Origin of the sequence: Stutzerimonas xanthomarina DSM 18231, from assembly GCF_900129835.1 — a bacterium.
Classification (GTDB): domain Bacteria; phylum Pseudomonadota; class Gammaproteobacteria; order Pseudomonadales; family Pseudomonadaceae; genus Stutzerimonas; species Stutzerimonas xanthomarina.
In genome coordinates this window covers 1-55,842 of the sequence record NZ_FQXA01000007.1, presented here as the reverse complement: position 1 = coordinate 55,842, position 55,842 = coordinate 1, and the positions used below count along the sequence as shown (strand labels likewise).

Here is a 55,842-nt window from a genome sequence, read left to right as displayed (position 1 = left end):
TGCTACGTTTAGTTCAACGAACAATAACAAGACAAATCACATGCCAGGTCAGGTGACTACGCAGCTTTCGGGGCCATCGACGACCCGTGCCCGCCCGGCACGAAAGCAGTCTTCCGCATTCGCTATGCACAGCCCGATTCAGCCAGGCGCATGGCCGCCTCGCCAACGATATAGCTGCCCTCGCACCGCTCCGGCAACGCGCTCAGTGCCAACACTTTCGTCCGCAGTCCGAACAAGCAACACCCAGTACCCACCGAACCGTCCAGCTCGTGGCAAGACCACGTGCCGTGCTGTAAGCGGTCGACCCCAGCAAGGAGATAAGCGATGAAGCTTCTGGCAATTGCAACGGCAGCACTGAGCGCCGCAGCCCTTCCGGCCGTAGCCGCAGAAATATCCGATGGAAAGGTGAAGATCGGCATCCTGAACGATCAATCGGGGGTCTACGCCGACTTTGGCGGCAAATGGTCCTACGAGGCGGCAAAGATGGCAGCCGAGGACTTCGGCGGGACCGTGCAAGGCGCACCGATCGAAATCGTGACCGCTGACCACCAGAACAAGCCGGACATCGCCTCGAACATCGCCCGGCAGTGGTACGACCGCGAAGAGGTCGACTCGATTATGGAACTGACCACTTCATCCGTCGCACTGGCTGTCCAGGGGATCTCCAAGGACAAGAAGAAGATCGATCTGGTAACCGGTGCCGCCACAACCGAACTCACCGGCAAACAATGCTCACCCTACGGCTTCCATTGGGCCTATGACACCCATGCGCTGGCGGTTGGCACCGGTGGCGCACTGGTCTCTCAGGGCGGCGACAGCTGGTACTTCCTCACCGCCGACTACGCGTTCGGCTATTCGCTCGAAGAGCAAACCAGTGAGTTTGTGAAAGACAAGGGCGGTGAAATCAAGGGCTCGGTGCGCCATCCATTGGCGACCAACGACTATTCCTCCTTCCTGCTCCAAGCGCAGGCATCCGGCGCTGAGGTGATCGGGCTGGCCAATGCGGGACTGGATACCGCCAACGCAATCAAGCAGGCCGCCGAGTTTGGCATCGTCGCCAGTGGACAGCGACTGGCGGCGTTGCTCTTCACCCTATCCGAGGTGCACGGGCTGGGCCTGAAAGCCGCACAGGGCCTGACGCTGACGGAAAGTTACTACTGGGACCGCGACGACCAGTCCCGCGAGTTCGCGCAGCGCTTCTTCAAGCGCACCGGACGGATGCCGAACATGGTCCACGCCGGCACCTACTCGGGCGTCATGCAGTACCTCAAGGCCATCGACAAGGTTGGTACCGACGAGACCGAAGCCGTCGCCAAGGCCATGCACGAGATGCCGGTGAATGACATGTTCGCGCGCAACGCCAAGGTCGGCTCCAACGGGCGGCTGATCAGTGACGTCTATCTGATGGAAGTGAAGAAGCCGGAAGAAAGCAAGCAACCCTGGGATTACTACAAGGTGCTCGCCACCGTTCCGGGCGAGGAGGCTTACATTGATCCAGCCGAAAGCGGCTGCGACTTGGCCAAGCAATAAGCATGGCGACCAGCAGTAGCAGCATCGCAGAGGACGCCGCGGCGTTCCCGAGCACTGACGAACAGCCGCGCGTCGTCCTCTCGGCGCGCGGGCTTCGCCGCGATTTTGGCGGCTTCGTGGCGGTGAACAACGTCGATCTGGACGTACATCACGCCCGGGTCCATGCGCTGATCGGACCCAACGGCGCCGGCAAGACCACGGTGTTCAATCTTCTCACCAAGTTTCTGCAACCTTCGAGCGGCACCATCCGCCTGCTCGATCACGACATCACCCGCGCCGACCCGGCCAAGGTAGCGCGCATGGGGCTGGTGCGGTCATTCCAGATCTCCGCGGTATTTCCACACCTGAGCGTTCTGGAAAACGTGCGGGTGGCGCTGCAGCGACCCGGTGGGCTGGCGACGCAATTCTGGTTGCCGCTGCGCTCGCTGAACCGGCTCAACGAGCGCGCCATGGCGCTGATCGAGTCGGTGGGCCTGCAGGACGCCTGGCAGAGCCCCGCCGCAGACCTGTCCTACGGCCGCAAACGCGTCCTGGAGATCGCGACCACGTTGGCGCTGGACCCGAAGGTATTGCTGCTGGACGAGCCGATGGCCGGGATGGGTCATGAAGACGTACACATCGTCTCCGACCTAATCCGTGAGGTTGCACGTGACAGGGCCATCCTGATGGTGGAACACAACCTCAAGGTGGTTGCCGATCTGTGCGATGAAGTCACGGTGCTGCAGCGTGGAGAAATCCTCACCTCGGGTGATTACCAGACCGTGAGCCAGGACGCCCGCGTGCGTGAAGCCTACATGGGGACGGAACATGACTGAGGCTACCGCATTGCTGAGCGTGCGCGAGCTGAACGCCTGGTATGGCGAAAGCCATGCCCTGCATGGCATTGATCTGGATGTGCACCAAGGCGAAACCGTAACCCTGCTCGGCCGCAACGGCGTGGGCAAGACCACGGCGCTGCGTTCGATCATGGGCATCATCCGCAAGCGCAGCGGTTCGATTCACTTCGATGGACGCGACATGATGCGCGTCCCGCTGCACCGCACCGCTCAAACAGGTATGGGCTTCGTACCCGAGGAACGTGGAATTTTTGCTTCGCTGACCGTGGACGAGAACCTCACCCTGCCGCCGATCATCGCCAAAGGTGGCATGAGCACCGAAGAAATCTACCAGCTGTTTCCCAACCTCAAGGAGCGGCGCAACAGCCCAGGCACCAAGCTTTCCGGTGGCGAGCAACAGATGCTGGCGATTGCCCGGATCCTGCGCACCGGCGCGAAGCTACTGCTGCTCGACGAACCCACTGAAGGCCTGGCTCCGGTGATCGTCCAGCGCATCGGCGATGTGCTGCTGACCCTCAAGGAACGCGGCATGACCATCCTGCTGGTGGAGCAGAATTTCCGCTTCGCCAGCAAGGTCGCGGATCGCTTCTATCTGGTCGACCACGGACGGATCGTCGACAGCTTCCATGTTGATGAGCTGGCCGACCGCATGACCATTCTCAACGAAACCCTGGGGGTCTGATGACGGCGATTTTCGGCGTACCTATCCAGGCCTTCCTCGGCCAACTGCTGATCGGCCTGATCAACGGCTCCTTCTACGCCATGCTCAGCCTCGGTCTGGCGATCATCTTTGGCCTGCTCAAAGTGATCAATTTCGCTCACGGCGCGCAGTACATGATGGGCGCCTTCGCCGGCTACCTGCTGCTGGCGGTGCTCGGCATCGGTTACTGGCCGGCATTGATTCTCGCGCCGCTTATTGTCGGGCTCGTCGGCGCCGGAATAGAACGCTTCGCGCTGTCGCGGCTGTACAACCTCGATCATCTCTACAGCCTGCTATTCACCTTTGGCCTGGCACTCGCGCTGGAAGGCACTTTCCGCTACTACTACGGCTCCTCGGGCCAGCCATACGCCGTGCCCGATCTGCTGTCGGGCGGCTATAACCTGGGCTTCATGTTCCTGCCCAAATACCGCGCCTGGGTGGTGGTGGCGTCGCTGATCATCTGCCTGAGCACCTGGCTGCTGATCGAGAAAACCAAGCTCGGCGCCTACCTGCGCGCCGCCACGGAAAACCCGACGCTGGTGCGTACCTTCGGTATCAACGTGCCGCTGTTGCTGACCTTCACCTATGGCCTGGGCGCTGGCCTGGCGGGGCTGGCGGGCATTCTGGCGGCGCCGATCTATCAGGTCAGTCCGCTGATGGGATCGAACCTGATCATCGTCGTCTTCGCCGTCGTGGTGGTCGGCGGGATGGGTTCGATTCTTGGCGCGATCATCACTGGCTACATGCTCGGTATTCTTGAGGGGCTGACCAAGGTGTTCTACCCAGAAGCCTCGAACATCGTGATCTTCGTGGTCATGGCCATCGTGCTGCTCGTGCGTCCCGCCGGCCTTATGGGAAAGGATGCCTGACATGACCCATCCAACCTCGAACCTGCTCGCAAAGCGCAGCCGCTGGAACGCCGAAACGATCCTGATCCTGCTCGGCATCGTCGCGCTGGCGCTGGCACCGCTGCATTTCTACCCCGTGTTCCTGATGAAGGTGATGTGCTTCGCGTTGTTTGCCTGTGCCTTTAATCTTCTGTTGGGCTATGCCGGCATTCTCTCGTTCGGCCATGCGGCGTTCTTTGGCGGCGCCGCCTACTTCACCGCCCATGCGGTCAAGGAATGGGGGCTGACCCCAGAGCTGGGTATCCTGGTCGGCGTGTTCGGCGCCGCGGTGCTCGGGCTGGTGATCGGCTTTCTGGCGATCCGACGCCAGGGCATCTACTCGACGATGATCACCCTGGCACTGTCGCAAATGTTTTTCTTTTTCTGCCTGCAGGCTCCGTTCACCCATGGCGAAGACGGCATACAGGGCATTCCCCGTGGTCACCTGTTCGGCCTGATCGACCTGAAAGAACCGCTGCACATGTATTTCTTCGTACTCAGCGTGTTCCTGCTGGGAATGCTGGCGATCTGGCGGATCGTCAATTCGCCTTTCGGCATGATCCTCAAGTCGATCCGCGAGAACGAAAGCCGCGCCATCTCGCTCGGCTATTCGGTGACGCGCTACAAGCTCGGCGCGTTCGTCATGTCGGCGGCGCTGGCCGGGCTGGCCGGCGGATTGAAAGCGATGGTATTTCAATTCGCAACGCTTACCGACGTCAGCTGGCAGATGTCCGGCGAGGTGGTGCTGATGACGCTACTCGGCGGCATCGGCACGCTGGTGGGACCGGTGTTCGGCGCCGCACTGGTGACCGGTCTCGGCAACTACTTCGCGACGTCCGAGCTGCCGGTCACGCTGCTCACCGGCATCATCTTCATGGTCTGCGTGCTGATCTTCCGTCGCGGCATCGTCGGCGAACTCTATGCCACGCGTCTCGGTCGGCGGGTCGAGCAGTCCCGGAAAGACTGATTCAGTTGCCTTCCAGATGCCCGTGCAGTTCGATGAACTGCTGGGTCAGCTTGTGGCGCGGGTCAAAATGGATGAGTGGCGTGCAGACCTGATGCGACTCGCGCATCCGCACCGAACTCATCAGGTGCACGGGCAGCACCGGTAGGCCCTCGGCGAGCAGCTCGTCAATCATCTGTTGCGGCAATGCAGCACGAGGCTGGAACTGGTTGACCACGATGCCTTCGACTTCAAGGCCTTCGTTATGGTCCTCCTGCAGCTCCTCGATTTCATCGAGCAGGCTGTACAGCGCCTGGCGCGAGAAGCTGTCGCAGTCAAAGGGAATCAGGCAGCGGTCTGCGGCGATCAGCGCCGAAACGGTAAAGAAGTTGAGCGCCGGCGGCGTATCCAGATAAATGCGTTCGTATTCTTCCGAGAGGGTGTCCAACAGCTTTCGCAGCTTGTTGATCTTGTGCTTCGCCTCGAGCTTCGGCTGCAGATCAGCAAGCTCGGCGGTCGCCGTGATCAGATGCAGATTCTCGAAACGGGTTTCGGTGATCGGTGGGCGTGCCTTTTTTCCCGCCGGCCCACCGGCCAGGATCTGCTTAAAGTAATCGGCGATGCCGGTCGGCAGTTCGTCGCCGGTCAAGCCTGTGAGGTAGTGGCTGGAGTTGGCCTGCGCATCGAGGTCGATCAACAGCGTGCGATAACCCTGCGCCGCGCTCACTGCCGCCAGATTACAGGCAATGCTGGACTTTCCGACGCCGCCCTTCTGATTGAACACGACCCTGCGCATGCCACAGCCTCAAAAATCCCTGGGTGGTCGAGTCTATACGGCAAATATGACAGCCGGGTTACCGCACGAGACAAACCCGACTAAAGTCCATTCACACGGCGACGGGCGCCTTGATGTGCGGATGGGCTTCGTAACCGATCAGTTCGAAGTCCTCGAAGCGGAAGGCGAACAGATCCTTCACGTTGGGATTGAGCTTCATCGTTGGCAGTGGCAGCGGTTCGCGGGTCAGCTGCAGGTCGGCCTGCTCCAGGTGATTGGCATAGAGGTGGCAATCACCGCCGCTCCAGATGAATTCACCGGGTTGCAGGTCGCACACCTGCGCCACCATCAGCGTCAGCAATGCGTAGCTGGCGATGTTGAAGGGCACACCGAGGAAGATGTCAGCCGAGCGCTGGTAGAGCTGGCAGCTGAGCTTGCCGTCCGCGACATAGAACTGGAACAGCGCGTGGCACGGCGGCAGCGCCATCTGATCGACCAGTGCCGGATTCCAGGCGGACACGATCAGCCGCCGCGAATCCGGGGTTTTTCTGATCATCTCCACCAGTTTGCTGATCTGGTCGACCGATTCGCCGTTAGGCGCCGGCCAATTGCGCCACTGGTAGCCGTAGACCGGGCCGAGCTCGCCGTTCTCGTCTGCCCACTCGTCCCAGATGCGCACCCCGTTTTCCTGCAGGTATTTGATATTCGTATCACCCTGAAGGAACCACAGCAATTCATGAATAATGGATTTCAGGTGGCACTTCTTGGTGGTCACCAACGGGAAACCGTCGGCCAGGTCGAAGCGCATCTGGTGGCCAAACACGCTATAGGTGCCAGTGCCGGTGCGATCGCTCTTGAAGGTGCCGTGCTCGCGCACATGGCGCATCAGGTCGAGATACTGTTTCATCAATGGGCTCGAAGCGGGCGCCGGAGCGCGGTAAAAGGAATCCTGCAAATAGTAAGAGCCGATGCCCGGCTTGTCGCCCTCCTGGCGACGAAGCCCGACGGTGTGCGATCAGGCGGCTGCCTTTACCGGCTCGTGACGGTAGCCCCATGCAATCATGCCGAGACCGATCAGGATCATCGGGACGCACAGGACTTGGCCCATGGTCAGCCAGCCAAACGCCAGGTAGCCGAGCTGGGCGTCCGGCACACGCACGAACTCGACAATGAAGCGGAAGATGCCGTAGCACACGGCGAACAGACCGGAGACGGCCATGGTCGGCCGCGGCTTGCTCGAATAGAGCCAGAGAATGACGAACAGGGCCACGCCTTCGAGGGCGAACTGGTAAAGCTGCGATGGGTGCCGCGCCAGCTGCTGCGGATCGGTCGGGAACACCATGGCCCAGGGCACATCGGTCGCTTTGCCCCAGAGCTCGGCGTTGATGAAGTTGCCGATGCGCCCGGCACCCAGTCCGATGGGCACGAAGGGCGCGATGAAATCCATCAGCTCGAAGAACTTCTTGCCGTTGCGCCGGGCGAATATCCAGGTACACAGCAGCACGCCAAGCAGGCCGCCATGAAACGACATGCCACCCTTCCACACCTGGAAGATCAGCGTCGGATCGTTGAGGTAGGAAGCTAGGTCATAGAACAACACGTAGCCCAGCCTTCCACCAACGATCACGCCCATGGCCACCCAGAACACCAGATCGGAAAGCTTGTCCTTGTCCCAGGTGGGATCGAAGCGGTGCAACCGACGGGAGGCCAGCAACCAGGCTCCGCCAATCCCGATCAGGTACATCAGGCCGTACCAGTGGATTTGCAGCGGGCCCAGCGACACGGCAACAGGGTCTATCTGCGGATAAGGCAGCATCCGGGGTTTCCTCAGATCAAGAAGTTGATACCCACGCTCAGCAGCAGCAGCGCGAACAAGCGCCGCAGCATCGAAGCGGATAATCGGTGCGCCAGACTGGCACCGATACGGGCAAAGAACATGCTGGTAATGGCGACACCCACCAGCGCAGGCAGGTAAACGTAACCGAGGCTCCACTCAGGCAGCTGCGCATCCTGCCAGCCAACAACGGTGAAGCTCAAGGCACCGGCGATGGCAATCGGCAAGCCGCACGCTGCGGAGGTGCCCACCGCCTGCTGTATGGGTACGCTGCGCCAGCTGAGAAAAGGGACGGTCAACGAGCCACCGCCGATTCCAAAAATGGCTGACGCCCAACCGATCACTGCCCCTGCAACTGTCAGGATAGGTCTGCCCGGTACGCCGGCACTGGCCTTGGGCTGCAGGGAAAAGTTCATCTGCACGGCCATGGCGATGGCGAACACACCGATGATCTTTTGCAGCATAGGTCCCTGGATCTGCGCTGCGGTCAGGCTTCCCAGCGCTGCGCCGAGCAGAATTCCGAGCGTCATCCAGAGCACTATGGGCCACTGCACAGCCCTTCTGCGATGGTGCGCCAGGATCGAATTCAGCGAGGTAAAGACAATGGTCGCCAGGGAGGTGCCGACGGCCAGATGGGTAAGAATCTGTGGGTCGAATCCCTGCGCTGTAAAGCTGAACACCAGCACCGGAACGATGATCATGCCACCGCCAACGCCGAACAGCCCCGCCAGAACACCAGCGAATCCGCCGAGAAGCAGATAAAGCGCGAATTCCATCGGAGCACCCTGAAAAACAAAGCGGCATGTTAGCTCAAAAAACCGGCCTGAGGCTGACGGCTGGAGGCTCCACAAACGCGCCATCCCGAGCCGCCGCCGCGCCGGGCTGGCATATCGGCGGCTTTTTCGTCTAGCCTCCAGCCTTCAGCGTTTTTTCTGGTTTCCTATGTGTTTGATCGTATTCGCCTGGCGCCCCGGCCATGCATTGCCGTTGATTGTCGCGGCCAACCGTGACGAGTTTCATGCACGCCCCAGCCTGCCGCTGGCGCACTGGGATGACGCGCCACAGGTCGTAGCCGGTCGCGACCTGCAGGCCGGCGGCACCTGGTTGGGTGTGACAACGGATGGGCGCTTCGCTGCGCTGACCAATATTCGCGCGCCCGGCTCCCCTGTCGGCGAACGCTCGCGGGGTGAACTGCCCGAACGCTTCCTCCGTGGCGCGCACGCCCCCGCATCCTATCTGGATGAACTGTCCCATAGTCTCGATCAGTTTTCCGGCTTCAATCTGCTGGTCGGGAATCTCACTGAGCTCTGGTTTCTCAACTCCGAGGAAGGGACGCCTCGCCCTCTTTCGCCGGGCGTTTACGGCCTTTCCAACGCAGCCCTGGACACGCCATGGCCAAAGCTGCTGAGTACCCGCGCCGCCCTGCAGGCCTGTATCGGTGCGCCGGAGCGCGACCAGTTGCTGGAGATCATGAGCGATTCACAGCCCGCTGCGGATGACGAACTGCCCGCTACAGGAATCTCGTATGAGATGGAGAAGCTGCTGTCGAGCGCGTTCATTGCCAGTACCAGCTATGGCACTCGCGCCATCACGCTACTGATGCGCCGCGCGGACGGGTCCACGACCATGACCGAGCGCCGCTTCGGCCCGAATGGTGCGATCGGTGAAACGGAGATAAACCTGCCGTCTACGGCAACCAACCCGAAAGGGCCGAGCTAGATTGCAGCAGACGGATTAATCATGCGGTCCAGCCCCAGATTGCGTAGCGTCAGCTGCACTGTGGCGTGGATGACCTGCGGGCTGTCCATCTTCATTACCTTGGCCAACAGCTCACGCGCGGTGACCGAACTGATCTGACGCAGCATCCACTTCACCTTTGGCAGGTTCGTAGCGTTCATCGACAGACTGTCGAAGCCCATCGCCAGCAACAGGATGGCTGCGCCCGGATCGCCGGCCATCTCACCGCAAATGCTCACCGGCTTGCCTTCGTCGTGCGCCTCTCGAACGACCCGCTGCAGCGCTTCGAGCACAGCGGGATGCAGGTAATCATAGAGATCGGCAACGCGCGGGTTGTTGCGATCCACGGCCAGCAGATACTGCGTCAGATCATTGGAGCCCACCGAGATGAAATCCACCTGACGCGCCAGTTCGCGGGTCAGGTAGACAGCCGCAGGCACCTCGATCATCACCCCCACTGGCGGCATCTCGACATCGGTACCCTCATCACGCACCTCGCCCCAGGCGCGGTGGATCAGGTGCAGCGCCTCTTCCAGCTCGCGTGTGCCGGAAATCATCGGCAGCAGGATGCGCAGGTTGTTCAGCCCGGCGCTGGCCTTGAGCATGGCGCGGGTCTGCAGCAGGAATATCTCGGGATGATCGAGGGTGACGCGGATGCCGCGCCAGCCAAGAAAGGGGTTCTCTTCCTTGATCGGAAAATACGGCAGGCTCTTGTCACCACCGATGTCGAGGCTGCGCATGGTCACCGGTAGCGGATGAAACGCCTGCAGCTGCTCGCGGTAGATCGCCATCTGCTCCTTCTCGCTGGGGAAGCGCTCCTTGATCATGAAGGGCACTTCGGTACGGTACAGGCCGACGCCTTCGGCACCGCGCTCTTGTGCACGCACCACATCGGCAAGCAGGCCAGTGTTGACCCACAACGGGATGCGAATGCCGTCCGTCGTTTCGCACGGCAGCTCGCGCAGCACGTCGAGGCCTTCGGACAGCTGCCGCTCCTGCTCGGCCAGAACCAGGTATTGCTCGCGCAGCACCTTGGCGGGGTTGGTGATGATCTCGCCACGGGTACCGTCGATGATCAGCTCGATGCCATCGACCTTCGAGTAAGGCAGATCGACCGCGCCCATGACCGTCGGAATGCCCATGGCACGGGCAAGAATCGCCACGTGCGAGTTGCTTGAACCGAGCACGGACACCATGCCCATCAGCTTGCCTTCGGGCACTTCACCGAGCATCGCCGGGGACAGCTCTTCGCTGACCAGGATGGTTTTGTCCGGATAGGTCAGGGTCTGCTGGCGGGCCTGCTGCAGGTAGCTGAGCAGACGCCGGCCAATGTCCTTGACGTCCGAGGCACGCTCGCGCAGGTAGGCATCGTCCATCATCTCGAAGCGGCCAACGTGGTCGCTGACGACCTGGCGCAATGCGCCCTGGGCCCACTGGCCGGTGCGAATGACCTTGGACACCTCGCCGCCGAGCGCTGAGTCATCGAGCATCATCAGGTAGACGTCGAACAGCGCGCGCTCTTCCTTGCGCATCTGCGTGGCAAGCTTATCGGATAAAGCGCGCATGTCGGCGCGTACAGCCGCGAGGGCTGCTTCGAACAGCTCGAGTTCGGCTGGTATGTTATCGATCGCCTTGTCGGGTACCACGTCCAGATCAGCAGGTGGCAGGACGACGACCGCGGTGCCCACGGCAGCGCCGGGCGCACCGGGAATACCGATGAAACGGGTTTCCTGAATGCCTTTACCCTGCCGACCAAGGCCGCGGATCGAACCGGTTGCCTCAGCGTGGGCGATGACCCCGGCGAGCTGCGCGCTCATGGTGACGAGGAAGGCTTCCTCGCCCTCGTCGAACAGGCGCTGCTCTTTTTGCTGAATGACCAGTACGCCCATCACCCGTCGGTGGTGAATAATCGGTGCGCCGAGAAAAGAGGCGTAGCGTTCTTCACCGGTCTCGGCAAAGTAGCGATAGCGAGGGTGCTCGGAGGCGTGTTCGAGATTGAGCGGCTCCTCACGGGTGCCGACCAAGCCGACCAGCCCCTCGTTTGGAGCCATGCTGACTTTGCCGATGGCCTTCTTGTTCAAGCCTTCGGTGGCCATGAGCACGAAGCGCCCGGAATCGGGATCAAGCAGGTAGACCGAGCAGACCTGGCTGGCCATGGCCTCCCGAACCCTCAGCACGATGATCCCCAACGCCGCCGTGAGGTCCTTGGCGGCATTGACTTCCTGGACAATCTTGCGCAGCGTGCCGAGCATGCTCAGGGGCTTTCTCCCGTCAGTCCCGCGCCAAGAGGCGCGGGGCGAGTTCTTTTAAGGCGCGACGGTAAACCTCGCGCTTGAAGGTGACCACCTGGCCCAGCGGATACCAGTAACTGACCCAGCGCCAGCCGTCGAACTCGGGCTTGCCGGTCAGATCCATACGGACGCGGTCTTCGGCACCGGTAAGGCGCAGCAGGAACCATTTCTGCTTTTGACCGATACACAGCGGCTGACTATGAGTGCGCACCAGGCGCTGCGGCAAGCGATAGCGCAGCCAGCCACGGGTGCAGGCGAGAATCTGGACGTCCTGCTCTTCCAGGCCGACCTCTTCGTTCAGCTCGCGAAAGAGCGCCTCCTCCGGCGTCTCACGCGGATTGATTCCGCCTTGCGGAAATTGCCAGGCATCCTGATTAATCCGCCGCGCCCACAGCACCTGTCCGACATCATTGGTCAGGATGATGCCGACATTGGGGCGAAAACCATCGGAGTCGATCACGGCATACAACCTCGCAAACGCATGTCGCGGCATTGTTCCACAAAAACGTGAAAAGCAGAAAGTGCGCATGGGGGCCATTGATCAACCGGCTCCGATCCTCGATCCGAGCGCTCACCGACTGCCATCTATCGAGCGATCCCGCTATGCTTCACCCCCTTTAACCCCCGAGGAACGCAGCGTGCGCCTGGCTCTTTTCGATCTTGATAACACCCTTCTGGCCGGTGACAGCGACCACGCCTGGGGCGAATTTCTCTGCCAACGCGAGCTGGTCGACGCCGAGGCCTATCGCGCTCGTAACGACGCCTTCTATCAGGACTACCTGGCCGGTTCGCTGGATGTTCTGGAGTATCAGAACTTCTGCCAGGAACTGCTGGGCCGCAGCGAGATGCCGCAGCTGCAGCAGTGGCACGCCGAGTTCATGCGCGACCACATTGAACCCATCGTGCTGGCCAAAGGTGAGGCATTGGTCCGCCAGCATCACGAAGCCGGCGATCGCGTGGTGATCATCACCGCGACCAACCGCTTCATCACCGGGCCAATCGCCAAGCGCCTGGGGGTCGATACGCTGCTGGCTACCGAGTGCGAGATGCAAGAGGGACGCTACACCGGTCGCCTGACCGATGTGCCCTGTTTCCAGGAGGGCAAGGTGACGCGCATCGAGCGCTGGCTCATGGAGAACGATCAGAGCCTGGACGACAGTTATTTCTACAGCGATTCGCGCAACGATCTGCCGTTACTGGAGCGGGTCAGCCATCCAGTTGCGGTCGATCCGGACCCCACTTTGAGAGGCATTGCCGAGCAACGCGGCTGGCGCATCATCAGCCTGCGCTGACCTCAGCGCTAGACCGGCTTGGCGCCCATCAAACCCATGATGGCGACCAGAATCAGCAGGATCAGACCGGCATACACCAGTGCGAAACGTGGCAATGCTGCTGGCGCCGGGGTATCGCCCAGCGCTTGCCAGGCACGCAGGCGGCCGCCGAGCAGCAACCCCAGTGGCACCAGAACCAGGAACAGCACCGAGCTGGCCAGCAACCACAACTGGCCGAGCGGCAAGCCGGCCAGATGCGCCAGCCACCAGCCGGTGACCGGAAGCAACAACGCAAACACCGCCAGCAATGGCAGCGACATCAACCGGGTGCGGCGCAGCTTGTTCTGTAGCACCACAGGATCGGCCCGCCGCCAGGCTTTCCACAACATGATGATGTGGGCAATCAGCCCCAGCGTGAGGAGAATCGCCAGCGCGGCGTGGGTCATGTTCAGCAGTTGATAATGTTCCATCGATCCCCGCGGTACGGCTGGTCAGCCAAGAAAAAGTTGGTAAGCCGGATTGTCTGTTTCGTCCCAGTAGCGATAGCCGATCTTGTCCAGCGCGGCCGGCAACAGGTAACGGTCTTCGGCAGGTACCTGCAGGCCGGCAACCACCCGCCCGTCAGCCGCGCCGTGATTGCGGTAGTGGAACATCGAAATATTCCAGCGCCCGCCGAGATTGTTGAGGAAGTTGAACAGCGCACCCGGACGCTCCGGGAATTCGAACCGATAGACCACTTCGTCACTGACGCCGGACGCGTGCCCACCGACCATGTGCCGGGTGTGCAGCTTGGCCAGCTCGTTGTCAGTCAGATCAAGCACGGGGAAACCCTTCGCCCGCAGCCCGTCCACCAGTGCCGTCCGCGGATCGTTTTCCGGATGGGTCTGCACACCCACAAAGATGTGCGCCTCACGGTCTTCGTGGTAGCGATAATTGAATTCGGTGATCTGGCGCTTGCCGATGGCCTCGCAGAAGGCCTTGAAGCTGCCAGGCTCCTCGGGAATGGTCACCGCGATGATCGCCTCGCGCTTCTCCCCAAGCTCAGCACGCTCAGCCACATGACGCAGGCGATCGAAGTTCACGTTGGCGCCGGAATCGATGCCGACCAGCACTTGGTTTTCGATGCCTTCACGCTCCACATAGCGCTTGATTCCAGCCACGGCCAGGGCGCCTGCAGGCTCGGTGATCGAACGGGTGTCGTCGTAGATGTCCTTGATCGCCGCACAGATCTCATCGGTGCTGACCGTGATCACCTCATCGACATAGTGCTGACAGATATCGAAGGTGTGCTGACCGATCTGCGCCACCGCCACCCCATCGGCAAACAGCCCCACCTGTGGCAGCACCACGCGCTCGCCCGCAGCCATCGCCTGCTGCAGGCAGTTGGAATCGTCGGGCTCGACGCCGATGACCTTGATATCTGGCTTGAGGTATTTGATGTACGCGGCGACACCTGCAATCAAACCTCCCCCACCCACCGGCACGAAAACCGCATCAAGCTGGCCCTGATGCTGGCGCAGGATTTCCATCGCCACGGTGCCTTGTCCGGCAATCACGTGCGGGTCGTCGTAGGGGTGGATATAGACGTAGCCCTTTTCCTCGACCAGCTTCAGCGAGTAGGCCAGCGCCTCGGGAAAGGCATCCCCGTGTAGCACCACTTTGCCGCCGCGTGCACGTACGCCCTGCACCTTCAGTTCCGGCGTGGTGCGCGGCATCACGATGGTTGCCTTGATACCCAGCTCACGGGCCGCCAGGGCCAGGCCCTGGGCATGGTTGCCGGCAGACGCAGTCACCACGCCGCGCGCAAGCTCCTCAGGTGACAGCTGTGCCAGCTTGTTATAGGCGCCGCGAATCTTGAAGGAGAACACCGGCTGCAGATCTTCGCGCTTCAGCAAAATCTGGTTACCCAGCCGCTCGGAAAGCTGGCGGGCAGGCTGCAACGGGGTTTCCACCGCAACGTCATAAACGCGCGAGGTGAGGATCTTCTTGACGTACTGTTCGAGCATCGTGAGCTATCTTGGCGGGCATTGCGGGGCAGACGAGTCTACTCCGCGAAAAACGCCGCGGCCACCGGCAATCGGCACACAAAACAGCAGTACAGCCGCAGCAGGCAAGACCCACTGATGAGCCGCCGCTATACTCTCGCCCCACGACTCACTCACCGCCCGGACCTTCACGCCATGAACCAGGATCAACTCAAGCAGGCCGTCGCCCAGGCCGCTGTCGACCTCATCGTGCCGCAGCTTACCGACCGCAGCATCGTCGGCGTTGGCACCGGCTCCACCGCTAATTTCTTCATCGATCTGTTGGCCAAACACAAGGGCTTCTTCGACGGCGCCGTGGCTAGTTCCGATGCCACCGCGGAGCGTCTGAAAGGCCACGGCATTCCGGTTTACGACCTCAACTCGGTATCGGACCTGGAGTTCTACGTCGACGGTGCCGACGAAACCAACAGCCATCTAGAGCTGATCAAGGGCGGCGGCGCAGCCCTGACCCGCGAAAAGATCGTCGCTGCAGTGGCTCGCACCTTCATCTGCATCGCCGATGGCAGCAAACTGGTCGAGCGCCTCGGTGAGTTTCCCCTGCCGGTCGAAGTCATCCCGATGGCTCGCAGTCACGTCGCACGCGAGCTGGTCAAGCTGGGCGGCGACCCCGTCTACCGTGACGGCGTGGTGACCGATAATGGCAACGTCATTCTTGACGTGCACAACCTCATGATCGGCTTCGCCCCGGATGTCGAAGCGCAGATCAACAACATCGTCGGTGTGGTCACCAACGGCCTGTTCGCCGCGCGCCCGGCCGATGTCCTGCTGCTGGGCACCAAGGATGGCGTAGAGACGCTGAAACGCTGAAACGCTGAAACGAAACGGTGAAACTCTTCGGTTGCAGCTACGCTTGTTTGTGCAGAAACCAGCTAGCAGACCACCAACAGGAGGGTGTCGTCATGTCCGGCAAGTTCCAGCTGAAAAAAACCAGCAACGGTCAATTTCATTTCAATCTGGCAGCCAGCAATGGTCAGGTCGTATTGTCCAGTGAGCAGTACAAAGCCCATGCCTCGGCATTGACCGGCATCGATTCGGTACGCAAGAACGCTGTGCGCGAAGGCGCATTCGAAATCAAGGACTCCAGCAACGGCAAGCACTACTTCGTACTCAAGGCAAGCAATGGTCAGGTCATCGGCCAAAGCCAGATGTATGCCAGCCTGCACAGCGCAGAGCAGGGCTGTGAGTCGGTCCGCCGGCATGCACCTGAAGCCGTCCTGCACGACGAAAGCGCCGCCCCGGCCGCCTGAGCAATCGGTCAGCCGGCTGGCCGACACGGCAGCCGGTCACCCGGCTCACTTGCGAAAACACGCAGAACAGCTTCGCGCTCGGGCCTTGACTGACTTAAAGACGAGGCGCAGCGCGGCGCACAAGCATCAGCGTCGCCGACTGAACACATAGAAACGGTTCGGTTCGGCCACGACGTAGATATTCCCCTGCCCGTCCATGGCGACCCCCTCAGCCTGGTCGATACCCTCTACCAGGCCATTGACTCCGCCGAGCAGCCTGATGAAGCTTCGCGGCCGGCCTTGCAAGTCAAGCTCCACCAGCAGACGCGATTCATCAGAGAGCATCAGGGTATGCCCCGTACGCGGGTCGATGGCTACCGACGAGATATCGCGCACCAGCAACGGCTGTTTGGGAAGCGACTGAAGAGCCCCGGCGGCGCCGTCTTCACCAGGGAAGGGTAGTTCGAACAGGCCCTGCGGATCGCGCTCCTTGGCCAACAGCATACGTTTGGTGCGCGGATTCCAGGCCAGTCCTTCGAAGCCTTTGTTGCCTGCGCCGTCGAAACCCAGGTCATAGGTGGCGAGATCATCAAGGTCAAGACTCTCCATCCCTGGCGCCAGCCGAAACACCGCAACCAACCGGCGCCGCTCATCAACGATACCGAGCCGCCCGTTGTCCAGGGCTTCGACCGCTTCGGGATCAGAGAATCCGGTCAGGCTGATGCGTCGCAGCACCACACCGCCAGGGGAAAACTCTATGAGCTGCGGGTTTTGCCCGGTGACGGTAAACAGCGTCCCGGTCTCTGCATTCCAAGTCAGCCCGGAGGTTTCGTCCTCCCCGAGGCCGGACAGAGTGGTCTGCAGGACCAGTTCATAGTCTGGCAACCAGATGCTCGCGGCGCGCCCGCTGGCATCGACAGATCGCTCCTGCCAATAGAGTTTCAGCTGGTCGTCCCAATGCAGCATCCAGCCGGCCAGCAAGGCCATTGCAATGGTTAGAACGAGCGAAATGTAGAGAAACAGGCGTAGGCGGGTTGGTCGGGCGATGGCGTCAGGCATGTAGGCAAACCCTGGGAGAGCACGCGATTACAGCATGACCATCACAGGGAGGATATAGCGCTGCAGGCCGGATACCTCAGGCGCACCCGGCCCAGACTCAACTTAAAGCACTCGGCTCTCGAAGCGCGACAACCCGACCAGCTCCAGCACCAGCTCATCGCCCTGACTTAGCGGGCCAACACCCACCGGCGTGCCGGTCAGTACCACGTCGCCCGGTTGCAGGTTGAAATGCCCGGCGATGTGTTGCATCAGCGGCAGGATGGCATTGAGCATCTGGTTGCTGTTGCCGTCCTGACGCACTTCACCGTTGATGCTCAGGCGGATGCTGATGTCGGTCAGGTCGTCCACCGCATCGCCCGGCACGAACGGCGCCAGCACACAGGCGCCGTCGAAGCTCTTGGCAATTTCCCAGGGATGACCCTTTTCCTTCAGCTTGGCCTGCACGTCGCGCAAGGTCAGATCGAGAGCCGGAGCGAAACCGGAGATCGCATCGCGGACCTCCTCTTCGTTCGGCTTGCGCGACAACGGCTTGCCGATCAGCACGGCAATTTCGGCTTCGTAGTGAACGGCACCACGGTCGCTGGGAATGCTGAAGCCACCTTCCAGCGGCACGGTGCAACTACCTGCCTTGATGAACAGCAGCGGCTCGGTCGGCACTGGGTTGTTCAGTTCCTTGGCGTGCTCGGCATAGTTACGGCCTATGCAGACAACCTTGCCCAGCGGGTAGTGGATGGTGGTGCCGTCGGTGTACTGGTGTTTGTAGGTCATTGCGAATCCTCACGGGAGCGGCAAGCTGGTAGCAAAGGCTAAGCCGGGCTTCAGGCTTCAGGCTTCAGGCTTCAGGCTTCAGGCTTCAGGCTGAAAATCTTGCCCGGGTTCATGATGCCGTTGGGGTCGAACGCCGCCTTGATCGCTTTCATGTAGGCAATCTCGGCTTCCGAACGACTGTACTCGAGGTAGTCGCGCTTGGTCATGCCCACGCCGTGCTCGGCGGAGATCGAACCGTTGTACTTCTGCACAGTTTCGAACACCCACTTGTTGACGGTGGCGCACTTACCGAAGAACTCGTCCTTCTCCATGCCATCCGGCTTGAGGATGTTCAGGTGCAAGTTGCCGTCACCGATGTGGCCGAACCAGACGATTTCGAAGTCCGGGTAGTGCTCACCGACGATGGCGTCGATTTCCTTGAGGAAGGCCGGCACCTTGGCGATGGTGACGGAGATGTCGTTCTTGTATGGCGTCCAGTGGCTGATGGTTTCGGAGATGTACTCGCGAAGCTTCCACAGATTTTGCAACTGCTGCTCGCTCTGGCTCATAACCCCGTCGAGCACCCAACCCTGCTCGACGCAATGCTCGAACGTCGCCAGCGCCTGCTCAGCGCGCTCTTCGGTGGTGGCTTCAAACTCCAGCAGCGCGTAGAACGGGCAGTCGGTTTCGAACGGTGCCGGCACGTCGCCGCGGCCGAGCACCTTGACCAACGCCTTGTCCGAAAAGAACTCGAAGGCGGTCAGGTCCAGCTTGTCCTGGAAGGCGTGCAGGACCGGCATGATCGAGTCGAAGTCCGGCGTGCCCAGCACCAGCGCGGTCAGGTTGGTCGGCTGGCGCTCCAGGCGCATTGTTGCCTCGACGACGAAACCCAGCGTGCCCTCAGCGCCGATAAACAGCTGGCGCAGGTCATAGCCGGTGGCGTTCTTGATCAGGTCCTTGTTCAGCTCGAGCAGATCGCCCTTGCCGGTGACAACCTTCAGCCCTGCCACCCAATTACGGGTCATGCCGTAGCGAATCACCTTGATCCCGCCAGCATTGGTGCCAATGTTGCCGCCGATCTGGCTGGAGCCGGCCGACGCAAAATCCACCGGATAGTAGAGCCCCTTGTCTTCGGCGAACTGCTGCAGCTGAGCGGTGACCACGCCCGGCTGACAGACAGCAGTGCGATCCATCCCGTTGAACTCGAGAATCTGATTCATGTAATCGAACGAGACCACGACTTCACCGTTGGCCGCCACGGCAGCAGCAGAGAGGCCGGTGCGCCCACCAGACGGCACCAGCGCGATCGCGCGCTCATTGGCCCAGCGCACGATGGACTGCACCTGCTCGATGCTTTTCGGGAACACGATGGCCGAGGGTGCCGGAGCGAATTGCTTGGTCCAATCCTTGCCATAGGTATTCAGCGAATCGGCATCGGTCAGCACCTTGCCAGGCTCGACCAGGGTCTTCAGCTCATCGATCAGGGCGGGGTCGGTCATCATGGGAACTCTCATTCGATTCATGGTCACCCTGAGTACGCTTCAGCTCACGACAGGGTGTTTCGCGGGGTGCATATGCTAGCATAGGGCCCCCTTTGAAACGTGCCTCGGCAGACTTCCGACCCTCTGATTGCGGGTCGGCCAGCCTTCGCTGGACACTTCAGTCCTATCCCTCGGCCTTAAGGTTTTAATGCAGATGAGCCAGACCTCTCTCGACAAGAGCAAGATCAAGTTCCTTCTCCTCGAAGGCGTGCACCAGAACGCTGTCGACACCCTCAAGGCCGCCGGCTACTCAAACATCGAGTACCTCAAGACCGCGCTGACCGATGCGGAGCTGAAGGAGAAGATCGCCGACGCCCATTTCATTGGCATTCGCTCGCGCACGCAGCTCACCGAAGAGGTTTTCGAGTGTGCCAAGAAGCTGATCGCCGTCGGCTGCTTCTGCATTGGTACCAACCAGGTCAACCTAAACGCCGCTCGTGAACGCGGTATCGCAGTGTTCAACGCCCCTTATTCCAATACCCGCTCGGTCGCCGAACTGGTGCTGGCCCAGGCCATCCTGCTGCTGCGCGGCATCCCAGAGAAAAACGCGTCCTGCCACCGCGGTGGCTGGATCAAGTCAGCGGCCAACTCCTTCGAAATCCGCGGCAAGAAGCTCGGCATCATTGGCTACGGCTCGATTGGCACTCAGCTGTCGGTGCTTGCCGAAGCGCTCGGCATGCAGGTGTTCTTCTACGACGTGGTGACCAAGCTGCCACTGGGTAACGCCACGCAGGTCGGCTCGCTGTATGAGCTGCTGGGCATGTGCGACATCGTCTCCCTGCACGTTCCTGAGCTGCCATCGACCCAGTGGATGATTGGCGAGAAGGAAATCCGCGCCATGAAGAAGGGCGGCATCCTGATCAACGCCGCCCGTGGCACCGTGGTCGAACTGGAACACCTGGCCGCTGCGATCAAGGACGAGCATCTGATCGGCGCTGCCATCGACGTATTCCCGGTCGAGCCCAAATCCAACGACGAAGAGTTCGAAAGCCCGCTGCGCGGCCTGGATCGCGTGATACTCACTCCGCACATCGGCGGTTCGACCGCCGAAGCGCAGGCCAACATCGGTCTGGAAGTAGCCGAGAAGCTGGTCAAGTACAGCGACAACGGTACCTCGGTGTCCTCGGTCAACTTCCCGGAAGTCGCTCTGCCGTCGCATCCGGGCAAGCACCGCCTGCTGCACATCCACCGGAACATTCCGGGCGTGATGAGCGAGATCAACAAGGTGTTCGCCGACAACGGCATCAACATCTGCGGCCAGTTCCTGCAGACCAACAACGATGTTGGCTATGTAGTAATCGACGTAGACAAGGAATACTCCGACCTGGCGCTTGAAAAACTTCAGCACGTTAATGGCACGATCCGCAGCCGCGTGCTGTTCTAAGCACTGCACTGGCGGTACCGAACGGGAGGCTCAGGCCTCCCGTTTTCGTTTCGCTTGAGTTGATTGGGTATGCAGCGTTTGATTAGCTGGCTGAGGCTGGGTCGCCGCTTTCGTTCGAAGGCGAGTCCGGCCGAGCCGGTGTCGACGGTCTCTCGACAGGCGTTACTGGCGGCACCTCAGGCGGCGCCTCCAGCGTTGGAGGTCGCGGCTGGGCTTGGCTGTCATCGCCATTCTCGATCACATCCTGGCGCGGCTCGCGTGAGTCCAGCGGGTGCTCGCGGGCCTTTTCCGGGTGCGTTGGTCCGGTTCCGCCAGCAATTGCCAGCGGCGTCGTTATCAGTATCGAAACGAATAACCAGATGCGTATGGCCATGGCCTTCTCCGATTACCGGCTAATGGCAGCCCCTGCGGTCAGCCGCGACGGCGGAGCGCCTGTGACTGCGCAAGAAAAAGCCCCGACCGACGCCGGGGCTCTTTCAATAGTTGCAACGGCATGTCAGTTGCCAGTGGCACTGTTTCCCGTGCCAGTCGTATTGCCGACGCCGGTGCCTGTTTCAGTACCTGGCCCTGCTGGCTCACCGTCAACAGAGGTGCCAGTACCGGTTGTCAGACCAGTGCGGTCGGTGTCGTCGGTGGTTTTTCCATCCATCATGGTGTCGTCATGAGTGCTGCCCATTTTGCCGTCATGGGTGCCGCCTTCCATCGCGCTATTCGAGCCGTAACCGTCCTTGTCGTGGATGGCGCCGTTATCGGACGTGCCAGCAAAAGCAGAGGCAGACATCAGACCGGCCAGAGTCAGCGCGGCGAGCTTGGTCGTTTGCATGATCGCTCTCCTGTATCAAAGGGTTCATATATTCCGGCAATGGCCCTGGAAATAAATTTCACCCTAGCGCATGACAGGTTCTTTCAGAAGCGCTGAAACCCTTGCAGCGCGAGCCTTGCAGCCCTTCAGCCATTGGTCGCCATGCTGGGGCATCGACCGTTCATCGCCGTTTGCGCGCCCTACGCGGGCAGCAACAAGACAGGCAAAGCGCACGCTCAGCGCAGCAACTGTCACAACGTAATGCGTATAGCGGCCATGCTTGCCACGGAGCCATGCAGACTCCATCGAATGGGCGATTGACTCGCCATCGTTCATTAAGCCCACCGAGCGGCTTCTCCAACCGTCCGTCGGGTTGTCATCCTAAGCGTGCAGATGCCGGCCTAATCCCGACGTGAACGCTGAACTTCGTCATTTCTGGCCGGTCGTTTAGTAACTTTTCTATGCAGCATAACGGCACCCCAGACCAAGGATTGAACATGGACGAAGCGGACTTCACCCACCTGGAACGTAACCGGCCTACCGTCACCCTGCTGACCGGTAATGAACTACTGGGATTGTTCTTCAAGCACTTTCTTGGAGAGCAGGCTCAGCTGGAAGTGGCGCTGGAGCGGCTCGAGAAAATCGTTCCGGGCAGCACCGATCTCTATCTACTCGACGCGGGAAACAGCCAGGCCGAGCAGCTGTCCACACTGCTTGATCAGCTTGATCAGCAGACGCCCGTGGCGCTGGTCAATATCGCGCCGGAACAGGCCGAGCAGTTGGTCGAGAAACATCCCGCCATCCGCGGCGTGTTCTACAGCCACGCCACGCGCGAGCATCTACTCGACGGCATTCAGGTGCTACTGGATGGCGGCGACTGGCTTCCTCGGGTCCTGACCGAGCGCCTCCTCAGCCAATGGCGGCGCATGCGCCAACTCGCCGGCAGCAAGCCGTCACTGACGCTGCGCGAGCGGGAAATTCTCAGCCTGGCTGGCAAAGGTCTGTCGAACGCCGAGATCGCGGAACAGCTGTGCCTGAGCCCGCACACCATCAAGAGCCATATTCACAACCTGTTGCGTAAGATCGGTGCCTCCAACCGGGCCGAGGCGGCCTTTCTTCTGCGCGGCCGACTGGATTGGTCCGAGCCGTGCCACGCTTGACGCTGTGCCTGTTGCTGCTGAGCCTGCTCGGGCCCGTGCAGGCTGAAGAGCCGCTCAGCCAGGCGCAGGGCGAAGCCGAGCTGAATGGACTGATCATCGACAACACCATTACCCGCTTCGGCCATGACTTCCACCGCTACCTGAGCTTCCAACTGCAGGACGCCAGCGCCCTCGACGCCGATCTGGTAGTGCGCGAGCGCCCTTCGGCGCGCTGGGGCAGTCTGATCTGGGTGGAGTACGGACAACTCACCGTGTATCGGCGATTCCTGCAGCCCAACGTAGCGGAGATCGAAGATATCGCGACCCAAGCTGCGCAGTTGATCTTGGAAGAGGTCAACCGCAGCAAGCTGCAGAACCTGCTCCAGGACACTTTCGACATGGACCGGGACGAGCTGTGAGCTACCGGAGGCTTAATCCGCCCCGCTCATCACGTAGCGCTTGTTTTGCACCGTTCGATGGATGTTCAGCATCCCGTCGGCAGATAAGAATCCGAGCACAACTTCGAGGTGCCTGCATGGATCGTCTAGCCCTATTCCGCCGCGGTTTTCTTGCCGCTGCTCTGCTCGCCGGCCAGGCCGCGTATGCGGCCGATCTAATGGACAACGGGGATCTTGCGGGAGGCTCATCGAGCCTCGCCAATCCGGCGGTCGCCGCCTTGCAACTGCCTGATATGCAAGTCGCGTGGGTGCTGCAAACTGGCAATGACAACCTGGCCGATGTAAGTCAGACCGGCACGGCTCAGTTGGCGAACATCGTGCAACAGGGCAGCGACCAACAGGCCTTCGTCCTCCAGCAAGGCGAAAACCAGATAGCAACCATTCTGCAGATTGGCCAAGGCAACCTGGCCGACATCAGCCAGATCGGCAGCGACAACCAGGCCGCGATAGCTCAGATAGGCTCAGAAAACACTGCCAGCATCGAACAGCTCGGCAATGGCTTGAGCAGCAGTGTTACCCAGTACGGCAGCGGCCAGCAGGTCCAGATCGTCCAGCATCGCTAACAAAAGGTAACGCTATGCGCAGTTTGCATCTCCTTGCGTCAGCCGCTCTGCTGTCTGTCGCTATTGGCGCACATGCCGACAACAACGCCAAACTCGTACAGACCGGCAATGATAACGACGCCACGATCGACCAAACCGGGCTGCTCAACCAGGCCACGATCCGGCAGAACGGTACGGCCAACAACGGCGCGATCTACCAAGGCGTTATCGCTGAGCTGAATGTGGCCAGTATCGTGCAGATCGGCAGCAATAACGCCTCTATCTACCAAGGCGATGAAACTCGCTTCTCAACTGCCAACGTTTATCAGCAGGGCACCGGCAACCGCGCCGAGGTCGAGCAGCACTGGTATACTAATGAGCTGCAAATCAGCAGCATCGGCGATAATAATTCCATTTCGGCCATTCAAAATGGTATCGCTCGGGCTGAGGCACGTCAGATTGGCAACGGCAATTCGCTGGTAATGACCCAAGACGGCTTTTACAACGGAAATTGGACAGCTGTGTATCAGGTCGGCGACGAGAACAGGGCCAGCATCGAGCAGGGCGATGGCAGCGATATTCAACTGGCCCAGAACGGCAATATGAACACCGCGACGATTTCGCAGTACAACCGGTTTGGTGAAGTCGAGTTCAATCAGGCAGGCGACAATAACCTGCTGACGGTCGAGCAGAGCGGTCGAGACAACAGTTTTCGCGGCTCGTCGACAGGCAACTCCAATAGCGTCGAGTTGGTGCAATGGTTCGATGGCAACCAGGCCAGCGTTGTGCAATCCGGCGATGACAACATCGCCGCCATCAACCAGCTAGCCGGCTACAACGAGGCCCGCATCAATCAGGTCGGCATGGCAAACCAGGGCTCTATCACTCAGAACGCTGAGCTTATGAAAGCGGTCATTTCGCAGACGGGAACCGGCAACACGGCCACCGTCACTCAACAGTGATCCAGACCTTGGCCCTCCGATTATGCTCACAGCGACCCTTGCCGCCATGCTGCTAGCCTCCGCCGCTGGGCCGGTTGACGCTCGCCTGGAGCTACTGCCTGAAGCGGACCGCTTGAATCTGCGGTTGTGTTTCAGCAGCGCCGAAGCTCACCGACTTAACTATCAGCTAGAGGTGCGATCTCAAGGCGGAGCTGGCACCAGTCGCAGTCGCCAATCGGGCTCGCTGACCAGCGGGCCTGAAATCCAGTGCCCGCTGAACAACCGGCTGGGTATCGCGCCCGACAGCCATATCGAGGCGACCGTTACCTGGACCATCGACGGCCACGAGCAAACGCCCCTGCGCCAGAGTTATCCGTCTAGCGAACCGGCAGATTCCCCGACACCTGCTCCTCGCCAGTCGCCGGCAGCGGATGCGATGGTCGTCAAAACGGATTCAAATCTGCGATAGCTATCGCGGCTCGTTGCGTCTGAGTCGGCGAATCCCAGCATCACCCTGCATACCACAGACTGACGTTATCAGCATGCTGAAAGCCGGACACATCTCCCGAACTACAATGTCAGCCGTTCGCCGACATCCATGCATATTTTCTGGCGCCGCAGGTGATCGGAGAGGCCAGCTCTGCTGACTGACCCGACGAAGGGCCCTGACGATGGATGCCAGCAGCAAGACTGGCTGCTACAGTTCCTGGCCAAATCACTTACCGGATGCGACAGATGTCACTGGACGACAACAAACGGCTGGTCCGCCAGCACATCGAGCTGAGCTGGAACCGCGGGCACCTGGCCCTTGCCGAGAAGCTGCACAGCAAGGATTTCCTCTACAAGAGTTCCTTCGTCGGCCATCCGATGGCCAGCCCCGAGTTCGCCGCGATGGTGACCCAGATCCGTACCGCCATGCCCGAGCTCGAAGTGGTCGTCGAGGAGTGTGTAGCTGAGGGCGATAAGGTAGTCACTTGGAGCACCTTGATCGGCACCATCGAAACTCCCGCGCTCGGCTACCCACCCAGTGACAAGGTCATGAGCATTTCGGCGATGGCGTTCTGGACCCTGACGCCAGGCCTGCAAGTCCGCGAGATCTGCACCATGTTCGACATGGAAAGCTTCCGCGCCCAGCTCGGACTGGCGACCCGCACCTACGCCGAAAAAGCCCTGCCCTGACGGCTGCGCGCGGCCAGCAAGGAAGCGTTTCGCGCTTTCGCAGCAGTCATCGCCCCGGTTTCGCGGTCCATTGCACAGGCACCCGATTCCGAAAAGGCAGGTTGAATGCACCGCCCGCTGTTGCTCAAAACCCTGGTTTGCCTCGTTGTACTTGCGCTGATGGTATCCGCGATCAATCCGCACGACCGCACCACCTGGCTGCTGGAAGTCTTACCGGTGGCCTTCTTGCTACCGGCGCTGGTGTACAACCACCAGCGGTTTCCGCTTTCGTCCCTGCTGTATCTGTTACTGGCCGTCCAGGCGCTGGGACTGATTGCGGGCGGCCATTACACCTTCGCCCGCGTGCCGGTGGGCTTCTGGCTTCAGGACTGGCTGGACCTCAGTCGCAACCACTACGATCGCGTTGGGCATTTCTTCCAGGGCGTTGTGCCTGCGCTGATCGCGCGGGAGCTGCTGGTGCGCAAGGACCGGGTTCATGGCAAGCACCTATTGCCGTTTGTTTGCGTGAGCATGGCCATGATGCTCAGCGCCGTTTACGAACTGGTCGAATGGGGGACGGCCCTTGCGCTTGGTCAGGGGGCCAAAGCCTTTCTCGGCATGCAGGGTGATCAGTGGGACACCCAGGCCGACATGTTCTGCGCACTGCTCGGCAGCCTCACCGCTATGACGCTGCTGGTGCGTTTACACGACCGCAGCATGGCCGCCATCGGTAAGCCCCAACCGGTACGCTCAGCCATCCAAGGCGAAACCGTGAGATAAATGACGACACTAACTATCGGTTTAATTAAATTAAATGATTGGCTGAGTTAATCAATAAAGACGTTGTCTTCGGGATATCACATTCGTCGATTTGTACTATTGATACGCTCATGTTTGTCCCGTTTGCCCTCGCTCGTAGCATAGGTCCCGTACCCCACTACTACCGAAGGACATTCTCATGAAAAAACTACTTACAAGTGCGATTCTGGCCAGCATCGCGTCCAGTGCCTTTGCAATCCCACCAAGCCATCCTCAGCCTATCTTGGGCGAAGCGCAGGGCGCCGAAACCGTACAGAAGCACGTCATCACCGACCGCAGCGTTTCGGAAAACGGCTTTGATCGTACCCCGCTTGGCGAACAGTTTGCAGAAGATGGTTTCGATCTCACGCCGATCAGTGACCAGATTGCAGAAGACGGCTTCGACCACACACCGATCAGTGATCAGGTTGCAGATGATGGTTTCGACCGTACTCCGCTTGGGCAGCTGGTGGCCGAAGACGGCAGCGACCGCACCGGACTCGGCGCGGTCTGAAGTTAACGCTTCAATTCAAGGCGCCGTTGGCGCCTTTTTAATTTATCGAATAATTATTACTAGGACATAGGCGCTGCATGTCCGACCTACTGCAGTTCGCATCGGCACATAAATTAACCGAAACGTTATTCCTGAATCACCACAACCAACCCAACCACAGCAAAGCGGCCAGCAGCCAGGCGCTCATGGTCAGCGCGCCGATGCTCCAGAAGCGGTTCCAGCGGCGTTCCCGTTGTCGCCAGCGCGAGGCATTCGGGTGAGCGGTTGGCACAGCGATCGGCGGGTGTAGAACCAGATGTCGTAGTTGTAGCGAGAGCGTCAGCGCCGGGTTGGGCAGATTCGTCAGGCGTGTCGGAACCTTCCAGCCGCGGTGCCATGCCAAGCCAGCCAAACCCAGCGCCAGCAACAGCGGCCATAACGCCGCCCAGATGCCGCTTGGATTGAGGCCATGCAGCATCGGCTCGCGCAGGGCGGGCCACAGCCAGGGCAAGAGTAACGAGCAACTGCTGAGCAATGCCCAGGGCAACAGCTGAGGTAACGGTGGGCGGTTCACTGGCGCATCGCGGGCATCCCGGCATAGCAGCCACAGCGCGCGGATCAACAGCAGCGACGTGGTCAGGCTGCTGAGGCTCAGCCAGACCAGCCAGCCTTCGAACTCACCGGCATGCCAGACCTCTTTCAGCGCCGTTTTTACTGCTCCGCCGCTGGTCAGCGGCAAACCGACGATTGCCAGTGCCGGCAGCGCCAGCAGCGCCCAGCCGATACGCGGTAGGTGACCGGCGTGGATCAAACCCGCCGCGAGAAACAGAGCCCCCTTGGCCAGGCCGTGATGCACGCCGTAGAGCATCAGCACGACGGTCATCGCCTGCCGTTGCTCGGGATGCCGCCAGGCGAGGGCCAGCAGCATTACCAGATAGCCCATCTGACTGACCGATGAATAGGCCAGCACCGCTTTGGCCTTGCCCGCAACGAGGCCGAGCAGTGCCGGATAGACGGCACCGAAGATGCCCATGGCGAGCAGCACGTCCGCCCAGCTGGACAGCAACGGATCGCTTTCGGGCAGGCATCGCCAGATGCCCAGCAGACCGGCCTTAAGCATCGCCCCGGACAGCACCGCGCTGGCCGGTGCAGGTGCTGCTGGATGGGCCAGAGGCAACCAGACGTGCAGTGGCCAGAAACCGGCCTTGAGCCCCAGTCCCGCCAGCAACAGGATCAGCGTCAGGCCATCCATGGGCAGCGTTTGCCAGGCGGCGAACGAGAAGTCGCCGCCAGCCGCATGGCTGCGCAGCATCAGAGCGGCCAGTAAGGCCATCTCACCGGAGATCGCCAGCTGCAGGTACAGCCGCCCGGCGCGGCGAGGGCCGGGGCCGCCCTGATGAGTGATCAACCCGTAGGCAGCGAGGCTCATGGCGCTGAAACCGAGGTAGAAGCTCAGCGCATCAGTGGCGATGATCAGCAACAGATTGCCGGCCAGTGCCACCAGCCAGAACGTCCAGAAGCGCAGCCGCTTTGAATCATCCCTCTGACTGCTGCTGGCGAAGACGCTTGCACAGCCCCACAGCAACGCCGTGAACGCCAGCCAGGCGCGGGAAAGTGCATCATCGGCGCCCCAGCGCACGCCCTCCCAGAGCATCGGCAGATCCAGCGTAGGCATCGGCTGAACGACCAACATCAGCGCCGGAACACAGGCCAGCCACAGCCAGCCGATGGCGCGCTCGCGCCAGATCGCCAGGCTGGTCGCCGCCAAAAGCGGCGCAAGCGACACCAGCATCCAGAGCCAGGCGCCACTCATAGCGCGAACTCGCGGTTGACGATCAATTGCGCCCAGCCCAGCGGGCTCAGCGCCGTGCCGGCCAGCACGCCCACCAGCACTGACAAAAAGGCGGTGAAGACCGCGGGGAGCAACAACATCCAGTGGGTTTCCCAGCGCTCCTCGCGCCAGTTGTCTTCGTGCCAGTCAGCCGGTTCGGCGAACCAGCCACGCCACAGGAGCGGCAGGAAATAGCCGGCGTTGAGCAGCGCCGAGCCCATCAACACCAGCAGCACCCAATCCTGCCCGACCTCCAGCGCGCCCATGCCCAGCGACCACTTGCTGACGAAGCCAGCAATCGGCGGAATGCCGATCATGCCCAGCGCACCGATACTGAACGCCGTCATGGTCAGCGGCATGCGCCGGCCGACACCGTCCATTTCGCGAACACGATGGATGCCAAGGGTTTCGGCGAAATTGCCCGCGCAATAGAACAGCGTGACCTTCATCAGCCCCTGATGGACCAGATGGGCCAGCCCGCCCACTGCCGCGATGGGCCCGAGCAAGGCGACGCCAAGGGTCACGTAAGACACCTGGCTGATGGTCGAGTAGGCCAGGCGCTTTTTCAGCTCCTGCTGCTGGAGGGCGCGCATCGAGCCATAGAGGATGGTCGCCGTGGCCAGCCAGAGCAGCGGCCCGGCCATGTCCAGCTGCTCCATGGCCTCAGCGCCATAAACGTCATAGACCACCCGGATAATTCCGAACGCACCAGCCTTGACCACCGCCACCGCATGCAGCAGCGCGCTGACGGGTGCTGGCGCCACCATCGCCTTCGGCAGCCAGCCATGCAAGGGAATCAGCGCGGCCTTGACCCCAAGCCCGGCAACCAGCAGGACGAAGGCGACGCGCAACGCCAGGTCGTGCTCGCCCACCGCCGCCAGCAAGTAGCCGCCCGGCTGGAAGTCCTGCCCGCCGGCCAGGCCATGCAGCAGCGCCACGCCCATCAATACCAACGCACCACCGCCCACGGTGTAGGCCAGATAGACGCGCCCGGCGCGCAGCGCTTCGGGCGTGCCGCGATGCACCACCAGCGGGAACGTCGCCAAGGTCAGCATCTCGTAGAACAACAGAAAGCTGACCAGATTGCCCGCCAGCGCCAGGCCTACGGTGGCGCTCACGCAAAGGCTGAAGTAACCGAAGAAGCGCGACTGCAACGGAGAATTTTCAAGGTAGCCAATGGCGTAAATGGTAGTGGCCAGCCACAGCACCGACGACAGTGCGACGAACAACAGCGACAGCGCATCGCCCTGCAGCACCAGCGGCGCGCCGGGAAGGAATGGCAGACTGAAGCGAAACTCCAGGCCTTTGCTCACGCCATAGATCATCGCCGCCACCAGCAGCAGCTTGATCACCACGCCACTGAGGTTGAGCGTGACCCGCAACCGATGCTGGTCTTCGTGCAGGGTGAAGATCAGAAGGCCCGGCACCAGCGAGCTGAGCACGATGGCCAACGGTAACCAATGGGTCCAGTTCATCGCGCCACCCCTCCGAGCCAGAGCAGCAAGGGCTCGCTGATCAGCGCCAGACTGAGCACCAACAGCGCCGGCAGCATCGCCAGCCATTGCGCAACGGGATCAGGCTTGACGCTGGGTGGGTTGGGCCGCGCACGATCGAAGCCCAGCGCCACCACACGGAACACATAGGCCGCCGACATCAGCGTGCCGAGCAGCACACCAAAAGCCCATGGCCAGTGCTGCGGTTGCTCGAACAGCGGCTGCAGCAACAGCCACTTGGCAAGAAAGCCTCCACTGGGCGGCAGACCAATCAGGCTGCCGCCGGCGACAGCGAAGGTCGCCATGGCCACCGGCATGTTCTGGCTAGCACCTTTCAGCGCGCGTACCCGACGCGTACCCAGCACCCGCTGCAGCTCGCCGGCAGCCAGGAACATCGACACCTTGGCCAGCCCATGCGCCAGGATGAACAGCCACAGCGCCGCCTCCATTCGCGGCTCCTGCCAATGCAGCAGCAGGCCGAGCGCCAACAGCGCATAGCCCAGCTGCGCAACCGTCGAATAGGCCACCAGCATCTTCAGACGCGGCGCGCGCAGCGCCGACCAGCCTCCAGATATCAACGCCAGGATGCCGGCCCCGGCGAACAGAAACCCGGCCTGACGCCCCAGCTCCGGTGGCGCGATCTGGCTCCAGATCAGCCACAGGATATAGATCGGTCCCTTGACCACCAGCGCGGAGAGCAAGGCGCTGACCGCCGTCGGTGCGCCGGAATGCGCCGGTGGCAACCACAGGTGCAGCGGCCACAATGCCGCCTTGAGCATCAGCCCGACACTCATCAGCAATAGCGCCAGGCGGGTCGTGTTGTCAGCCTCGGTCAACTCGGCCAGCACCAGCACATCGAGCACACCGTAGCGGCCATAGAACAACGCCACGCCAAACAGGTAAGCGAGCGACCCGGCCAGCGACAGCATCAGGTAGTTGAAGGCCGGCCGATAGGCCTTGCGCCCGGCCAGTGCCACCAGCGCCACGGCACAGAGGCTCAGCAATTCAAGCGTGACGTACAGGTTGAACAGGTCCGCCGATAGCCACAATGCGACCAGCGACGCATGCAACAGGCAGGACAACGGCCAGTAATCCTCGTTGCCAGTGGCGTGCGGGCTGCGCGCTGCATAGAGCGCGACCAATAGATGCAAGCCGGCGGTAAAGACCATCAGCAGCGCGGTGAGCGGGGTCAGCTGAAACCGGATCGCCAGCGGTGTCTCCCAACCGCCGATCTGCAACAGCTGCGGCCCGAGGCTGATCGCCTGCTGCAAGGCAAACGCCGCAGCGGTCAGGCTGGCAGCGCTCATCAGGATCACGCAGAGGCCGCTGCGCGCCGGCCGCAGCAACACCAGCAGCAGAGCAGCAAGCAGCGGTAGGGACAGGCTCAGCAACGCCGCATTCATTGTCGCGGCTCCTGCTGACGCTTTGAATGCTCCGGAACTTGCGCCACGCCGGCCAACCGCAACGCCAGGGCGGTGGCGCTGACCGCCACCACCAGCCCGGTCACCACCAGCGCTATCAGCAGCGGATCGCTCGGCTGGCTGCGCGCCGCCAGGGCAATCATCACCAGAAACACGCCACTGCCCATCAGGTTGAAAGCGATGATCCGGCGCAGTGCATGACGCAATGTCAGCAGGCCGTGCAGCCCCAGTAGCCAGAGCGTTGCACCGATGATCATCCAGAACAGGCTGCTGCTCATGAGGAGACGTCCTCCCCTTCGCCCACCACCAGCAGGCTGAGGCTCGCAGCGATCGACAGGGTCGCTACGCTCTCGATCAGGACGATGAGCAGCTTGGTCGCCCCGCTTGGGTAAGTCAGCCAGCCCTCGCCCAGCCAGGCGGTCATCAACGCAACACCGATAAACACCAGCAGGCCGCCCAGCACCAGCAAGCGCAACGGCGTGAATGACCAGCGCAACCGTGGCACCAAGCCCGACAAGCGCAGCAGCACCACACCCGAGGCCAGTAGCGCCCCAGCCTGAAAGGCGCCACCTGGCGCACTGGCTCCGCGCCAAAGAATGTAGCCGGCAGCCAGCACCAGCAGCGGGGCGAGCACGCGCGCCCAGGCTCGTAGAAGCGGCCAGGGCTCGGCCAGATCCAGCGGTCGCGGCCCCAGTTGCCGAGCGCCAAGCAGCGCCAGCAGCAGGACGGCCAGTTCGAGCAACGTGTCCCAGGCGCGGTAGTTCAGCAGCACGGCGGTTACCGGGTGGCTGACACCGGTCTCATCCAGATGCTGTGTGATCAGCGCCGGCATACGCGGCTCTACCTCACTCAGTGGTGCCAGCCCTTGCACCAGCAGGATCAGCATTGGCAGCACCACAGCCGCGGCGCCCAGGCGCAGTCGCGTACCGGTGGCATCTGGCAGATCCGCCGGCCCGGGCTGGCGCGCCAGTGCGGTGAACAGCAGAACGCCCGTCAGTCCGGCGCCAATCGCCGCTTCGGCCAGCGCCAGGTCCGCTGCGCCCAGGCGCGCCCAGATCAACGCCAGCGCGAGGCCGAAGGCGATGAACAGCAGCACGCTGGTGTAGAGGTTACGACCATGCAGCGCGCCAAAGGCGAGCCCCAACAGCAGCAGCCCAAGCACCCCGTCGAACAGCCATTCAGTCATCGCGTGGCTCCTCACCGGCCTGTCGCGCCAGCAACTGGCAGGCGGTGGCGCTGGAGGCCAGCAGCAACAGCCAGACCAGCACCATCTGCCCGACCTCCCATAGGCTGTCGGCACGCAGCGAGAGGCCGGCAATCACCAGCCCGAGGCCCAGGGTGTCCGCCTTGGTTAAGGCATGCAGACGGCTGACGGTGTCGGGAAAGCGCAGCAGACCGATACTGCCCGCCACGAAAAACAGCAGACCGCCAATCAGCAGCAGCCAGCTGAGGCCATCCAGCAGCAGCTCAGTCATGTCGGCCCCTGCGCAGCAATTGCACCAGCGCGGCGCTTGCGACCGCTGCGAGTAACCCCAGCAACAGCGCCACGTCACGTAACGCCGGCTGGTGTTGCCATTGAGCAAGCACCAACAGCAAGGCCGTGCCGGTGGTGCCGAACAGCTGGATCGCCAGCAGCCGATCCACCCGACCCGGCCCCAACACCACGCGGCCGAGCCCGATGATGATGGTTAGCAGCAGCAGGGACGCGTACACCGCCATCAATGCGAGCGCCCCCGCACCAGCAGCTGCTCAAGTCGCTGTTCGAGTTCGCTCACGGTGGGTTTCCACGGCTGGCGCTCATCAAGCACATGCACGCGCATCTGGTCGCCCTCCACTCGCGAGGCCAAGGTGCCGGGCAGCAGGCCGACCAGCGCAGAGAGCACCAGCCGCACCTGAGGCGAAGAGCTAGCAATTGGGTAGTCGAGCCACGCGGGCTGCAGCGGTCGGCGTGGATGAACCGCACGCACGGCCACATCCCAGGCGCCAGCGGCCATCCTGCCGAGAAAGAAACCGACAAACCCAGGCAGCGCCCGCAGCGACGGGTGCCAGGGCCGCAACCCTAACCAGACTGAAAGCCCTGCGGCCAACAGGATGGTCGGTACGCCCAGCGACCATCCGCCACCTTCGCTGAAAAGTGCCCAGACCAACGTATAGATCACCACCCAGCCCAACCCATCCAGCCATCGGCGAGCGCTCCCGACCTCCATCATCACTGCGTCTCCTTGTCTGGCACGTTCTGTTATGGAACGGGCTCTGGACCGGACGTTCCGCTGGATCGACGTACTGGCGTGTTTCAATGCGTTGCCGAGCGACCCTGCGCCGGCGGGATGACGATCTCGAGCGACTCGCCCGGCCCCAGCTGGCACCTGCCTTGAGCATAGTGCAGCGGCACCGAACCCGAGTTTTCATGGGCGGCGCGAACCCACAGCGAGCCGTCAGTCAGCTGCAGATGCAGGCGCGCCTGCCGGAACACCAGCGACAGCGCTATCTGCCGCAACTGCGGCGGTGGCGACGGGAAAATGTGTAACCCATCAAGCTCCAGACGCACCCCAAGGTAATGGCGCTGCATCACGTCGAGCGAGCCGCACAAGGCGCCGAGATGGATGCCTTCCTGAGTGCCGCTGTTGCCTGGCGAACCCAGATCGGTGGCCAGGGCCTGCTGGTAGTAGGACCAGGACGCCTCGCTGTCGATACCCGCCAGCGCACCGGCGCAGACAACCTTCGACAAACTCGACTCATGGGTGATGCGGGCGAGATGATAGGCGACGGTGTGGCGTGTGCAGGCCATGTCATGGCGGTAACCCAGACGCTCAAGGATCTGCTGCAGGGTCTGCCGGGGTAGCAGATGATAGGCCATCAGCACATCGGCCTGTTTGGTCAGCTGGTAGCGATCGCAGCTGTCATGCCGCGCTTCGAGCATCCAGTCCAACCGTGGCCGGTCACCGTGCAGCCACTCCTGCGATGGCGCTTCCAGCTTGTCGAAACCTTCGAACTGGCTGAGCGATTGATCGTCGACGAAGGGCAGGTAAAGACCTTCTGCGATCGCTTGCCAGTGTTCCGGCTCGTCCGGTTCCAACGCCAGCCGTCGCTGTAGCGCGGTTGCATCGGCCTCGCTGAGCAACGCCAGCACCTGCCGCGCGCGGCCGAGCGTCCAGGCCGCCATCAGATTGGTGTAAGTGTTGTTGTTCAACCCCGGCTCTACCGCGTCCGGGTAGCTGTTGTGATATTCGTCAGGGCCGATTACACCGCAGATCAGGTAGCGCTGCCGCGACGCATCGAACTGCGCCAGGCTGGCCCAGAAACGCGCCACTTCAATGATCAACTCACCGACCGGTCCGGCCAGCAATGCCTCGTCAGCGGTGGCCAGATACAGCTGCCAGGCGTCGTACGCCACAGCTGAACCGATATGCCGCTGCAGGTGGGTGTGGTCAGCCATCCAGCGACCGGACATCGGGTTGCACTGCCATGGCGGCGTCTCTTCCTCGCCCGTGCGTGCGCTGCGCCAGGGAAACATGGCCCCCCGCAGCCCTGCGCGACGGGCCCGTTCGCGCGCCTTGTCGAGGCGCGCATAACGGTAGTTGAGCAGGCTTCTGGCGAGTTCGGGCCAATGAGTGGCGAGTACCGGGTAGGCGAACAGCTCGTCCCAGAATACCTGGCCGTAATAGCCTTCCATCCAACCCCGAGGCGGAAAGCCAAGGTCACGCCCAACGCTGAGTGGCGACACGGTTTGCAGCAGGTGAAAGGCATGAAAGTGCAGCGCATGCTGCAGCTGCGGATCGTCCGCTGTGAGCGCGAGCCCCTGCCACAGCCTTTGCCAGGCTTCGGTGCTCGCCTGTTCCAATTGCAAATAGCCGTCACATGGCAACTGTCGCTGTGCCTCGACACGCGCGCCGTCGTCGGTTGCGGGTCGTTCCTCGTAGACCAGCACTACCGCGCACTTCTCGATGATCAGCCGACCGCTGTCCGGCACGCTGCAGTCCGTCTGCTGGATCAGCCGATGATCATCGAGGGTGGCGCGCCATTGCAGGGGTTGCTCGGGCGTCCTGATCTCTGTCGCCATCGCCAGTCGACGGCGATGGTCGTGCAGCCGGGCGCTAAGTGCGGCCGCGCCCTTCTCGTCATGGTCGAAGGCAAGGTGCTGCAATCGCTGTCCTTCATAGGCACGGTTGCGGCGAACCCCGGCGTTGCGTACGCCACCGTCCAGCACTGTACGCAGGCGCAGCTTGAGGCCGGGCGGCAACTGCAGCTCCCAGCGCAGCACGGCAAGATTGGGCGTCGCCATGCTGACCAGACGACGTTCCAGCAACCTCACCCGGTAATCAGCCAGATCGAATTCGAGGTGCCGTTCGAGCACGCCGGTGTCCAGGCTCAGCGTTTGCCGATAGCGCCGCAGGTCGATCCTATCGAGGCTGAACCAATCGCCATTATCTAACGCGAAGCTGAGACCGAAGGGGTCCGGCAAGTTGACCAGTGCCGCCATCTGCACCGAGTCACCATTGACCTCGCGCGGCGCCTCGTCATACCAGCCGGCGCGGTAGAAACCCGCGTAGTGTGCGCTGTCATCCGCACGGGGCGTTGCGGAAGCTTCCGGCGCACTGGCCCGCCACGACAAGACTCCGTTGCCCAGCGCGAGCAAGGCTTCGCGCCTTCGCTCATCGCCGCGGTCGTAATGCTCGAAGACGATCTGGCATCGCGTGTTCGGCTCAGCCATCCAGCCTCCTCGCGTTCTCGAGCAGCTTTTGCGCCAGCTCGATCACCCGTTGTCGATCGGCATACGCGGGCTGCGAGCCATAACCCGTGACGGCAAGTTTCGCCGCAGCCACGCCCCAGGCGGCGGCCTCCCGTGGCTCAAGGCCTTCGAGCAAAGCCACGGCGAACACGCCGGTAAAGGCATCGCCAGCGCCGGTGGTATCGACCGGTTCTACGTCGCCCGGCGGGATGTGCAGGGTCTGGTCAGCCGTCGTCAGCACGCAGCCGCCATCGCCGAGCTTGATGCACACCACGGCAGGCCCGTCGCGCTGCAGTTGACGCGCGGCATTCGCGAGCTGGTCCAGGGTGTCGAGCGAATGGCCAACCAGCCCTTCGGCTTCCGAGACGTTCGGTGTGATCGCGTACAGCCTGGGCAACAGCGCCTGCTCCACACGGTCGGGGAAGGACGGGTCGAGCACCGCCTGAATGCCCTTTCGAGTTGCCGCTTCCAGCGCCTGGCGTACCACCGGCGCTGGTACTTCGTAATCGAGTACCAGGCAGGCGGGCGTTGCGCAACCGTCGATGGCGGCGGCCATGGCTTCGATGGCCGCGTCGTCCCAGCAGTCGTTGGCATTAGTCGCCAGGACGATGTTTTTCTTCCCATCCGGCGGCACCATGATCATCGACACGCCAGTGGACTGACCGCCGGCGCGCCCGACGTTATCCACCTCAACGCCAGCCTGACGCAGCGGGTCGAGTGCCTGTTCGGCCAGCTCGTCGTCACCGACGCGGCCGAGTAACAGGCTGCGGTGCCCGAAACGAGCGCCGAGATACGCCGTATTGCTGGCCTTGCCGCCGGACAGGCGACACAGGTCATGGGCCAGCTGGGTTTCGCGACTGCCTGCAGGCTCGTCGACCCGCACTTGGAAGTCAGCGTTGATGCTGCCCAGCGACAGCAAGGTGAAACGTTGCATGGACATGCTCCGACGGCTCAGGCTCGTCCTTCAACGGACCTGAACTGCCGGCGAGGGTTCGCGTTTCGCTGAGCGCACGAGCCAGCCGAGGCGGAACCGCGCGATGCTGTGGCACGCCCAGACGCTGTGCACCACATACAGGCGAATGCCCCATCCTTGCGCAAGCCATTGGCACCGCGCCGCGTTGCGGCTGTTTGGATGGCGCCTTTTTTCAGGCGCGTACTCGTTGCCCGCTCAACGGTTCACCTGCAGCGGGAAGTAATGCTGGAGCTTCTCTGCAAACGGAATAGAATTCGCATCCCCCGAAGGCGCAGCCCACCATCCCGGCGCTGCGTTTGCCGAATGCCCTATCCGGGTGGCCGGTCTGATGCTGGAGATACACGATGTCTACCGAACCCGTCACCCTGATGGTGGCCCGCCGCGTGCGCGATGGCCGCTACCACGACCTCCTCGCCTGGTTGCATGAAGGCGAAGAACTGGCCGCGGACTTTCCCGGCTACCTCGGCTCCGGCGTACTGGCGCCTCCGCCTGGCGACGATGAATTTCAGATCGTCTTCCGCTTCGTCGACGAGCAAACCCTAGACCACTGGGGGCATTCGGCGTCGCGTCGGGCCTGGCTGCAGCGCGGCAGCGAGCTCTTCGGCCAGCCCCTCGAGCACCGCGCACGCGGCATTGACGCCTGGTTTGGCGGCACCGATAGCCCGTCGCCGCCGCGCTGGAAGCAAAGCGTTGCGATTTGGCTAGCGTTCTTTCCGGTCTCGCTGCTGTTTAATACGCTGTTCGGCGGCATGCTCGGCGAGGTGAGTCTGGTGCTGCGGATACTGATCAGCACCCTGGCCCTGACCCCGCTGATGACTTACCTGTTCATTCCGCTGTCCACCAGGCTTCTGGCTTCCTGGCTGCAGCGCTCGCCGCGTCCACGGGTGCAACCCGCTAAACAGCCGATTACTGCCCGCTGATCGGAACGGCTGCGGCAACGAAAACAAATTTGTTGCCGCCATTCGCCTGACGCCATTAAAGTGCCATTACTGCCTGTCGATATATGACTGGGCGGTCGCGCCTGTGTGCGCCTCTCGGCGCGTTCGCGTTCCACAGCCAGAGACCAGTCGAGGCGACCTGCGATATTGGGGTTACTGCGACGGCCCAACAAGCACCTGCCGCAGCGGATGGACAGCTGATGAATAACCAGAAACCGTTTTTCCGAGCTCCGGCCGCCCTGCTGGCGCTGGCCTGCTTGCTGCTTCCATCCACTGCGCTGCATGCAGCACAGACCCTTCACCTGCTCAATTGGGAGGAATATCTCAGCGAAGCAGTAATCGAACGCTGGGAAGCCGAAACGGGCGTGAAGATCGAGCAGGTGTACTTCGACAGCGGTGACAAACGCGACGAAGTACTGGCCAAACCCGACCACCTGATCGACATTGCCCTGACCGAGCTAATCAGCTCCTCTCGCTTCGGCCAACGCGGGCTGCTCGATCCGATTGACGAGCAAGCGCTGCCCAATCTCAAGCATGTTCCAAAGCGTTGGCGTGACAGCTGTGGTGCGCACAGCATCCCTTACCTATGGGGCACACTCGGCATCGCCTACCGGGCTGACCGCCTGCCCAACGTGCCTCAGTCTTGGGCGGACCTTCTCCAGCCAGCCAATCGCGACGAGCCGCACATCATCATGATGGAGGACCATGAAGACATCCTCGCCGGCCCGCTATTGCATCAGGGGCATTCGATCAACACCTCGAATAATGACGAGCTGAAGGCGGCCTTCGAGCTGCTGCAGGCGCAAGCCCCCGCCGTGTTGACCTACGAGTACGTGATCACGTCATTACGCAGCCAGCGTTATCTCGACAAGGCCGACATGGCCCTTGCCTACAGCGGTGATCAGCAGGTCCTCAATGAAGTCGAAGGTGTCGACGGCGAACCCTGGCGCTACATGGTGCCCAAGGAAGGCACGCTGCTTTGGGTGGATTGTCTATCCGTCCCGACTAATGGCGCGCAGAAGGCGTTGGCCTATCGTTTCCTGAACTTCCTCAACAACCCGCAGATTGCGGCGCTGAACAGCGCTGAGCTGGGGGTGGCCACCACCAACGCCGCAGCCAAGGCGTTGTTGCCTGAGGAGATACGCCAGGACCCGACCATCTATCCAGCCGAAGTGGTATTGCGGAACAGCCAAGTTTACGAGGCGCGACCCTTGGAAGCGACGCAGACACGGCGACGCATCATCAGCGCCCTGATAAATGCCCATGACGCTCGGTAAGCGCGCACTGCTGGTGATCTTTCCGGTCATCCTGGCCGTCCAGCTGCTCGCCGCCACGACGGCCTACATGACCCAGCGCGCATCGCTGTTGGGTCTCGAGCAGGCACGCCTGGCGCAACGGCTGTCGGCGTTGAAATCGGCCTATCTGGATTACCAGGCGTTCAATCGCAGTGCGCTCTATTCGATCACCGATAGCGAAGCGTTGCGGTCGTTCCTCCGCGAATCGGACACCACCTACCGCAACGACACCCTTGGCCTGCGCATCCAGCAGAGCATCCGCTCGCTCTCCAGTGCTCGGCTGTCGTTCGTCTCCTTTGCCATCGTCGAGCCTGACGACGAAGTCGCCTATTACTTCGAAAGCAGCCTGTCACCGTTCGCCCGGATGAATGCCACCCAGCAGCGGATCGTGAGAGAGGCCAAGCGGGCCGCCGATACCGATGAAATGGTCTACGTAGAGAACGCCGAAGGCGGACCGCTGCTGCTGGACACTGATTTCATTCTGCCGACCACCGCCACCCGTCCCTTGCCCAGTCAGCGCGAGGAGGCGTTTACCCTGCAACTGGCCGTGCGGCCGGAGCAGTTCATCGAGCTGAAGGCCCAGCTCGAATCAGACTATGATGCCGCGGTAGATATCGCCCCGACGCTGGGCACAACCACGTCGCGCCTGTCGGCGGATGTCGACTTGTCGACATCGTTGAAGGCTCGGCTGACGCCTGCTCCGCACTACCTTGCCGATCGCTTGCGCACACTCAGCCTCGCCTTCCTCATCGGCGGCTCGCTGATCTGCCTGATCACCAGCGGATTGTTGCTGCTGCTGATCCGCCGCTACGTTACCGACCCCATCAGCGACCTGGGCCAGCAGCTCACCGACCTGCTGCTGTGCAAGCGAACGGCGCTGGACGAGCCCACCGACGGCGGCGAGATCGGCCGCCTGACGTTGAACATGAAGACGCTCCACGAGCGCAACACGGAAGCCTTGCAGCGCATTCAGGAAATTTCCTGGACCGACAGCCTGACCCACATCAGCAACCGCGCCCATTTCGGCATATTGGCTGCGGCGATGCATAAAAAGTGCGAGCAAGGCGGGCAACGGCTGGCTCTGCTGTTTCTCGATCTGGACAATTTCAAGCAAGTCAACGATCAGCACGGCCATGATGCCGGTGATGCATTGCTGCGGATCTTTGCCCTGCGCGCGCAAGGCGAGCTCAATCGCCATTGCGAATGGCGACCGGATACCGAAACAGCCTTCGCGCGGCTGTCCGGTGACGAGTTCGCCGTCCTGCTCATGTCACCGGCTGCAAGCGATAGCCTGGCCGAACTCACTGACGCCTTGCTTGGCCTGTGCCGCGGTGGCTTCCGCGTGGATGATCGTCTTTACCAGATCAGCGTCAGCATCGGCACCGCCCGTTATCCCGACGATGCCGCGTCGATCACCCAGTTGCTGACGCGGGCCGACAGCGCGATGTATCAGGCCAAAGCCATGGGCAAGAACTTCGCGGTGGCGTTTTCGGCGGAGCTCGAGCAACGCGACCAACGCATCCGCCTGATCGAAGAACAGTTGCGTACCCTCAACGGCGACGACCAATTTCGTTTGGTGTACATGCCAGCGGTGGACCGTGAAGGTGCGGTGGTCAGCTGCGAGGTATTGCTGCGCTGGCACTCGCCACTGCTGGGCACGGTCTCACCAGGGGAATTCATTCCCATCGCCGAGCGTGCAGGCCTGTTCCCGAAGGTCGACAGCTGGGTGATCGACCACGCGTTGGCCGGTTACCCGCAACTGGTCAGCCTGTTCGGCGAGGGCGTTATCCTGGCGATCAATGTGTCGTCAGCGCAGCTGGACGATGACCGCCTGTGCAGCTACCTGACCGAACGCGCCGCGCACTACGGTATCTGCACCAGCCTCATCGAAATCGAGCTCACCGAGACCTTCGCCGCTGAACTCAGCAGCAACACCATGGCGGCAGTGAGTGCGATTCGGATGGCTGGATTCCGCGTCGCCATCGACGATTTCGGGGTCGGCTACACCTCGATCCAGCAATTGCTCGAATACCCGGCCGATACCATCAAGCTGGACATGGCGATCATTGAGCGACTGACCCGCCCGGAGATGCAGCAAAGCCTCACGGCGATCGTCGCGTTCTGTCAGGCCCAGGGCAAACGGGTGAATGCCGAGGGTGTCGACAGCCTGGAGAAACAATCCGCGCTACTGCAGGCCGGCTGCGACCTGTTCCAGGGCTACCTTATCTCGCCGCCGCGTTCGGTCACGGCGTTGGCGGAGTGGGTAGCGGTGCGCAATCTGTCCCAGGCAGAGCTGCGCCTGGAGCAATTGCCGCCGCGCACGGCGGTGCAGCCCAGCTAAGCGGTATCTCGCTGCGAGCGACTCGTCTCGGTCGCTGGCAGACGACTGCTCTCTGCCAGCGCATTGGCTGCCTTTCGAGATCCCGCACAGCTAATCAGGCGTTGTCGTCCTGCTCCTTTTCGCCCAGGCGGCGATACAGCGTGCGCCGGCCGATGCCGAGCAAGGCCGCAGCGCGCCGCTTGTTGCCCTCAACCCGCTCCAGCACGTGCTGTATGTAGCGCAACTCCAGCTCGTCGAGGGTCGGCAGCAGCGGGCCGTCGATCATCAAACCGAGCAGTTCGTCAGCCTGGCGCTCGGGCGGGTTGTCCTGAAAGTTGGCGATGCGCGCCGGCAGGTGTTCCAGTTCGATACTGCGGCCATGACAGAAAGTCACCGCGCGCTCCATGGCGTTCTGCAGCTCGCGCACATTGCCGGGGAAGGGATAGCGCCTGAGCTGCTCCAGCGCCGCGGGTGACAGGCCTCGCACCGGGCGGCCGTCACGTGCGGCGAAGTGCGCGACGAAGCCGGCGGCGAGCAGTTCACGATCGTCCTCGCGATCGCGCAGCGGCGGCACCTGCAGGATGAAGGTCTCCAGGCGAAAGAACAGGTCTTCGCGAAAGGACTCCCGGCCGGCGGCGGTTTCCAGCGGCCGATTACTGGCAGCGATGATGCGCACATCCACGCTCAATTCGCGCTCGCCACCCACCGGCCGGATGGTGCCCTCCTGCAGCACGCGCAGCAACTTGGCCTGCAGCGGCAGCGGCATTTCACCGATCTCATCGAGAAACAGGGTGCCGCCATCGGCTTGCTGGAATAGCCCCTTGTGGGCGCGGCTGGCACCGGTGAAAGCACCGGCGGCATGACCGAAGAACTCGCTTTCCAGCAGTTCGGCCGGCAGCCCGGCGCAGTTGATCGCGAGGAACGGGCGCCCGGCCCGTTCGCTTTCGGCGTGCACGGCGCGCGCCACCAGCTCCTTGCCGGTGCCACTCTCGCCGATCACCAGAACCGGCCCGGCTGCACGGGCCAATTGCCGAATTTGGTCGAATAGTCCGCGCATCACCCGACTGCGCCCAAGCATGCCGTGGAAACGGTCATCACTAAGTAACTGCTGGAAGCGCCGCACCTCGTCGCGCAGATGGCGCGTTTCCAACGCACGCGACACGGCGAGACCGAGGTGGTCGAGGTCCAACGGTTTGGTCAGGAACTCATCAGCGCCTTCCTTGAGCGCCGCGACGGCCTGTTGGATGCTGCCGAACGCGGTGATCACCAGAAACGCCGGTGCCGCCTGCATCGACTTGACCCGTCGCAGCAACGCCATGCCATCGGCACCCGGCAGGCGCAGATCGCTGAGCACCAGATCCGGCTCCCAGCCCTCCAGCAACGGCGCCGCTTCCTCGGCGCTGGCCACGGCTCGTACGCTGAGTTCACGATCTTCCAGTTCCTCGACCAGCAGCTGGCGCAGGCCGTCGTCGTCTTCCACCACAAGCACCCGCTGCGGTGTGCTGTCATCCATTTGCATCGCCATCCTCCTCACCGGCCAGCGCCAACGAAATACGAAATGCCGCACCACCGAGCGAACTCTCGACCAATTCGATCCGCCCGCCGCACTCAGCGACCACGCCATGAGCAACAGCCAATCCAAGGCCGCTGCCCTGCCCCACAGGTTTGGTGGTGAAGAACGGCTCGAACAGCGCTGCACGGTGCTGCTCGGCGACGCCGGGGCCGTCATCCTCGACCTGAAACAACAGACACTGGCCTTCCCGCCACCAGCGCAGCAACACCTGTCCGCCGGGGCTGGCCTGGGCGCCATTGCGCAGCAGATTGGTCAGTGCCTGCTCGAAACGAGGCGGATCGACTTCGCAGCACAACGGCTCGGGCGACGTATCCAGCGTCAAGGTGACATTGAGGGTGGCCAGTTCGTCCGCCACCGCAGCTGCAGACGAATGCGCTAACACCTCGGCGGGCATGCGTCGAACAGGTCGCCCAGCAGCGCGGCCGAAGTCGAGGAGCTGACGGACGATCTCGCTCAGGCGCTGGACCTGACTGCGAATCTGCAACAGGCCCTTGCGCTGGCCATCTTCCAGCGTCTCGCTGCGCAGCACCCGCTGCGCCTTGCCGTCGATCACGCTGAGCGGGCTGCCCAGCTCATGGGCAACGCCTGCCGCCAGCCGACCCACGGCGGCGAGTTGGTGTGAGCGCCGCAAGCGCGCTTCGAGCTCCGCCTCGCGCGCCTTCTGTTCGGCCATGCGCTGTTCGGCATCGGCGATGCTGTCAAGCATTTGATTCAGTGCCCGACCGAGCACGGCAATTTCTTGCGGGCCGCTGCGCGGGGCACGGTGCTGGCGATCACCGTCAGCGACACGGGCCATGCTCTGGGTCAGTTGCTGCAGATGGCGGCCAATGGCCGACCAATGCCCGAGCAGGACGATGCAGACCGCGGCCAGCGCCAACACCGCTGCGGATATGCCGGCGATCACCCGTAGCCTGCGGGTATCACGCTCGAAATCATTCCAACGACGGGTGACCTGCAGCAGGCCATTGATACGCCCACCACTTTGTTCGAGCGGCAGGAAATAGGAATAGACCTCGCGCCCGCGAATACGCTGATAACCGCCCCGGCGTTTGCCATCGGCGGTCAGCTCCTGAATCGAGGACTGATCCTGATCTGGCTCAATGGCTCCGGCGAAGGCCACCAGCTCACCTTGATCGTCATAGAGATAGGCACCATAGACGCGTCCAACACCGAGCACCGACTCCAGTACCTGCTGCGAGGTGCGATCGTGCTGCTTTTCCAGGCTGTCGCTAAGCGGCAGACGGACTGCCCGCGCCACCAGTTCAACTTCCTCCTGCAGCCGCCGCTCGCTGTTGCGCTCGACTGTCCACAGCAGCAGATAACTGAAGCCGAGCATGATCACCACCAGCGGGATCACCACCTTCGCCAACAGCGCGCCGCGCAGTGTCGATGTTCTTTGCCAAACTGCTACATGTGCCATTCTGGCACGATACAGAGCCATCCCTTTGAGGTCGATCTGAACAGGACGGGTGGTAAAAATTATTGAAAATCAATGAATTAGACACAATGCCGCAGGATGGCACGGCTGATGCAAAGACCTTTGCGTCTTTCAATAGCAGGAATATCGAACATGACCAAGCTAAACGCTCGCCTCGTTTCCGCCAGCCTCACCGCCCTGCTCATGGCCGCTGGTGCCTCCCAGGTCTCCGCGCAGCAGGCCAGCCAGGCGCCGGCCGCGCAACCCGCACCGGCGATGCAGGCTGCAGACATCAGCGACAAGAAGCTGGAGAAGTTTGCCGACTCGCTGGGCGAGATCATGGAGATTCGCGAGGACTTCACCGCCAAGCTGGAAAAGACCGGTGACCCGGCCGAGGCTCAGCAATTGCAGCAGCAGGCCAACGAAAAGATGATGGGTACCGTCGAAGACAACGACCTCAGCATCGAGGAGTACAACGCCATCAATCAGGCCGTACAGAACGATCCGCAGCTGCGCGACAAGGTCATCGCAATGGTGCAGAACTAAGCCCTTCGCCGTAATAACGAGCCCGTTGCAATACAGCGGACTCGGCTTACGAAACCCCGCGCTTGCGGGGTTTCGTGCATTCGTTACGCCGGTAGGGTGGGCTTCAGCCCACCGTCTCGCTAACTGCCAGCACTCGATACCCCACCGAAAGCGTGCGGTCGATGCATACGGGGTCAGATTGACGACGAAGCCCACGGTGTTGGCGGCTTCGTTTACAGGCCCGGCGGAGTCGCACAGTGACTGTAGGGTGGGCTTCAGTCCACCGTTATGCTGCGTGGGCTGAAGCCCACCCTACTCCACCAAACGAACCCCAGCCCCGTTGGACGAGCTTGCTCGCGAAGCTTGTTGCGTGACTTGGATTCGCGAGCGAGCTCGCTCCTACAGGCCGGACCATGCTGCGCGGTGCTTTGCCTAGACAGCCGAAGTGACTTGCCCGGCGGGACTTCTGCCAGACCCGCGCAAAAACCAGCGCGCAGCGCTCCGCGTCACTTGCCGCGCAGAGCCAATCCCTTGAGAAAGTTGCGCAGCAGTTGGTCGCCACAGACACGGTAGTTGCTGTGCCCGACCTTGCGGAACAGCGCGTTGAGTTCGGGCTTCGACACTGGGAAATCGACCGACTGGAGGATCGCGTGCATGTCGTCTTCCTTCAGCTCGAACGCCACGCGCAGCTTCTTCAGGACCATGTTGTTGGTGACCGGTAGTTCGATCGGTGGAGTCGGCCGGCTCTCGTCCTTGCCGCGTTTGTAGACCACCAGGCCATCGAGGAAGTGCGCCATGATCCGATCAGGACAGGGCTTGAACCCTTCCTCGTCTTCCTTCTTCAGGTAAGCCACCGCTTCGCTGTCAGGTATTTCGCAACCCGTAAGCCGCGTAATTTCGGCGATCTTGGCGTCGTCGACGTTGAGGATGTAGCGCACGCTGCGCATCACATCGTTGTTAAGCATGAGGTGTCCTTCTGGGTGAGCGGGCGCCGCAACAGCGCCGGTCGCATTCAACGGGAGAGCCGGCATACGCCAGGCCTCGATGGCGCGCGAGTATAAGGGCTAAGCGCTCAGCGGGTGTAACCGCCAGCCCACCGCGCTATTGAGGCAGTTCGACGCTAACCTGGATCGCTGAATACCAGGCCGCCACATTGGCGATGTCGTCATCGCTCAGGCCTGCCGCGATGACCGACATCTGCGGATGCTTGCGCTCGCCGCTGCGGAAGGCTTTAAGCTGGCGGGACAGATAAAGCTCGCCGTTGCCAGCCAGATTAGGCGCATCAGCAACTTTGCTCAGCCCATCGAGGCCATGGCAGGCCGCGCACATCTTTGCTTTGGTTTTCCCTGCATTGATATCCGCAGCTCTCACTTCGGTTGCGAACAGTAACGCCAGCAGCAATAGCCAGGGAACCAGCAGCCCACCACGACGATGTCTAGCCATACGACTTACTCCAAGGACTACGCCGCCAGGCTCGGGTGAACGAGCCTGGCAGCCTCACTGCAAAAGCTGATATCAGTTCGAGTCGCCGTCATACGAGATCCGGTAGATCGCCCCGGCGGTGTCGTCACTCACCAGCAGCGAGCCATCCTTCAACTGCGCCACGTCGACGATGCGGCCATAGTATTCACCGGTCTCCTCGTCCAGCCAGCCTTCGGCGAAGGGCACCGTCTCGCCGGATGGTGCCGAGCCGTCTGCCGCGAAGGGGGTAAACATCACCCGTGCGCCGACCGGTTCGGTGCGGTTCCAGCTGCCACGCTGCGCGCTGAACAAGCCCCCGCGGTATTTCTCGGGAAACATCTTGCCGGTGTAGAACATCAGGCCCATGTCTGCCGCGTGCGCCACGGTCTCGACCACCGGAAAGGTTAAGCCCTCTGGCGGCGCCTCTTCGGCGTATTCGGTGGTGCGCACCTGACCGCCGCCATACCAGGGCATGCCGAACTGCATGCCGGCCTTTGGTGCGTGGTTGATTTCACCCGGCGGGATGTCGTCGCCCATGCCATCCACCTGATTGTCGGTGAACCACAGCTCCTGGGTGGTCGGGTTGTAGGTGATGCCGACCGAGTTGCGTATGCCGGTGGCGTAGACCTCGCGCTTGCTGCCGTCACGTTCCATGCGCACGATACCGCCGATGCCGTGCTGTTTGTACAGCTCGGCTTTATCTTTCGGCGGCACGTTGTGCGGCTGGCCCAAGGAGACGGTGAGCTTGTTGTCCGGCCCGACAGCGCACACCCGCGCGCCATGGTTGTAACTTTCCTCGTCGGTAGGGATCAGCTCGCCGGTAGGGACTACGATATCGGCGGCGACATCCGGCCCTTCAAAGAAGAACTCCGCAGCGGGGAAAACCAACAACCGGTTGTGCTCCGCGACGAAGAGGAAACCATCCTTACTGAAACAAGGCCCCGGCTGGGTGAACGAAATCGCCGGGGCGAAACGTTTGACCTCGTCAGCGGTACGGTTCTTGGTGCGATCGGTGACGGCCCAGAGATCGGTTTTACGCGTGCCGACGAAGACCACGCCGCTGGACGGTCCCACCGCCATGTGCCGTGCATCGGGCACCACCGCATAAAGCTCGATCTTGAAGCCATCTGGCAACTTGATGCGCTCAAGGTTGTTGCGGATCGCATCGGCGATTTCGCCGTCCTGTGGCACGGTTTTCATGTCGAGGGATTGGCCAGTTGTCTTCATCGAGCGCATGCGTTCCAGCGCTTCATCACTGGTGGGCGCGGCCAGCGCCAGTCCGGACATGCAGATCAGCAACGCACTCAAGGGAGCATGTTTCATAGGGCACCAACCTCATCAGGGGTCGTCTCGCAGGACGATCATTATTGTTGTTCTGCTCAGCGCCCCACGCCGCGCGACCAGCGTGCACCAGGCGTACAAAAGCGAGCGCTCAGTCACAGCGTAGCGTCAAACGAAACCTTTGCCAGATGACCGAAACCCGCCAGCACATCCCTGCGTCCAACGCGTACCGACCCTAATGCAGACCGTCTGCCCGAGGCGCAACGGGCGAGCAATCTGCCGGCTCGCCTTGTCAGAAGGCTCGGGCGCGCCGCTGTCACGGGCCTGCTCTGTCCATAGATGAAGTTGGAGAGGTTTGCATGAAAAGAGCAGCACTTGGTCTTGGCGTTTTGCTTGCCTGCGCGAATGCAACGGCCGTTACGCCAGGTACTCACTGGGGCTATTCCGGCGAAGCGGGGCCGGAGAACTGGGCGAAACTGACGCCGGAATTCAGCGCCTGCGGTGGCAAGAACCAGGCACCGGTCGACCTCAGCGGTCTCGTCGAGGCCGAACTGACTCCGCTACAGCTCAGCTATACAGCGGGCGCAAGCAAGGTTGTCAACCTCGGGCATACCGTGCAGGTGGTCTATGAACCCGGCAGCCATCTGACGCTCGATGGCAAGGACTACGAGCTGCTGCAGTTCCACTTCCATATGCCCAGCGAAAACCTGATTGAAGGACAGTCCTACCCGTTGGAAGGGCATCTGGTACATGCGGACAAGGACGGTAACCTTGCGGTCCTCGCACTGATGTTCAAGGCTGGGGAGCACAACGCCGCACTGGCTCGTTTGTGGGACAAACCGCCGGCAGACGGCCAGACGCAGCAGATCGCACCCATGGCCAACGTCACCGCACTGCTACCTGATGATCTGGACTACTACCGTTTCAGCGGCTCGCTGACCACACCACCCTGCACCGAAGGCGTGCGCTGGCTGGTACTGAAGCAGCCGCTGGTCGCCTCCAAGCAGCAGATCAACGCGCTGACAAAGGCGGTTGGCCACGCCAACAATCGTCCACCGCAGCCTCTTAACTCAAGGGTTGTGCTTCAGTAACCGTGATTGCGCCATCCAACACCATTGAAACGCAACGAGGCAGGAGCCTCCGGCGAGGCGCCAGCGGCTGAATGACAGCCTCAACCCGCGCAGCTACACTGCGCGCCTTCCTTCGACCTATCGGTTCGCCAGCCCTTCATGGCCGGCGAATCGAACGGCTGTCATCACCTCTGCCGGGGCCACCGGCCAGGACTTGTCATGATTCGCATCAATGAACTGCAGTTGCCCCTTGACCATCCCGCCGAGGCCCTGCGTCACGCCATCGTTGCGCGCCTGAAGATCAACGACGCCGAGCTGCTCGATTTCACGGTATTCAAGCGCAGCTATGACGCGCGCAAGAAGAACAGCGAGATTACCTTCGTCTATATCCTTGATGTCAGCGTGGCGAACGAAGAGCCGGTGCTCGCGCGGTTGGCCGATGATCGCAATATCCGCGTCTCGCCGGACACCGGTTACTACCCGGTCGGCCTGGCACCCGACGGCCTGAGCGAGCGCCCGCTGGTGATTGGCTTTGGCCCGTGCGGCCTGTTCGCCGCGCTGACCCTGGCACAGATGGGGTTCCGGCCGATCGTGCTGGAGCGCGGACGCGATGTACGCAGCCGCACCAAGGACACCTGGGCGTTGTGGCGCAACAAGGTGCTGAGCCCCGAATCCAACGTGCAGTTCGGCGAGGGCGGTGCCGGGCTGTTTTCCGACGGCAAGCTCTACAGTCAGATCAAGGACCCGAAGTTCTACGGCCGCAAGGTGATGCACGAGTTCGTCCGTGCTGGCGCGCCGGAAGAGATCATGTTTGTCAGCAAGCCGCATATTGGCACCTTCCGCCTCACTGGCGTGGTCTCGACCATGCGCGAGGAAATCAAGGCGCTGGGCGGCGAGGTACGTTTCGACAGCCGTGTAGTCGACTTCATCATCGAGGACGGCCGCATGCAAGGCGTGCGGATGGCCAACGGCGAGGAAATCCGCAGCCGCTACGTCGTGCTCGCGCTGGGTCACAGCTCGCGCGACACCTTCCGCATGCTCCATGAGCGCGGTGTCTACATAGAAGCCAAGCCCTTTGCCGTGGGCTTTCGCATCGAACACCCGCAATCACTGATCGACCAGGCACGCCTGGGCAAGTACGCCGGGCATCCAGAATTGGGCGCGGCCGACTACAAGCTGGTTTACCACGCCAAAAATGGCCGGGCCGTTTACAGCTTCTGCATGTGTCCGGGCGGCACCGTGGTGGCGGCCACCTCCGAGCCCAACCGCGTGGTCACCAACGGCATGAGCCAATATTCGCGCAACGAGCGTAACGCCAATGCGGGCATCGTCGTCGGCATCAACCCGGACGAGGATTTCCCCGGCGGCCCGCTGGCTGGCGTCGAACTGCAGGAACGACTGGAATCACGCGCCTTCGAGCTGGGTGGAAATGACTACTGCGCACCGGGGCAATTGGTGGGCGACTTCATACGCGGCCGGGCTTCGAATGAATTCGGCGAGGTCGAGCCGTCCTACAAACCCGGCGTGCGTCTCGGCGACCTGGCTCCGTCGCTGCCCGACTCCGTGATCGAGGCGATCCGCGAAGCGCTGCCCGCCTTCGGCAAGCAGATCCGTGGCTTCGACCGCGCCGACGCGATCCTCACAGGCATCGAGACGCGCACCTCGTCACCGGTACGGATCAGGCGCGACAACGAATCTTTGCAAAGCATCAATACCCGTGGCCTGTATCCGGCAGGCGAAGGTGCGGGTTATGCCGGCGGGATTCTTTCGGCAGGCGTCGATGGCATCAAGGTGGCTGAAGCGGTGGCCACAGCGATGCTGGCCGATCTGCAAGGCTGATCCGCGTTCAGCGTGGACGGTGGCGATGCCGATCGTCCGTGTTTCCTGCGCCAAATCTAGTCCTATCAGAACCCGTTGGTACCGCGGCTGCACGTCACAAAACTGCATGCCAATTTGCATGAGCTTTTTCCGCCAGTGAGGGTCGACACCTTTACACGGCTGCACTGATGCAGCTGACCCTCACTCATGCGCGAGCGTGATCGGATCAGGAGGCAAGGTGGCGAAAGCAGCAAAAATCATTGGTATTGTGCTGGCAGCCCTGATGCTGCTGGTGGTGATCGCGGCAGTGCTGGTGCAGACCCAGTGGGCGCGCGAGAAGATCGAAACTCAACTGAGTCAGCACTTGGATGGGCGCATCGTCGAAATCGGTAGCCTCGACATCGATTGGGGGTTTCCGCTGGGAATCAGCGTTGGCAATGTCGAAATCGCCAACCCCGAGTGGGCCAAACACCCTTACATGCTCAAGCTGGACGCCATGCAGGCAGAGTTCGATGTCAGCGCGCTGCTGACCGGCAACTTGAGCCTGCAATTGCTCGAACTCGACCACCCTCAAATTCACCTCGCCAGGCAGGAGGACGGGCGCTCCAGCTGGGCCACCTTGAGGGGCAGCAGCGACAAGCCCGAGTCTCAGGCTAGCTCTGCCTCTGGCTCAAACAAGAGCAGCTCGAGCGGCAATGCCCTACCAATCCAGCTAGGCACGATCCGCATTCAGAGCGGCCAGCTAACCTATCGCGACGCCAAGCTGGACATCCAACTGTCTCTCGATATCAAGACGGCCGACAACGGCCCTGGTCAACGCCAACTGTCCATCGAAGGCAGCGGCAATGTAGAAGGCAAGCCACTGGCTTTGAGTCTGACAGGAGGGCCTCCGTCCCAGGCGTTGGCCAGTGGTGCGCCCTATGCGGTGAACCTCGATGCGCAGCTGGGCGAGATTCAGGCGCAGTTCAACGGGGAAGCCAAACAGCTGCCGCAGCTCGATGCCCTGCAGGGAGCACTGACCGTGAGCGCACCGGACTCAGCCGAGTTGATGAGCTTCGACATCCCGTCTATTGCCGTGCCGGCATTCGAGTTCAATACCCAGCTGAAGCGTGATGGGCCGCGCTGGGCGCTGCGAAACATGGATCTGAAGACGGGCGAAAGCCACCTCACTGGCTCGCTCGTCCTGGAGCGTGGCGATACGCCCAAGCTGACGGCGCAGCTGCAGGGCAACACACTCGACCTCAACCGTTGGGGCGTGATGCGCTTGCTCGATTCGGAGCAGAGCGGCAACCAATCGCAAGCCGAGCATGACGAGCAATCGCTGCAACGACGTGCTCAAAACCTTCTACAGCCCTTGCGTCGCTACCGCGGCGAACTGGACCTCAGCCTGGGGCAGCTCCTGTATGGCGATGCCGCGCTGAGCGACATCAAGCTCAAGGCCAGCCTGGCCGAGCAGCATCTAGAGATCAAACAGTTGTACGTTGCCCAAGGCGAAGGAGCCATCAGCGCTGACGGCTCGCTGGGGCTGCGCAAGAACGCATTGAGCGGAACGGTTGACCTGACCGTAGCGCAACTAGATCTGGGCCGCGCGCTTGCGCCGCTGGGCTATCCCACGCTGGGCACCCTGGACGGTGAATTGCACATGCAACTGGCGCAGAATTCCGCCCAGCTGAGCGATACGCGCCTGCGCTATGACAATCCGGCACGCAATCTGCGAGTGGAGATTGACGCCACTTCGACTGACTCAGGTCTGCAGCTGACGGGCGATGCCTGGCGCAACGAGGTACCGCTGCATTTCGACCTTGATGTCGGTGCGCTGGAAGCACTGTTCAACGATCAACCCTATCCCATCGAAGGCACGGTCAAGTCGCGCGAAAGCTACCTCACCGTAAGGGGCACGGTCACCGATCCGTTGCAATTGAAAGCGGCAGACCTCGCGGTATCGCTTGAGGGGCCGAACCCGGCCAACCTCAACCCGCTGACCGGTTTGAGCCTACCGTCGCTGGCCGGCTATCAATTGAACGGGCAGCTACTGTGGGAAAACCAGCAGCTGCGCCTGCAGGGTTTTCGCGCAAAATGGGGCAATACTGATCTGAGCGGCGACGTTCGCCTCAGCACTCGCGGTCGCCCGATGCTTTGGGCCAACCTGCATTCGGACACGCTCGAGACCTCGGATCTGACGGCGCCCGGTACGCCGACAGACCCGAACGACGGCCAGGTATTTTCCAACGAACCGCTGGGCCTGGACGCGCTTCGGGACCGGGACGCCATTGTGCGCTACGAAGCCGACACGGTCCTGGCCAAGGATATCCCGTTGAATGCCGTCGATTTCAAAGCCGAGCTGGAAGAAGGTGTATTAATAGCCGAGCCCTTGACGCTTTCCATAGGCAAAGGAAAAGCGAACGGCCGGCTGCGACTGGACGTTCGCCCGCAGCAACCGAAGGGGGAGCTGCACCTGGATATCACCAGCGTCAACCTCTCCCCGATTTTGCGCGAAGCCGACCTGTCCAAGATCGCGCAGGACTCCGCGGGCACCATCGGTGGGCAGCTGGATGTCACGCTTCAGGGGCAATCGCTGGGAGAGATGGCGGCCAACCTAGACGGCCAACTGGAGCTCGCCATGTCTGGAGGCAAGCTCGACATGCTGGCGGTGGAGCTGCTTGGCCTGGATGCAGGCGAAGCGGCGCTCGCCGCTTTAGTCGATTCGGAACAGGTGGCGATCAACTGCACCTACCTGCGTTTCGACTCGACTGCCGGCACCGCGAAACTGGAGCAGCTCTTTATCAGCACGGCCGACAGCAACATCACCGGCGGCGGCAACATCACGCTCGACAGCGAACGCCTGGACCTGGCGTTCGAGGCTCATGCGAAGGACATCAGCCTGTTAACAGGTAACTCACCTGTGCAGCTGCAGGGCACTCTGAGCAACCCGCAGGTCAGCGTCGTGACCGGCGAACTGGCCGTTCGCGCCGCCGCCAGTCTGGTTGGGGCCTTGGTTGCGCCGCCCTTGGCCATCCTGCCCTGGCTGGAAGCCGGGCTCGGTGAGGGTTTTGGTATTGGCTGCCGCAAGGCGCTCGAAGAGTTCGAGCAGGACGGCGCGGAATGAGCAAGGCAAGGCATTGGCGTAACACACCGGCCCGATACGCTTTTGCCGCAGAATTCACCCCCGAGCCGCGCGACCACCTCGGCGGCACGAGCAAACAGGTACTAGAGCGAATCGGCCGCGACCTGCATTGGCGTCGGCATCGGCATCGGCATCGGCATCGGCATCGGCATCCAGACCACTCCCGTGCGGGTCGGGTTGGAGGTTCCATGGCTGACCCATCGAGATGCTGAGAAACCCGCGGCTGGCCAAGTTTCTTACATCGGAGCGGGAGCGACGCCTTCGCCGAGCGCCGGATGCGCAGCAACGTATTACAAGTCGTGAATCAAAATTTCGGGAGCGTATTCAAAGACGCCATGCGGCGAATCCTAGATCTTGGCATTAACGACGCAAATCCGACCGACCGCTATCGGTCCTAAGCGATGATAGAGTCACAGCGCTAGACCGTTACTTTAGGAGAAACCATGCGCGCACTGTTTACTGCCACTTTACTAGCTCTGCCGATGGCCATTGCCTCGACATCCTTCGCCGCCGAGTCACCCGTCGGACGTTGGCAAACCATTGATGACGAAACCGGCAAACCCAAATCGATCGTCGAAATCCAACAGGCCGCTGATGGTTCCCTAAGCGGCGAAGTCGCTGAGGTTCTCCAGTCCGAGCATGGTGCTAATCCGGTATGTAGCGCTTGTGACGGTGAGCGAAAAGACCAGCCAATTACAGGAATGACCATCCTGTGGGGCCTGAAGCCGGACGGCGAGGGCGCTTGGAGCGGCGGTACTATCCTAGACCCGGCCAAGGGCAAAACCTATCGCGCCAAGGTGAGCCTGCTCGAAGGTGGAGAAAAACTTGAGATGCGTGGTTACATCGGCATCGAAGCCCTGGGCCGCACCCAGACTTGGGTACGGCGATAGCTATGTCGTTTCCTAGAGGCTAATCGGTCGATCGACATGACATGGCCGGTTTGTAGCGCAGCGAGTTAGCTATCAAAGCCGCATGCATGAATGCCCTTTCGCTTCGGCTCCGAGTTGCCAGGGGCAGGCCGCGCTCCATGCCTGCCCTGGATCGGTCGATGGTCCTGCGGGCGGGAAGCTTGGGCCGATCGTCAACCGGACTGAACGTTACATGAGCGTATTGGTGACATCTGACATTCAACCTCCCGCTGGCGCTACCGTCCAGCTGGTCGTTGCCTGAGCGCTAAACACTTCAGAGCCGCGGTTTTCAATCTGGGGGTAAAGCGTCAAATGGATCATGCGTAGCGTCATAGCTACTGCGTTATGCGCCAAGCAATAAAGCTTTTCTCGGCCCAAAGACAAACCCCCGGCCCTCTTACGAGGGTCGGGGGTTTGGTGTAGAAGCTTGACGATGACCTACTCTCACATGGGGAAACCCCACACTACCATCGGCGATGCGTCGTTTCACTACTGAGTTCGGGATGGGATCAGGTGGTTCCAACGCTC

General features: G+C 61.8%; 55 protein-coding genes and 1 rRNA gene. 26 read left to right on the top strand and 30 right to left on the bottom strand.

All coding sequences use genetic code 11. The annotated features are described in order from the left end of the window. The first annotated feature begins 324 nt into the window (after positions 1–324). Genes BUE09_RS17160 through BUE09_RS17140 form a run of 5 tightly spaced genes read left to right on the top strand, consistent with a single transcriptional unit; the run spans position 325 to position 4,920 of the window. Positions 325–1,530 carry an ABC transporter substrate-binding protein gene (locus tag BUE09_RS17160; RefSeq protein WP_073302774.1) on the top strand — a complete coding sequence of 402 codons (1,206 nt, stop codon included), beginning with the start codon at positions 325–327 and terminating at the stop codon, positions 1,528–1,530. Continuing rightward, on the top strand, positions 1,527–2,345 hold the full coding sequence (locus BUE09_RS17155) for an ABC transporter ATP-binding protein (RefSeq protein WP_417801223.1): 819 nt from the start codon (positions 1,527–1,529) through the stop codon (positions 2,343–2,345). Before BUE09_RS17160 ends, BUE09_RS17155 begins: the two co-directional genes overlap by 4 nt. Further along, positions 2,338–3,048 (top strand): ABC transporter ATP-binding protein, encoded by a 711-nt coding sequence (locus tag BUE09_RS17150; protein WP_073302770.1) that lies wholly within the window; start codon positions 2,338–2,340, stop codon positions 3,046–3,048. The genes BUE09_RS17155 and BUE09_RS17150 overlap by 8 nt, the downstream gene beginning before the upstream one ends. Then, entirely contained in the window at positions 3,048–3,935 is an 888-nt protein-coding gene (locus BUE09_RS17145) for a branched-chain amino acid ABC transporter permease (protein WP_073302768.1), read from the top strand. The genes BUE09_RS17150 and BUE09_RS17145 overlap by 1 nt, the downstream gene beginning before the upstream one ends. Before the next feature lies 1 nt (position 3,936). Further along, on the top strand, positions 3,937–4,920 hold the full coding sequence (locus BUE09_RS17140; RefSeq protein WP_073302766.1) for a branched-chain amino acid ABC transporter permease: 984 nt from the start codon (positions 3,937–3,939) through the stop codon (positions 4,918–4,920). 1 nt (position 4,921) lies between these two features. Here the strand turns inward: BUE09_RS17140 and BUE09_RS17135 are convergent, their stop codons facing one another. The 4 genes from BUE09_RS17135 to BUE09_RS17120 all read right to left on the bottom strand — a co-directional run bounded on the left by BUE09_RS17135 (position 4,922) and on the right by BUE09_RS17120 (position 8,281). Beyond that, the gene (locus BUE09_RS17135; RefSeq protein WP_073302764.1) at positions 4,922–5,692 is read right to left on the bottom strand and encodes a ParA family protein; all 771 of its coding nucleotides are present in this window, start codon (positions 5,690–5,692) and stop codon (positions 4,922–4,924) included. Between the two features lie 91 nt (positions 5,693–5,783). Continuing rightward, complete coding sequence (locus BUE09_RS17130) at positions 5,784–6,578, bottom strand: thymidylate synthase (RefSeq protein ID WP_073302762.1); 795 nt, start codon at positions 6,576–6,578, stop codon at positions 5,784–5,786. 108 nt (positions 6,579–6,686) lie between these two features. After that, complete coding sequence (gene lgt / locus BUE09_RS17125; protein WP_073302760.1) at positions 6,687–7,487, bottom strand: prolipoprotein diacylglyceryl transferase; 801 nt, start codon at positions 7,485–7,487, stop codon at positions 6,687–6,689. Positions 7,488–7,498: 11 nt separating this feature from the next. After that, entirely contained in the window at positions 7,499–8,281 is a 783-nt protein-coding gene (locus BUE09_RS17120) for a sulfite exporter TauE/SafE family protein (RefSeq protein WP_073302758.1), read from the bottom strand. A 166-nt stretch (positions 8,282–8,447) separates the two neighbouring features. On the opposite strand from BUE09_RS17120, the gene BUE09_RS17115 reads away from it, so the two are divergent. Further along, positions 8,448–9,224, top strand: coding sequence for an NRDE family protein (locus tag BUE09_RS17115; protein ID WP_073302756.1), 777 nt, complete (start codon positions 8,448–8,450; stop codon positions 9,222–9,224). On the opposite strand, the gene ptsP is transcribed toward BUE09_RS17115, so the two are convergent. Next, complete coding sequence (ptsP, locus tag BUE09_RS17110) at positions 9,221–11,494, bottom strand: phosphoenolpyruvate--protein phosphotransferase (RefSeq protein ID WP_073302754.1); 2,274 nt, start codon at positions 11,492–11,494, stop codon at positions 9,221–9,223. The genes BUE09_RS17115 and ptsP overlap by 4 nt on opposite strands. A gap of 19 nt (positions 11,495–11,513) precedes the next feature. Continuing rightward, a complete protein-coding gene (locus tag BUE09_RS17105; protein ID WP_073303149.1) occupies positions 11,514–11,993 on the bottom strand; it encodes an RNA pyrophosphohydrolase in 480 nt (159 codons plus the stop codon). Between the two features lie 178 nt (positions 11,994–12,171). Between BUE09_RS17105 and BUE09_RS17100 the strand changes: the two genes are divergently transcribed. Beyond that, complete coding sequence (locus BUE09_RS17100) at positions 12,172–12,825, top strand: histidinol-phosphatase (RefSeq protein ID WP_073302752.1); 654 nt, start codon at positions 12,172–12,174, stop codon at positions 12,823–12,825. 8 nt (positions 12,826–12,833) lie between these two features. Here BUE09_RS17100 and BUE09_RS17095 read toward each other — a convergent pair whose 3' ends face one another. Together BUE09_RS17095 and ilvA are read right to left on the bottom strand one after the other, a co-directional pair. Next, positions 12,834–13,274: a DUF2269 family protein gene (locus BUE09_RS17095; protein WP_073302750.1), complete on the bottom strand. Its 441-nt coding sequence runs from the start codon at positions 13,272–13,274 to the stop codon at positions 12,834–12,836. 21 nt (positions 13,275–13,295) lie between these two features. Continuing rightward, entirely contained in the window at positions 13,296–14,810 is a 1,515-nt protein-coding gene (gene ilvA / locus BUE09_RS17090; RefSeq protein ID WP_073302748.1) for a threonine ammonia-lyase, biosynthetic, read from the bottom strand. A 174-nt stretch (positions 14,811–14,984) separates the two neighbouring features. On the opposite strand from ilvA, the gene rpiA reads away from it, so the two are divergent. Continuing rightward, positions 14,985–15,656 carry a ribose-5-phosphate isomerase RpiA gene (gene rpiA / locus BUE09_RS17085; RefSeq protein ID WP_073302746.1) on the top strand — a complete coding sequence of 224 codons (672 nt, stop codon included), beginning with the start codon at positions 14,985–14,987 and terminating at the stop codon, positions 15,654–15,656. Between the two features lie 92 nt (positions 15,657–15,748). Next, positions 15,749–16,096 carry a YegP family protein gene (locus tag BUE09_RS17080; protein ID WP_073302744.1) on the top strand — a complete coding sequence of 116 codons (348 nt, stop codon included), beginning with the start codon at positions 15,749–15,751 and terminating at the stop codon, positions 16,094–16,096. 126 nt (positions 16,097–16,222) lie between these two features. On the opposite strand, the gene BUE09_RS17075 is transcribed toward BUE09_RS17080, so the two are convergent. The 3 genes from BUE09_RS17075 to BUE09_RS17065 all read right to left on the bottom strand — a co-directional run bounded on the left by BUE09_RS17075 (position 16,223) and on the right by BUE09_RS17065 (position 19,380). Next, positions 16,223–17,134, bottom strand: coding sequence for an SdiA-regulated domain-containing protein (locus BUE09_RS17075; protein ID WP_073302741.1), 912 nt, complete (start codon positions 17,132–17,134; stop codon positions 16,223–16,225). 102 nt (positions 17,135–17,236) lie between these two features. Next, a complete protein-coding gene (locus BUE09_RS17070) occupies positions 17,237–17,902 on the bottom strand; it encodes a fumarylacetoacetate hydrolase family protein (RefSeq protein ID WP_073302739.1) in 666 nt (221 codons plus the stop codon). A 71-nt stretch (positions 17,903–17,973) separates the two neighbouring features. Next, the gene (locus tag BUE09_RS17065) at positions 17,974–19,380 is read right to left on the bottom strand and encodes an FAD-binding oxidoreductase (protein WP_073303147.1); all 1,407 of its coding nucleotides are present in this window, start codon (positions 19,378–19,380) and stop codon (positions 17,974–17,976) included. Positions 19,381–19,576: 196 nt separating this feature from the next. On the opposite strand from BUE09_RS17065, the gene serA reads away from it, so the two are divergent. Continuing rightward, the gene (serA, locus tag BUE09_RS17060; protein ID WP_073303145.1) at positions 19,577–20,806 is read left to right on the top strand and encodes a phosphoglycerate dehydrogenase; all 1,230 of its coding nucleotides are present in this window, start codon (positions 19,577–19,579) and stop codon (positions 20,804–20,806) included. Between the two features lie 82 nt (positions 20,807–20,888). Here the strand turns inward: serA and BUE09_RS17055 are convergent, their stop codons facing one another. Both BUE09_RS17055 and BUE09_RS17050 read right to left on the bottom strand, forming a co-directional pair. Further along, complete coding sequence (locus tag BUE09_RS17055; RefSeq protein WP_073302737.1) at positions 20,889–21,179, bottom strand: hypothetical protein; 291 nt, start codon at positions 21,177–21,179, stop codon at positions 20,889–20,891. A gap of 123 nt (positions 21,180–21,302) precedes the next feature. Continuing rightward, positions 21,303–21,629, bottom strand: a complete 327-nt coding sequence (locus BUE09_RS17050; RefSeq protein ID WP_073302735.1) for a hypothetical protein — start codon at positions 21,627–21,629, stop codon at positions 21,303–21,305. A gap of 554 nt (positions 21,630–22,183) precedes the next feature. Here BUE09_RS17050 and BUE09_RS17040 point away from each other — a divergent pair. The 3 genes from BUE09_RS17040 to BUE09_RS17030 all read left to right on the top strand — a co-directional run bounded on the left by BUE09_RS17040 (position 22,184) and on the right by BUE09_RS17030 (position 23,768). Beyond that, positions 22,184–22,768, top strand: a complete 585-nt coding sequence (locus tag BUE09_RS17040) for a helix-turn-helix transcriptional regulator (RefSeq protein WP_029404800.1) — start codon at positions 22,184–22,186, stop codon at positions 22,766–22,768. Beyond that, positions 22,756–23,166, top strand: a complete 411-nt coding sequence (locus tag BUE09_RS17035) for a CsgE family curli-type amyloid fiber assembly protein (RefSeq protein WP_073302731.1) — start codon at positions 22,756–22,758, stop codon at positions 23,164–23,166. Before BUE09_RS17040 ends, BUE09_RS17035 begins: the two co-directional genes overlap by 13 nt. 116 nt (positions 23,167–23,282) lie before the next feature. Next, positions 23,283–23,768, top strand: a complete 486-nt coding sequence (locus BUE09_RS17030) for a curli production assembly protein CsgB (protein ID WP_073302729.1) — start codon at positions 23,283–23,285, stop codon at positions 23,766–23,768. A 38-nt stretch (positions 23,769–23,806) separates the two neighbouring features. Here BUE09_RS17030 and BUE09_RS20290 read toward each other — a convergent pair whose 3' ends face one another. Continuing rightward, positions 23,807–23,968, bottom strand: coding sequence for a hypothetical protein (locus BUE09_RS20290; RefSeq protein ID WP_159438403.1), 162 nt, complete (start codon positions 23,966–23,968; stop codon positions 23,807–23,809). 21 nt (positions 23,969–23,989) lie between these two features. Here BUE09_RS20290 and BUE09_RS17025 point away from each other — a divergent pair, with 21 nt between their 5' ends. The 5 genes from BUE09_RS17025 (at position 23,990) to BUE09_RS17005 (ending at position 27,158) form a co-directional block, all read left to right on the top strand. Further along, positions 23,990–24,709, top strand: a complete 720-nt coding sequence (locus BUE09_RS17025) for a hypothetical protein (RefSeq protein ID WP_159438402.1) — start codon at positions 23,990–23,992, stop codon at positions 24,707–24,709. A gap of 46 nt (positions 24,710–24,755) precedes the next feature. Beyond that, positions 24,756–25,157 carry a curli-like amyloid fiber formation chaperone CsgH gene (gene csgH, locus BUE09_RS17020; protein ID WP_231975557.1) on the top strand — a complete coding sequence of 134 codons (402 nt, stop codon included), beginning with the start codon at positions 24,756–24,758 and terminating at the stop codon, positions 25,155–25,157. Positions 25,158–25,423: 266 nt separating this feature from the next. Then, complete coding sequence (locus BUE09_RS17015; protein ID WP_073302723.1) at positions 25,424–25,867, top strand: ketosteroid isomerase-related protein; 444 nt, start codon at positions 25,424–25,426, stop codon at positions 25,865–25,867. A gap of 105 nt (positions 25,868–25,972) precedes the next feature. Beyond that, entirely contained in the window at positions 25,973–26,626 is a 654-nt protein-coding gene (locus tag BUE09_RS17010) for a DUF2238 domain-containing protein (RefSeq protein WP_073302721.1), read from the top strand. A 178-nt stretch (positions 26,627–26,804) separates the two neighbouring features. After that, positions 26,805–27,158, top strand: a complete 354-nt coding sequence (locus BUE09_RS17005) for a hypothetical protein (RefSeq protein WP_073302719.1) — start codon at positions 26,805–26,807, stop codon at positions 27,156–27,158. A 136-nt stretch (positions 27,159–27,294) separates the two neighbouring features. On the opposite strand, the gene BUE09_RS17000 is transcribed toward BUE09_RS17005, so the two are convergent. From BUE09_RS17000 to BUE09_RS16955, 10 genes are all read right to left on the bottom strand, one after another. Next, the gene (locus tag BUE09_RS17000) at positions 27,295–28,950 is read right to left on the bottom strand and encodes a proton-conducting transporter transmembrane domain-containing protein (protein WP_073302717.1); all 1,656 of its coding nucleotides are present in this window, start codon (positions 28,948–28,950) and stop codon (positions 27,295–27,297) included. Continuing rightward, entirely contained in the window at positions 28,947–30,443 is a 1,497-nt protein-coding gene (locus BUE09_RS16995; RefSeq protein WP_073302715.1) for a complex I subunit 5 family protein, read from the bottom strand. Before BUE09_RS16995 ends, BUE09_RS17000 begins: the two co-directional genes overlap by 4 nt. Next, positions 30,440–31,864 (bottom strand): complex I subunit 5 family protein, encoded by a 1,425-nt coding sequence (locus tag BUE09_RS16990; protein WP_073302713.1) that lies wholly within the window; start codon positions 31,862–31,864, stop codon positions 30,440–30,442. The genes BUE09_RS16995 and BUE09_RS16990 overlap by 4 nt, the downstream gene beginning before the upstream one ends. Beyond that, the gene (locus BUE09_RS16985; RefSeq protein ID WP_073302711.1) at positions 31,861–32,160 is read right to left on the bottom strand and encodes an NADH-quinone oxidoreductase subunit K; all 300 of its coding nucleotides are present in this window, start codon (positions 32,158–32,160) and stop codon (positions 31,861–31,863) included. The genes BUE09_RS16990 and BUE09_RS16985 overlap by 4 nt, the downstream gene beginning before the upstream one ends. Then, positions 32,157–33,068 (bottom strand): hydrogenase subunit MbhD domain-containing protein, encoded by a 912-nt coding sequence (locus tag BUE09_RS16980; protein ID WP_073302709.1) that lies wholly within the window; start codon positions 33,066–33,068, stop codon positions 32,157–32,159. Before BUE09_RS16980 ends, BUE09_RS16985 begins: the two co-directional genes overlap by 4 nt. Beyond that, positions 33,061–33,357 (bottom strand): cation:proton antiporter, encoded by a 297-nt coding sequence (locus BUE09_RS16975; RefSeq protein WP_073302707.1) that lies wholly within the window; start codon positions 33,355–33,357, stop codon positions 33,061–33,063. Before BUE09_RS16975 ends, BUE09_RS16980 begins: the two co-directional genes overlap by 8 nt. Then, on the bottom strand, positions 33,350–33,601 hold the full coding sequence (locus BUE09_RS16970; protein ID WP_025240033.1) for an MrpF/PhaF family protein: 252 nt from the start codon (positions 33,599–33,601) through the stop codon (positions 33,350–33,352). Before BUE09_RS16970 ends, BUE09_RS16975 begins: the two co-directional genes overlap by 8 nt. Further along, complete coding sequence (locus BUE09_RS16965; protein WP_073302705.1) at positions 33,601–34,092, bottom strand: Na+/H+ antiporter subunit E; 492 nt, start codon at positions 34,090–34,092, stop codon at positions 33,601–33,603. The genes BUE09_RS16970 and BUE09_RS16965 overlap by 1 nt, the downstream gene beginning before the upstream one ends. Positions 34,093–34,175: 83 nt before the next feature. Further along, positions 34,176–36,593 carry a glycoside hydrolase family 65 protein gene (locus tag BUE09_RS16960; RefSeq protein WP_073302703.1) on the bottom strand — a complete coding sequence of 806 codons (2,418 nt, stop codon included), beginning with the start codon at positions 36,591–36,593 and terminating at the stop codon, positions 34,176–34,178. Beyond that, entirely contained in the window at positions 36,586–37,545 is a 960-nt protein-coding gene (locus tag BUE09_RS16955; protein ID WP_073302701.1) for a PfkB family carbohydrate kinase, read from the bottom strand. The genes BUE09_RS16960 and BUE09_RS16955 overlap by 8 nt, the downstream gene beginning before the upstream one ends. A 383-nt stretch (positions 37,546–37,928) precedes the next feature. Here BUE09_RS16955 and BUE09_RS16950 point away from each other — a divergent pair, with 383 nt between their 5' ends. The 3 genes from BUE09_RS16950 to BUE09_RS16940 all read left to right on the top strand — a co-directional run bounded on the left by BUE09_RS16950 (position 37,929) and on the right by BUE09_RS16940 (position 42,158). Next, complete coding sequence (locus tag BUE09_RS16950) at positions 37,929–38,504, top strand: antibiotic biosynthesis monooxygenase (RefSeq protein WP_073302699.1); 576 nt, start codon at positions 37,929–37,931, stop codon at positions 38,502–38,504. Positions 38,505–38,722: 218 nt separating this feature from the next. Continuing rightward, positions 38,723–39,799 (top strand): ABC transporter substrate-binding protein, encoded by a 1,077-nt coding sequence (locus BUE09_RS16945; RefSeq protein ID WP_172830710.1) that lies wholly within the window; start codon positions 38,723–38,725, stop codon positions 39,797–39,799. Beyond that, complete coding sequence (locus tag BUE09_RS16940) at positions 39,786–42,158, top strand: putative bifunctional diguanylate cyclase/phosphodiesterase (RefSeq protein ID WP_073302697.1); 2,373 nt, start codon at positions 39,786–39,788, stop codon at positions 42,156–42,158. The genes BUE09_RS16945 and BUE09_RS16940 overlap by 14 nt, the downstream gene beginning before the upstream one ends. Positions 42,159–42,252: 94 nt before the next feature. Here BUE09_RS16940 and BUE09_RS16935 read toward each other — a convergent pair whose 3' ends face one another. Together BUE09_RS16935 and BUE09_RS16930 are read right to left on the bottom strand one after the other, a co-directional pair. Next, positions 42,253–43,650, bottom strand: coding sequence for a sigma-54-dependent transcriptional regulator (locus BUE09_RS16935; protein WP_073303138.1), 1,398 nt, complete (start codon positions 43,648–43,650; stop codon positions 42,253–42,255). Next, a complete protein-coding gene (locus tag BUE09_RS16930; protein ID WP_073303140.1) occupies positions 43,643–45,130 on the bottom strand; it encodes an ATP-binding protein in 1,488 nt (495 codons plus the stop codon). The genes BUE09_RS16935 and BUE09_RS16930 overlap by 8 nt, the downstream gene beginning before the upstream one ends. Positions 45,131–45,280: 150 nt before the next feature. Between BUE09_RS16930 and BUE09_RS16925 the strand changes: the two genes are divergently transcribed. Beyond that, positions 45,281–45,673, top strand: coding sequence for a DUF4168 domain-containing protein (locus BUE09_RS16925; protein ID WP_073302695.1), 393 nt, complete (start codon positions 45,281–45,283; stop codon positions 45,671–45,673). Between the two features lie 485 nt (positions 45,674–46,158). Here BUE09_RS16925 and BUE09_RS16920 read toward each other — a convergent pair whose 3' ends face one another. From BUE09_RS16920 to BUE09_RS16910, 3 genes are all read right to left on the bottom strand, one after another. After that, positions 46,159–46,617, bottom strand: coding sequence for a YehS family protein (locus tag BUE09_RS16920; RefSeq protein ID WP_073302693.1), 459 nt, complete (start codon positions 46,615–46,617; stop codon positions 46,159–46,161). Between the two features lie 136 nt (positions 46,618–46,753). Beyond that, a complete protein-coding gene (locus BUE09_RS16915) occupies positions 46,754–47,095 on the bottom strand; it encodes a c-type cytochrome (protein WP_073302691.1) in 342 nt (113 codons plus the stop codon). Positions 47,096–47,167: 72 nt separating this feature from the next. Further along, positions 47,168–48,436 (bottom strand): PQQ-dependent sugar dehydrogenase, encoded by a 1,269-nt coding sequence (locus tag BUE09_RS16910; protein ID WP_073302689.1) that lies wholly within the window; start codon positions 48,434–48,436, stop codon positions 47,168–47,170. A 317-nt stretch (positions 48,437–48,753) separates the two neighbouring features. On the opposite strand from BUE09_RS16910, the gene BUE09_RS16905 reads away from it, so the two are divergent. From BUE09_RS16905 to BUE09_RS16890, 4 genes are all read left to right on the top strand, one after another. After that, positions 48,754–49,485: a carbonic anhydrase gene (locus BUE09_RS16905; RefSeq protein ID WP_073302687.1), complete on the top strand. Its 732-nt coding sequence runs from the start codon at positions 48,754–48,756 to the stop codon at positions 49,483–49,485. Positions 49,486–49,683: 198 nt separating this feature from the next. Next, positions 49,684–51,303: an NAD(P)/FAD-dependent oxidoreductase gene (locus BUE09_RS16900; RefSeq protein WP_073302684.1), complete on the top strand. Its 1,620-nt coding sequence runs from the start codon at positions 49,684–49,686 to the stop codon at positions 51,301–51,303. 217 nt (positions 51,304–51,520) lie between these two features. Beyond that, positions 51,521–54,388 carry an AsmA family protein gene (locus tag BUE09_RS16895; RefSeq protein WP_073302682.1) on the top strand — a complete coding sequence of 956 codons (2,868 nt, stop codon included), beginning with the start codon at positions 51,521–51,523 and terminating at the stop codon, positions 54,386–54,388. Positions 54,389–54,849: 461 nt separating this feature from the next. After that, complete coding sequence (locus BUE09_RS16890) at positions 54,850–55,296, top strand: DUF2147 domain-containing protein (RefSeq protein WP_073302680.1); 447 nt, start codon at positions 54,850–54,852, stop codon at positions 55,294–55,296. A gap of 443 nt (positions 55,297–55,739) precedes the next feature. Here BUE09_RS16890 and rrf read toward each other — a convergent pair. Then, positions 55,740–55,842: ribosomal RNA gene (gene rrf / locus BUE09_RS16885) — 5S ribosomal RNA — on the bottom strand; the annotation flags it as partial.

Bases quoted from the DNA above. Each gene is read 5' to 3' on its own strand.
- BUE09_RS17160 (WP_073302774.1), top strand. From the start codon at position 325: ATGAAGCTTCTGGCAATTGCAACGGCAGCACTGAGCGCCGCAGCCCTT.
- BUE09_RS17150 (WP_073302770.1), top strand. From the start codon at position 2,338: ATGACTGAGGCTACCGCATTGCTGAGCGTGCGCGAGCTGAACGCCTGG.
- BUE09_RS17145 (WP_073302768.1), top strand. From the start codon at position 3,048: ATGACGGCGATTTTCGGCGTACCTATCCAGGCCTTCCTCGGCCAACTG.
- BUE09_RS17140 (WP_073302766.1), top strand. From the start codon at position 3,937: ATGACCCATCCAACCTCGAACCTGCTCGCAAAGCGCAGCCGCTGGAAC.
- BUE09_RS17135 (WP_073302764.1), bottom strand. From the start codon at position 5,692: ATGCGCAGGGTCGTGTTCAATCAGAAGGGCGGCGTCGGAAAGTCCAGC.
- BUE09_RS17130 (WP_073302762.1), bottom strand. From the start codon at position 6,578: ATGAAACAGTATCTCGACCTGATGCGCCATGTGCGCGAGCACGGCACC.
- lgt (WP_073302760.1), bottom strand. From the start codon at position 7,487: ATGCTGCCTTATCCGCAGATAGACCCTGTTGCCGTGTCGCTGGGCCCG.
- BUE09_RS17120 (WP_073302758.1), bottom strand. From the start codon at position 8,281: ATGGAATTCGCGCTTTATCTGCTTCTCGGCGGATTCGCTGGTGTTCTG.
- BUE09_RS17115 (WP_073302756.1), top strand. From the start codon at position 8,448: ATGTGTTTGATCGTATTCGCCTGGCGCCCCGGCCATGCATTGCCGTTG.
- ptsP (WP_073302754.1), bottom strand. From the start codon at position 11,494: ATGCTCGGCACGCTGCGCAAGATTGTCCAGGAAGTCAATGCCGCCAAG.
- BUE09_RS17095 (WP_073302750.1), bottom strand. From the start codon at position 13,274: ATGGAACATTATCAACTGCTGAACATGACCCACGCCGCGCTGGCGATT.
- ilvA (WP_073302748.1), bottom strand. From the start codon at position 14,810: ATGCTCGAACAGTACGTCAAGAAGATCCTCACCTCGCGCGTTTATGAC.
- rpiA (WP_073302746.1), top strand. From the start codon at position 14,985: ATGAACCAGGATCAACTCAAGCAGGCCGTCGCCCAGGCCGCTGTCGAC.
- BUE09_RS17080 (WP_073302744.1), top strand. From the start codon at position 15,749: ATGTCCGGCAAGTTCCAGCTGAAAAAAACCAGCAACGGTCAATTTCAT.
- BUE09_RS17075 (WP_073302741.1), bottom strand. From the start codon at position 17,134: ATGCCTGACGCCATCGCCCGACCAACCCGCCTACGCCTGTTTCTCTAC.
- BUE09_RS17070 (WP_073302739.1), bottom strand. From the start codon at position 17,902: ATGACCTACAAACACCAGTACACCGACGGCACCACCATCCACTACCCG.
- BUE09_RS17065 (WP_073303147.1), bottom strand. From the start codon at position 19,380: ATGACCGACCCCGCCCTGATCGATGAGCTGAAGACCCTGGTCGAGCCT.
- serA (WP_073303145.1), top strand. From the start codon at position 19,577: ATGAGCCAGACCTCTCTCGACAAGAGCAAGATCAAGTTCCTTCTCCTC.
- BUE09_RS17055 (WP_073302737.1), bottom strand. From the start codon at position 21,179: ATGGCCATACGCATCTGGTTATTCGTTTCGATACTGATAACGACGCCG.
- BUE09_RS17050 (WP_073302735.1), bottom strand. From the start codon at position 21,629: ATGCAAACGACCAAGCTCGCCGCGCTGACTCTGGCCGGTCTGATGTCT.
- BUE09_RS17030 (WP_073302729.1), top strand. From the start codon at position 23,283: ATGGATCGTCTAGCCCTATTCCGCCGCGGTTTTCTTGCCGCTGCTCTG.
- csgH (WP_231975557.1), top strand. From the start codon at position 24,756: ATGCTGCTAGCCTCCGCCGCTGGGCCGGTTGACGCTCGCCTGGAGCTA.
- BUE09_RS17015 (WP_073302723.1), top strand. From the start codon at position 25,424: ATGTCACTGGACGACAACAAACGGCTGGTCCGCCAGCACATCGAGCTG.
- BUE09_RS17010 (WP_073302721.1), top strand. From the start codon at position 25,973: ATGCACCGCCCGCTGTTGCTCAAAACCCTGGTTTGCCTCGTTGTACTT.
- BUE09_RS17005 (WP_073302719.1), top strand. From the start codon at position 26,805: ATGAAAAAACTACTTACAAGTGCGATTCTGGCCAGCATCGCGTCCAGT.
- BUE09_RS17000 (WP_073302717.1), bottom strand. From the start codon at position 28,950: ATGAGTGGCGCCTGGCTCTGGATGCTGGTGTCGCTTGCGCCGCTTTTG.
- BUE09_RS16995 (WP_073302715.1), bottom strand. From the start codon at position 30,443: ATGAACTGGACCCATTGGTTACCGTTGGCCATCGTGCTCAGCTCGCTG.
- BUE09_RS16990 (WP_073302713.1), bottom strand. From the start codon at position 31,864: ATGAATGCGGCGTTGCTGAGCCTGTCCCTACCGCTGCTTGCTGCTCTG.
- BUE09_RS16985 (WP_073302711.1), bottom strand. From the start codon at position 32,160: ATGAGCAGCAGCCTGTTCTGGATGATCATCGGTGCAACGCTCTGGCTA.
- BUE09_RS16980 (WP_073302709.1), bottom strand. From the start codon at position 33,068: ATGACTGAATGGCTGTTCGACGGGGTGCTTGGGCTGCTGCTGTTGGGG.
- BUE09_RS16975 (WP_073302707.1), bottom strand. From the start codon at position 33,357: ATGACTGAGCTGCTGCTGGATGGCCTCAGCTGGCTGCTGCTGATTGGC.
- BUE09_RS16970 (WP_025240033.1), bottom strand. From the start codon at position 33,601: ATGGCGGTGTACGCGTCCCTGCTGCTGCTAACCATCATCATCGGGCTC.
- BUE09_RS16965 (WP_073302705.1), bottom strand. From the start codon at position 34,092: ATGATGGAGGTCGGGAGCGCTCGCCGATGGCTGGATGGGTTGGGCTGG.
- BUE09_RS16960 (WP_073302703.1), bottom strand. From the start codon at position 36,593: ATGGCTGAGCCGAACACGCGATGCCAGATCGTCTTCGAGCATTACGAC.
- BUE09_RS16955 (WP_073302701.1), bottom strand. From the start codon at position 37,545: ATGCAACGTTTCACCTTGCTGTCGCTGGGCAGCATCAACGCTGACTTC.
- BUE09_RS16950 (WP_073302699.1), top strand. From the start codon at position 37,929: ATGTCTACCGAACCCGTCACCCTGATGGTGGCCCGCCGCGTGCGCGAT.
- BUE09_RS16945 (WP_172830710.1), top strand. From the start codon at position 38,723: ATGAATAACCAGAAACCGTTTTTCCGAGCTCCGGCCGCCCTGCTGGCG.
- BUE09_RS16940 (WP_073302697.1), top strand. From the start codon at position 39,786: ATGACGCTCGGTAAGCGCGCACTGCTGGTGATCTTTCCGGTCATCCTG.
- BUE09_RS16935 (WP_073303138.1), bottom strand. From the start codon at position 43,650: ATGGATGACAGCACACCGCAGCGGGTGCTTGTGGTGGAAGACGACGAC.
- BUE09_RS16930 (WP_073303140.1), bottom strand. From the start codon at position 45,130: ATGGCACATGTAGCAGTTTGGCAAAGAACATCGACACTGCGCGGCGCG.
- BUE09_RS16925 (WP_073302695.1), top strand. From the start codon at position 45,281: ATGACCAAGCTAAACGCTCGCCTCGTTTCCGCCAGCCTCACCGCCCTG.
- BUE09_RS16920 (WP_073302693.1), bottom strand. From the start codon at position 46,617: ATGCTTAACAACGATGTGATGCGCAGCGTGCGCTACATCCTCAACGTC.
- BUE09_RS16915 (WP_073302691.1), bottom strand. From the start codon at position 47,095: ATGGCTAGACATCGTCGTGGTGGGCTGCTGGTTCCCTGGCTATTGCTG.
- BUE09_RS16910 (WP_073302689.1), bottom strand. From the start codon at position 48,436: ATGAAACATGCTCCCTTGAGTGCGTTGCTGATCTGCATGTCCGGACTG.
- BUE09_RS16905 (WP_073302687.1), top strand. From the start codon at position 48,754: ATGAAAAGAGCAGCACTTGGTCTTGGCGTTTTGCTTGCCTGCGCGAAT.
- BUE09_RS16900 (WP_073302684.1), top strand. From the start codon at position 49,684: ATGATTCGCATCAATGAACTGCAGTTGCCCCTTGACCATCCCGCCGAG.
- BUE09_RS16890 (WP_073302680.1), top strand. From the start codon at position 54,850: ATGCGCGCACTGTTTACTGCCACTTTACTAGCTCTGCCGATGGCCATT.